This is a genomic window from Acidovorax sp. ACV02, assembly GCF_014851475.1.
Lineage (GTDB): Bacteria > Pseudomonadota > Gammaproteobacteria > Burkholderiales > Burkholderiaceae_C > Acidovorax > Acidovorax delafieldii.
In genome coordinates, this window is the sequence record NZ_JACUZU010000003.1 from 114,961 (window position 1) to 170,265 (window position 55,305).

Below are 55,305 nucleotides of genomic sequence, written 5' to 3' on the forward strand. Positions count from 1 at the left end.
GAGATCATCGTCTTTTGCGCCTGCGAGAACGATGTGCTGGAGTGCCTGGCCGTGGCCCGCACCTATGGCGTGTGGGTGGCCGTGCGCTGCGGGGGCCACAGCACCGCGGGTTACTCGGTCAACAGCGGCATGGTGGTGGACCTGAGCGACTTGCAGGGCGTGGTGCTGGACCCTGCACGCGAACGCGTGCACGTGCTGTCGGCACCGACTTTGACCACTTTAACGGTGCCATGAACCACACGGGCTGGCATGTGCCCACGGGCGCCTGTGGCAGTGTGTGCGTGGGGGGCTTTGTGCAAGGTGGCGGCTACGGCTACACATCGCGCGCGTTCGGCATCCAGAGTGACCTTGTCGATTCCTTCCGTGTGGCGCTGGCCGACGGCACCATCGTCACCGCCAGCGCGCAGGAGCATTCCGACCTTTACTGGGCCCTGCGCGGCGGCACGGGCGGCAACTTTGGCGTGGTGCTGCAGGTGACCTACCGCATGCAGCGGCTGGACCAGGTCTGGGCCTGGTCCATCAGCTGGGACGCCATGCACGCGGCCCAGGTGCTTACGCTGATGCAGGCCGGCTACATGAAGACCGGTGCGCCCGATGCATTGGGCTACATGATGAACCTGGGCTTCCAGAACGGTGTGCCGGTGTACATGGTGCAGGGCATGTTCTGCGGCAGCCGCGAGGACGGGCTGGCAGCCATTGCACCGCTGATGGCCATCCCCAGCGCGCAGCTGCTCGTGGACAAGACCGGCACCTACCCCGACATGAACGTGTGGCTGGAAGACCACCCCTACACCCTGCCCGACAACCTGCCGGACGGGATCGCCGAAACCAAGGCCAGCGGATACATCAACACCCGGCTCTCGCCCGCCGACTGGCAGCGCATCATCGACTACTTCAAGACGTCGCCCAACCCCTGGTCGCTGGCCTATCTGGAGCCCTATGGCGGCGCCATCAACCGCTACCCGGTGGCCGACAGCGCCTTTGTGCATCGCAATGTCGACGCCGACCTGGTGGTGGATGTGTTCTGGCGCAACCCGGCGGAGCGCGCCCAGATGGAAGCCTGGCTCGACGGCTTCATGCAGCTCGTGCGGCCCTTACTGAACGGCCACGTGTACCAGAACTACCCGGATGCGCGGCTGGCCGACTTTGCCTCCGCCTACTGGGGCCCGGCCTACCCGCAGCTTCAGCGGATCAAGGCGGCCTACGACCCCGGCAACTTCTTCCACTTCCAGCAAAGCATCCGACTGCCGTGATACCGCGCCCCTGCTCTGCGGGGGCGCAGAGGGAGGAAAAGGGCTCAGGCCGTCAACGCGTAATGCAGACGGCCCTTACCCGCCCGTTTGGCAGCGTACATGGCCTGGTCGGCACGGTTCATCAGCGCGTCGATGTCTCCCTCCAGCGGAGGGTACACCGCCACACCAATGCTGGCGCCAATGCGCAGCTCGCGCCCGTCCACCGTCATGCCCTGCTGCAGGGCGTCGATGATGCGGTGGCCGATGGTATCGGTGACTTCACGCGTCACCTCGTGGTCCAGCATCACCAGAAACTCGTCGCCCCCGAGCCGCGCCATGGTGTCGCCCGCGCGCACCGTGCTGGCGATGCGCTGGGCCACGATGCGCAGCACCTCGTCGCCCGCGCGGTGGCCTTCGGCGTCGTTCACGTGCTTGAAACCGTCGAGGTCAATGAACAACAGAGCCACCGACCCCTCGGTGTGCCGCGCATGCAGCAGCGACTGCTCCAGCCGCCCCTGAAACGCGGCCCGGTTGAGCAGCCCGGTCAGTGAGTCGTGGTTGGCCAGGTAGTGCTGCTGCCGCGCGATCTGGATCTTGGCGGAAACATCCTGCACCAGCGCCATGATGGAGGTCACCTGGCCGTCGGCGTCCGTCAGGGCAGAGTTGAACCACTCGCAGTGCACCTCTGTGCCATCGCTGCGCACAAAACAGGTTTCGGCCCGGTTCTGGGACTCCTGGCCGGACTGCAGCCGCTGCAGCGCCTGCTGCAGGCTGTCGTCCATCGAGGCGGGGGCCAGCAGGTCCGTCAGCAGCCTCCCTTCCAGTCCCGCCACATGCAGCCATCCCAGCAGCTGCACCGCGCGCTGCGAGCAATGCAGCAGCTGCAGCTGGTGGTCCATCTCCACCACGGCCAGGGGGCTGTTCTCCATGTGGGAAGACAGGCGCTGGTTGGCCGCGCGCAGCGCATTCATGGTGACCTGCAGCTCGTGCACGTCCAGCGCCGTGGTGATGAAACCGTCAATCGCGCCTTGCGGGTTGTGCCAGGGCGTCAGGCAGATGGTGCGCCACTCGTCAAAGCCGTAGGGCGTGCGCAGCATGCGCTGGTACTGCACCCGCTCGCCGTTGAGCACGCGGTTCACAAACGGCATGAACCGGGCGCAGTCCTGCTCGCCATAGACCTCCACCAGTGTCTTGCCGACCAGCTCCTCCGGCACGGTGCCGAACCAGCGCGCGTATTCTTCGTTCACATAGATCATCGACAGGCTGCGGTCGATCACAGCCATGGTGGCGCCTGCGCTGCGGGTGATCACATCAAGCAGGTCCGCCTTGGACCACACCTTTTGGCGGGCGGTCTCCGGGTGCGTGGACAACTCGGGCGCTTCTGGCGTCATGCGGCAATACCCCAGTGGGGGAGAGGATCAGCGGAGGGGCAGCTTCACACACCACGACACGGTGATGGCACGGGGTGCGGCCGCCTGGGCGTAACTGTCTGTGAGCGGCAGCTTAGCACTTTCGCCAGGCACAACCGCTCCCGTTGAACCCTTGCTACAGCGGATGTGCCTAGCGGCAGCACCGGTAGGCCAGCCCCACAGAGACCGAATAGCCCACCGGCTGCACGGTCAACGGGCTGCGGCGCGCATCGCCCTGCAGCTGCGACACGCGGGCCGCGCCCAGCACCACCCAGTGCCGGTTGAGCGCCGTCATCACCTCCACCCCGGCATCTACGCTGTACAGCCCGCCGCGTGGCTCGAACGCAGGCAAGGGGCTGCTGCCACCGGCCGGCACCCCAAAATGCCCCCGCACGTAGGTGCGGTCCCCAAAACTCGCGCCCGCCCCGAAGCTGACCTTGGTCTGCTCCGTCACGGGCCAGGTGTAGCCAATGCTGGTAGACCATTGCGCGCCACCGTCGCGGCCCAAGATGTCTTGCGAAACCCCGGCCCCCACGGCCCAGCGGTCCGTGATGGCATAGCCCGCGCTGATCCGTGCCCGCAGGGTGGACCGCACTGACGGCAACCCCACCAGGATGGGGGCATCCGAGCCGTCACGGCCCTTGTCAATGCGCAAGGCTGCACTCAGGCTGAAGCGGTCGCTTTGCGCCAGCGTGGCGCTGGCGCCGGACTCGCGGGGTCCCAGGCCGTGGCCCATGAAGGCGCTGCCGCGCGAAGTGCTCAGGCGAAACCGGCCGTACTCGATGGCCCAGGCGGGCCGCAGGCTGTTCTTGCGGCCATCGCCCCCGGCGTAGTCGGGGCTGCTGCCCACGATGGCGCCGATCGCGTAGTTGAATTTGGGAGCCGCAGCCTGCTGGCTCTCTGCCTTGTCGGATACCGTGGTTTCGGTGCTGGCCGCCTCTGGCAAGCCCTGGGCACCCACCCAGGGGCTGACCGACAAGCCGGCGAGCGCCAGCGCCCGCAAGGAAATCAAGGGAAAGGAGACCCGACCGGTAATGAAACGCATGGCCCGATTATCAGTCGGCCCACTGCACCCAGCCGGTCCACGCGGTCACCAGAACGATGACGCCGAACACGATGCGGTAGTAGGCAAACGGCACAAAACTGTGACTGCTGATGTAGCGCAACAACCAGCGCACACACAGCCACGCGCTGAGGAAGGAGAACACCAGCCCCGTGGCAAACAGCGGAATGTCGGCCGCCGACAGCAGCGCGCGCTCTTTGTACAGGCTGTATACCCCGGCGCCAATCAACGTGGGGATGGCCAGGAAGAACGAAAAGTCCGTCGCCGCCTGGCGCGACAGGCCCAGCAGCATGCCTCCGATGATGGTCGCGCCGCTGCGGCTGGTGCCAGGAATCATGGCCAGGCACTGCACGAGGCCGACCTTGATGGCATCGAGCGGCGTCATTGCGTCCACGCTGTGGATGCGGGTGGCCGAGGGCGGCCGCCGCTCGGCCCACAGGATGATGAAGCCACCAATGATGAAGGTGCTGGCCACGACCACCGGTGTGAACAGGTGTGCCTTGATGGCCTTGCCAAACAGCAGCCCCAGCACCACGGCAGGCACGAAGGCGATGAACACGTTGAGCGCAAACCGCTGGGCCTGGCGCTCGGTGGGCAAGGCGACCAGCGTGGAGCGGATCTTGGCCCAGTACACCAGAATCACCGCAAAAATGGCGCCCGTCTGGATGGCAATGTCAAACACCTTGGCCTTGGCATCGTCAAACCCCAGCAGCGACCCGGCCAGGATCAGGTGCCCGGTGGAAGAGATGGGCAAAAACTCCGTCAACCCCTCGACGACCCCCATGATGGCGGCCTTGACCAGCAATACAACGTCCACGCGCACTCCTTGCAAATAGGTGCGGGATTATCCGCCGTGGGCTCCAGCCCCCCTGGCAAAACGCCCGCCGCGTTGCTTCTGGCGGCCCAATCCGCCCACCACTCACTCCGCGTGGCGGCATTTCACGCCCGGTGGGCTGCATTTCGTCGCAGGGCTGTGGCGCCCCGGGAAGGGCATCGGCACAGTTCGCTCCATCGAACCCGCCAGGAGCCCCGCCATGCAAATCACCCCCGTCATCGCCATCCATCTTGCAGCCGCGCTGGCGGCCGTTGCCATCGGCCCCATTGCCCTGTGGGCCCGCCAAGGGGCCACGCAGCGCCCCCGCCTGCACCGCGCGGCCGGCTACGCCTGGGTCACGCTGATGGTGGCCACCGCCGTGTCAGCCCTCTTCATCACCGGCGGCCCCGGCCCGCGCTGGGGCAGCATCGGTCTGATTCACCTGCTGATCCCCGTCACCCTGGGCATGTTGGCCATGGCCTTTGTGTTCCTCGCCCGCCGCAACATCGTCGGCCACCGCAAGATGATGCAACGCACCTACATCGGCGCCTGTGTGGTGGCTGGCGGCTTCACGCTGCTGCCCGACCGTTTTTTGGGCCACACGGTCTGGTCCGCACTCGGACTGATCTGACCCAACCCCTCCATTCATTGTTTACAACAGGACGACCACCATGCTGCTCAACCTCCTTGTCCAACAACCCCAGATGCTGGGTCGCATCATCGAAAACACTCCCTACTGGGTCTGGGCCCTGCTGGCCGGTCTGCTCTGGCTGGGCGGCAGCCAGCTGCTGGCCCGCAACGTGAGCCTGGTGCGGGCCATGGTCATGCCGGTGGCGATGACCGGCCTGTCGGTGTATGGCATCGCCTCGGCCTTTGGCGGCGCTGGCCAGGCCTTGCTGCCGGTGGTCGCCTGGCTGGTGGCCGCCATGTTCATCGCCAGCGTGGCGCTGTGGCTGCAACCTGCCGCGCCCCAGGGCACGCTGTACGAAAGCAAGTCACGCTGCTTCTACATTCCGGGCAGCGCCATGCCGCTGGCCTTGATCCTGGGCATCTTCCTCACCAAATACCTCGTGGGCGTGGAGTTGGCCCTGCAACCCGCCCTGGCACGCGACAGTGGCTTTGCACTGCAGATCGCTGCGCTGTATGGCGTGTTCAACGGTCTGTTTGCGGCCCGCGCGCTGCGGCTGTGGAAACTGGTGCAACGCAGCGCCCCCTTGGCCCCATCACCCGCCACCGCCTGAGCCCCCCCGTAACGATCCCTCAGCACAGGAGCCTCCCATGCGCCACCACACCTTCACTTCCGATCCCCTCGAACGTCTGGCACGCCGCCGTGCCGGGGCCAAAATGGGCTGGTACATCCATGCCAGCGTGTACCTGCTCGTCAATCTGCTGCTGGTCGCACTGTCGGTGGGCAGCGGGCGGCACTGGGCGGTGTTCCCGGCCCTGGGCTGGGGCATCGGCCTGGCCATCCATGGCGTGGTGGTGTTCGTTCTTGCGGGTGGCAGCGACCTGCACGAGCGCATGGTGCAGGCGGAACGCGACCGACTGGCTGCTGCACAAAACCCCCGCTGATCGGCTGATGATGACTCCTCCCGACAAAAACACGGCCATGACAAAAACCTGGATGGCCTGGTGCCTGGCCTTGCTGGCCGCAGCCGTCATCACGGCCAGCCCCGCCCATGCAGGCGTGGGCCTCGCAGAGTTGCCCGGGCAACAGGGCGACGGCCCCGTCACGGTGTTCTATCCGGCACAAGAGGCCGACCAGCCCGTGCAGCGCGGCCCTTTTGCGCTGCAGCTGGCCTGGCAGGGCACACCCGTGGCGGGCAACGGCCGTCTGGTGGTGGTGTCGCACGGCTCAGGCGGCAGCCCCTGGGTGCACACCGACCTGGCCCGTGCACTGGCGCAGGCCGGCTTTGTGGTGGCCCTGCCCGAGCATGCCGGCGACAACTACAAAGACCACTCCACCCCCGGCCCGGAGAGCTGGAAGCGCCGCCCCGCCGAGGTCTCCCGCGCAGTGGATGCCGTCGCACAGGACGCGCGCCTGGCGCCGCTGCTGGCGCTGGACAAGGTGGGCGTGTTCGGTGGTTCGGCCGGGGGCCACACCGCCCTGGTGTTTGCCGGGGGGCAATGGTCTCCCGCCCGCTTCAAGCAGCACTGCGAGGCCCATCTGGCGGAGGATTTTTCGTCCTGCGTCGGCTTCACCACCCGCCTGCACGGCAACTGGCTGGACGGCATCAAGAAGGCCGTGGCCATCACCATCATCCGCCACCGCTTTGGCGACGAGACGCTGTATGCACACACCGACCCGCGCGTGGCGGCCACGGTGGCCGTGGTGCCGTTTGCGGCCGACTTCGACATGGACAGCCTGACTACCCCCCGCATCGCGCTGGGGCTCATCACTGCGGGCAAGGACGTCAACCAGATTCCACGCTTTCACAGCAATGCCGTGCTGGCCGCGTGCCAGGACCGCTGCACGCACATTGCCGACCTCCAGGACGGCAGCCACGGCATCATGCTGTCGCCCATGCCACCGCTGGACCGCATGAACGACCTGACCCGCGCGCTGCTGGGCGACCCGCCCGGTTTTGACCGCAGCGTACTGCCGCAGGTGGACGCAAGCACCGTGGCATTCTTTGCCAAGCACCTGCAGCCGCTCAAGCCGGTCTCACTCACGCCACGCCCATGACAGCACCCGTGCGGACGCGTTGCTGCGCCCATTGAGCCGCCTAGAATGCAAAGCTCCATGCCCATGACACCCGAAGACCTCGACCAACTCGCCCGCCGCCGCGCCAACGCCAAGCTGGGCTGGTACCTGCATGCGATGGCCTTCGTGCTGGTCAACGCCCTCATCTTTGCCATGTCGCGCTATGCGTTTGGCACACGCCCGTGGTCGGTGTACCCGCTGCTGGGCTGGGGGCTGGGGCTGGTGCTGCATGGGGTGTCGGTGTTTCTGCTGGGCTCCGGCAGCGGCCTGCGCGAGCGCATGGTGCAGCGCGAGCGCGAGGCCCTGCAGCGCCGCCAAGACCGGCCATGAAGCTGCGCCACGAGTTCAACGGGGTCAGCAAGCTGCGGCACTACCTGCAGGTGGTGGCCTTCACACTGGTCGTGGCCACCATCCAGTGCACGTTCATGCCCGACAAGCCCTATGGGCCGCCCGTGGTGTATTCGGTGCTGATCGGCACCTTCACCTGGGCCATCATCGACCTGGGGCGGGAGTTGATACCCTCCGCCGCCGAAACGGGCTGGCCACACGGCTGGCAGGGCATTGCGCTGGTCCTGGTGGGCATCGTCGTGGGTTACCTGGCGGGCACCTTGCTGGCCGACGCGCTGTGCGTGCACTACTTTCACTTCTACCCGCCGGGGGCGTTGATCTCCGGTGCAGACCAGCGCACGTCCATCCTCATCACGGCCATTGCGGGGCTGGTGGGCACGTTCTACTTCTACGCCGTCAACAAGTCGGCCTACCTGGAGAGCAAGATGGCCGAGGCGCGCATGCACGCCAGCGAATCGCGCCTGAAGCTGCTGGAGACCCAGCTGGAACCTCACATGCTGTTCAACACCCTGGCCAACCTGCGCGTGCTCATCGGCACCGACCCGGCCCGGGCGCAGCACATGCTGGACCGCATGATTGCCTACCTGCGCGCCACGCTCAGCGCATCGCGCAGCACCCAACACCCGCTGGCGCTGGAGTTTGAGCGCCTGCGCGACTATCTGGAGCTGATGGCCGTGCGCATGGGCCCACGCATGGCCTACACCCTGGACCTGCCCGATGCCCTGCGCGATGTGCCGGTGCCGCCCCTGCTGCTGCAGCCGCTGGTGGAAAACGCCATCCGCCACGGGCTGGAGCCCCAGGTGGAAGGCGGCCACATCACCGTGCGTGCAAGCACCCAGGCAAGCTCCCAAGGCCTGTTGCTGGTCATCGAGGTACAAGACACCGGGGCGGGCCTGCCCGTGCCAGGCCCCGGCCAGAGCTTTGGCCTGGCCCAGGTGCGCGAGCGTCTGGCCACGCTGCACGGCGCTGCAGGCGCTCTTGAATTGATAGCAATAGAGCCAAATGGCACTAGCGCTACCGTCACATTTCCCTTGAAATCTTCCGCCACACCATGACAGAGCGAGCCCCGCGTGCCCTGATTGCCGAAGACGAACCGCTGCTGGCCGCTGCCCTGCAGCAGGACCTGGCCCACGCATGGCCAGAGCTGCAAGTGGTGGCCCTGGTGGGCGACGGCCGCTCGGCGGTGCGGCAGGCGCTGGACTTGCGGCCCGACGTGCTGTTCTTCGACATCCGCATGCCCGGCCAGAGCGGCATCGAGGCGGCCGCCGAACTGGCCGACGCATGGCCGGATGACATGCCCTTTCCGGCGCTGGTGTTTGCCACGGCCTACGACCAGTACGCCGTGCAGGCGTTTGAAGCGCAGGCGGTGGACTACCTGCTCAAACCCATCCAGGCCGACCGGCTGGCGCGCACCGTGGCCAAGGTGCAGGGCCTGCTGGCCCAGCGCGCCTCAGCCGCTGCAGCAACCGGTGCACCACCCGCTGCACCTTCGGCGGCGTTGCCCTCGCCCGAACTCGAAGCCACCATGGCCCAGCTGCGCGCGCTGCTGGGCGCTCCTGGCGTGGGCACTGCACCCGCCGCCGCGCCCGCCACTGCCGCAACGCGGCTGAGCGTGATCCAGGCCAGCCATGGCACGCAGATCCACATGGTGCCGGTGGCGGACGTTGTGTACTTCGAGGCGGCCGACAAGTACGTGCGCGTGCTCACGGCTGAGCGTGAATACCTGATCCGCACCGCGCTCAAGGAGCTGATCGAGCAGCTCGACCCGCAGGAGTTCTGGCAGGTGCACCGCAGCACCCTGGTGCGCGCCACGGCCATTGCCACCGTCACGCGCGACGAGGCGGGCAAGCAGCACATCAGCCTGCGCGGGCGGCCCGAGCGGCTGCCGGTGAGCCGCCTCTACGCGCACCTGTTCAAGGCCATGTAGGGGCCTGACGTGGGCTTCAAGCGGGCGGCAGCGCCTCCCAGCGCCCAGCCACATTCTTCAACAGCGCATTCACCGCCGTCAGGCGGCGGCTCTTCACGTCGATCAGGCTGCGCTGTGACGACAGCACGGTGGTCTGGGCCGCCAGCACATTCAGGTAACCCACGGTGCCCGCACGGTACTGGTTCTCCACCACGTCCAGCGCACGCTGGGCGGCCGCGGTGGCCTCGCGCTGCAATTGTTCCTCCTGCGCCAGCGCAGCGGCGGCCGTGAGGTTGTCCTCCACCTCCTGCAGCGCGGTCAGCACCGTCTGGCGGTAGGCGGCCGTGACCTGCGCGTGGTTGGCGCGGGCCGTCTCTACGGCGGCACTGCGCGCGCCGCCATCAAAAATCGACGCCGCCAGCGCAGGCCCCAGCGACCAGAACAGGTTGGGCGCGCTGAACAGGTCGGCCAGCGACGCCCCGCGGTATCCACCCGCTGCCGACAGCGTGAGCGTGGGGAAATACGCCGCGCGCGCCACGCCGATCTGCGCGTTGGCCGCGGCCACGCGGCGTTCTGCAGCGGCAATATCGGGGCGGCGCTGCAGCAGGTCGGACGGCAAGGCCTGGGGCACGTCAGCCGGTGCGGGCAACGTGGCGGTGGGCTCCAGCGCAAAGGCAGCAGGCGCCTGCCCCAGCAGCGCCGCCAGCGCGTGCTCCAGCTGGCTGCGCGTGGTTTGGGCCTCCAGCAGCTGCACCTGGGTGGACTTGTACTGCGCCTCCGCCTGCGCCACATCGGCGCTGGACGCCACACCGGCCGCCTGGCGGTTGCGCGTCAGCTCCCAGCTGCGGTCGTAGGCCTTGAGCGTCTCGCCCAGCAGCGCAGCCTGGGCCTCGGCCGCGCGCAGCGAAAAATATGTCTGCGCCACGGCAGCCTGCAGCGACAGGCGCGCAGCGGCCAGGTCGTCGGCGCTGGCCTGGGCGCTGGCCTGCGCCGCACTCACCCCGGCAGAGATGCGGCCCCACAGGTCCAGCTCCCAGCTGGCAGACAGGCCCAGCGAATGGCTGGTGCTGATGCGCGCGGTGCTGCTGCCATCCCCCTGATTGCTCAGCTGCGTGCCGCTGCGCGCGCGGCTGCTGCTTGCATTGGCCCCCACGGTGGGCAAGGCCGCAGCACCACTGCTGGTCACAGCCGCCTGGGCCGCACGCAGGCGGGCAGCGCTCTGCGCCAGTGTGGGGCTGTGGGCCTCGGCCTGCTGCTGCAGGCGGTCCAGCACAGCGTCGCCGTACACGGTCCACCAGGTCTCGGGCAAGGCGGTGGAGGCCCGCGGCTGCGCGGGCTTCCAGATGCCCTGGGCCTGGGCGGCGGCCTGCTCTTTGTAAGCGGCCGGAATGTCCATGCTGGGCCGCTCGTACGGCGGCGTCTGCGCGCAGCCTGCCAGCCACAGGCCGCTGGCCACCAGCGCAGGCCAGGCGACCCGACGTGAAAAAATGAAAGAGGTCATCCGTCGTTTCCTTGCAATACCACCGGGGCCGCAGGCACGGCGCCCGCTGGCTTGCGGCGCCGCCCCACCGCGCGCAGCACGCGCGCACGTAGCCGGTCGAGCGCCACGTAGACCACCGGCGTGGTGTAGAGCGTGAGCCACTGGCTTACCAGCAGGCCGCCCACAATCGCAATGCCCAACGGCTGGCGCAGCTCGGCACCATCGCCCCGCCCCAGGGCCAGTGGCAGTGCCCCAAAGATGGCGGCCACGGTGGTCATCAAAATGGGGCGCAACCGCAGGTTGCATGCGCGGTATATGGCCTGCGCGGCTGTGACAGGCGCCCGGCCCGGCTGCCCCTGCTGGCGTTGCCGCGTGAGGGCAAAGTCAATCATCATGATCGCGTTCTTCTTCACGATGCCGATCAGCAGGATCACGCCAATGAGTGCGATGAGCGAGAACTCGGTCTTGAACAGCATGAGCGCCAGCAACGCGCCCACCCCCGCAGACGGCAGCGTGGACAGGATGGTGATGGGGTGCACCAGGCTCTCGTACAACATGCCCAGCACCAGGTAGATGGTGATGATGGCTGCCAGGATCAGCAACGGCTGACCCGCCAGCGCGTCCTGGAACGCCCCCGCCGTGCCGCTGAACGAGCCGCGCACCGACACCGGTACGCCCAGCTCGGCCACCGCATTGTTCACCGCCTCGGTGGCCTGCGACAGCGACACCCCCGGCGCCAGGCTGAAGCTGATGCTGCTGGCGGGCGTGCCCCGGTCGTGGTTGACCGACAGCGGCGTATTGGTGGTGGTGATGCGCGCAAACGCTGTGAGCGGAATCTGCTGGCCCTGGCTGTTGACGAAGAAAAATCCGCGCAGCGTCTCGGGGTTCTGCAGGTAGCGCGTCGCGGCCTCCATGACCACGCGGTACTGGTTGAGCGGGTTGTAGATCACGCCCACCTGGCGCTGGCCGAAGGCGTTGTTGAGTGTGGCGTCGATCTGCGCCATGGTCAGGCCCATCCGGGTCACGGCATCGCGGTCGATGACCAGCGAGGTCTGCAGGCCAAAGTCCTGCACGTCGCTGTTCACGTCCTCCAGCTCGGGCAGCTGGCTCAGCACCTGGCGGATGCGTGGCTCCCAGGTGCGCAGGTCGCCAATGTCGTCGGCCTGCAGGGTGTAGTCGAACGAGGCACCGCTCTGCCGCCCGCCAATGCGGATGTCACGCTGCGGCACCATGAACAGGCGCGCGCCCGGCTCGTTCTTGAGTTGCTCGCGCAGCCGCGTTATCACGGCCTCCGAACTCTCCTGCCCGGGCCCACGCTTGAGGGTCATGAACATCTGCGCCGCATTGCGCTGCCAGCCCCCCGTGAAGCCGGTCACATGCTCCACGGCCGGGTCGGCCTGCACGATGGACAGGAAACGCTGCAGCCGCTGCTCCATGGCCTGGTAGGACGTGGCCTGGTCGGCCCGGATGAAGCCCGAGATGCGCCCGGTGTCCTGCTCGGGCATGAAGCCCTTATCGATGGCGGTGTAGAGGTACACGTTGAGCCCCACCACACACACCAGCGCCAGCAGGGCCACGGGCTGGTGGCGCAGGCACCAGGCCAGACTGCGGCGGTACAGGCGCATGCCCCGCACCTGCATACGATCCACCCAGCGACCGATCCGATGGCTGAAGGCCGCAGCCCAGCCCCTGCGCCGCGCCGTTGCCGGGCTGTGGGGCTTGAGCAGCGCGGCACACATCATGGGCGTGGTGGTGAGCGACACCACCATCGACACCAGGATGGCCGAGGACATGACGATGGCGAACTCGCGGAAAAACCGCCCCACGATGCCGCCCATGAACAGGATGGGAACAAACACCGCAATCAGCGAGATGCTCATCGACACCACCGTGAAGCCGATCTCGCGCGCACCGTCGAGCGACGCCCGCAGCGCGGTCTTGCCCCGCTCCATGTGGCGCATGATGTTCTCCAGCACCACGATGGCATCGTCCACCACAAAGCCGGTTGCCACCGTGAGCGCCATCAGCGAGAGGTTGTCGAGCGTGTAGCCCGCCAGGTACATCACGCCAAACGTGCCTGCCAGCGACACCGGCACCGCCACGCTGGGGATCAGCGTGGCACGCCCGTTGCGCAAGAACAGGAACACCACCAGCACCACCAGCGCCACGGCAATCAGCAGCGCGCGCTCCACCTCCTTGACGGAAGCCCGCAGCGTGGGTGTGCGGTCGGACACCACCTCGATGTCGATGGCCGCCGGGATGGAGGCCTGCAGCGCGGGCAGCAGCGAGCGCACGCGCTCCACGGCTTCGAGGATGTTGGCGCCGGGCTGCTTGTACACCTGCAGCAGCACCGCCGGCTTGCCATTGGCCACGCCGAAGTTGCGCACGTCCTGCACCGAGTCCACCACGTCGGCCACGTCCTGCAGGCGCACGGCCTGCCCGTTCTTCCAGCGCAGCACCAGGGGCGCGTAGTCGGCCGCCACACGGGCCTGGTCGTTGGTGGCCACCTGCCAGTAGTGGTCTTCCCGCTCCACCGCGCCCAGCGGGCGGTTGGCGTTGGTGCTGACGATGGCGCTGCGCACCTGCTCCAGCGAGATGCCATTGGATGCGAGCCGCACCGGGTCCAGCTCCACACGCACTGCAGGCAGCGCGCCGCCGCTGACCGTGGCCTGGCCCACACCCTCGACCTGCGAGAGCTTTTGCGCCAGCACGGTAGAGGCCGCGTCGTACATCTGCCCGCGTGTGAGCAGGTCCGACGTGAGCGCCAGGATCATGATGGGCGAGTCGGCCGGGTTGACCTTGCGGTAGGTCGGGTTGCTGGGCATGCCCGTGGGCAGCAGCGTGCGCGCGGCGTTGATGGCGGCCTGCACATCGCGCGCTGCGCTGTCCACGTTGCGGTCCAGGTCGAACTGCAGCGTGATGGAGGTGCTGCCCAGAATGGAGCGCGAGGTGATCTCGGTGACACCCGCGATGGCGCCCAGCGACCGCTCCAGCGGCGTGGCGACGGTGGCGGCCATGGTGTCGGGGCTGGCACCGGGCAGGCTGGCGCTGACCGAGATGGTGGGGTAGTCCACCTGCGGCAGCGGCGCCACGGGCAGCAGGAAGAACGACACCGCACCCGCCAGGGCCAGGCCCAGGGTGAGGAGCATGGTGCCGATGGGGCGATGGATGAAAGGGGCGGAGAGGCTCATGGGTGGGCTCTCCGGGTGGTTTTGGGGTGTTTTTGGCTGGATGCGCTAGTGGGATATGCGCTCGCTGCTATTGTTTTTGTAGTTTCTGGCTGCGTGCGCTGATTGGGCAGCATGCCTTGGTCGAGGGCGGAGGCCGGGAGTCGCCCGGCAGGCGAGGCACTTTTCTTTGCTTCGCCAAAGAAAAGTACCCAAAAGAAAGGCGACCCCACTGTCTGCGTCCCCTGCGCTTCGCTACGGGGCAACCTGCGGTGCTCGGGTTTGGCGGGGTCTCGCTCGAACTCGCTTCGCTCAGACAATCGTGAGCCCTGATCCGCCAAACCCTGCGCTCCTCGGCGCATCCGGAGGGGCAAAGGGAGCCAAACAGCCACGCAGGCCTTTGCTTCGCTCGGCCCCAACTCGCCGGCGCAGGCGCCGCGCGCTGCGCAGGCCGGGCCGAGCGCAGCGATGGCCCGAATGGATGTTCGGCTGTCCCACCCCTGCTGGCTGCGCCTGCGGCGGGGCGGTTGCGGGGTGAGCATGGGCGTCGAAGCGCCCATGCCTCGTGAACTGACTCGCCGTGGATGTCTGAACGAAGCTGCAACGCAGCGCAGTGAGTTCCACGGCGCACCCCGCAACAGCCCCGACGCGGGTTTGCCCCTTCGCCCAGCGAAGGGGTCGCAGACTGGGGGTCGCCTTTTCTTTGGTGACTTTCTTTTGACGAAGCAAAAGAAAGTTACTCGCTCGCCGGGCGACTCCCGGCCTCCACCCTGAACCCGAGCATGCTTGTCAAACCAGCACGCCAAAGCTTCAACACGGCCAGCCCGAACGGCAAATGAAAAAGCGCAACCCGAAGACGCCATCACGCCACCTCGACGTGCCGCCCACGCCACTGCTGCGCCCACCCCTCAAACGTGAGGTAAATCACCGGGGTCGTAAACAGCGTGAGCAACTGACTCAGGATCAGCCCGCCCACCATCGTTACCCCCAGCGGATGCCGCAACTCGCTGCCCACCCCGGTCCCCAACATCATCGGCAACGCCCCCAGCAAGGCCGCCAACGTCGTCATCAAGATGGGCCGGAACCGCAGCAGACACGCCTGATAAATCGCATCTCGCGCACTCAGGCCTTCGTCCCGCTGCGCCTCCAGCGCAAAGTCGATCATCATGATCGCGTTCTTCTTCACGATGCCGATCAGCAGCACGATGCCGATGATGGCAATGATGTCCAGGTCCAGCCGCGCCGCCATCAGCGCCAGCAACGCCCCTACCCCAGCGGAGGGCAGCGTGGACAAGATCGTGACCGGGTGCACCGTGCTCTCATACAGCACGCCCAGCACGATGTACATGGTGACTACCGCCGCCAGAATGAGCAGCAGCGTGTTCGATAGCGACGCCTGGAACGCCAGCGCCGCCCCCTGAAAGCTCGTCTCCACCGACAGCGGTAACTGCCCCTCGGCCTGCACGGCGGCCTTCTCGCGCTCGATGGCCGCCACAGCGTTGCCCAGCGACACCCCCGGCGCGGTGTTGAACGAAATGGTGGCGGCGGGCAACTGGCCCACGTGGTTGACCACCAGCGGCATGTTGCGCTCCTCGATGCGCGCCACCGATGACAGTGGCACCGGCGCACCAGTGCTCGACGGCACATAGATGCTCTGCAACGCCTCGGGCCCCACCTTGAACTGTGGCGCCACCTCCAGCACCACGCGGTACTGGTTGGACTGCGTGAAGATGGTCGAGATCAGCCGCTGGCCAAAGGCGTTGTACAGCGCGGCATCGATGCCCGCCACCGTCACCCCCAGGCGGCTGGCCTGGGCGCGGTCGATCTGCACATAGGCCTGGCGGCCCTGGTCCTGCAGGTCGCTGGCCACATCCGTCAGCTCGGGCAAGGCGCGCAAGCTGCGCAGCAGCTCGGTGGTGCTGGTGGTGAGCTGCTGCATGTCGGGCGATGACAGCAGCCACTGGTACTGCGTGCGCGCCACCCGGTCTTCAATCGTCAGGTCCTGCACGGGCTGGATGAAGAGGCGGATGCCCGGCAGGTTCTGCACGCGCTCGGCCAGGCGCTGCTGCACCACACCGGCCTTGTCGCGCTGTGCATGCGGCTGCAGGTCGATCAGCAGGCGGCCGGTGTTGAGCGTGGTGTTGGCGCCGTCGACGCCGATGAACGACGAGACGCTGCGCACGGCGGGGTCTTGCAGCAGCCGTTCGGCCACGGCCTGCTGGCGCTCGGCCATGCCAGCAAACGAGATCGACTGGTCCGCCTCGGTGGTGGCCTGCAGCGTGCCAGTGTCCTGCACCGGAAAGAAGCCCTTGGGGATGAACAGATACAGCACCACGGTGAGCGCCAGGGTGGCCGCAAACACCAGCCAGGTGGTGCCCCGGTGGTTCAGCACCCAGCCCAGCATGCGGCCATAGCCTGCGATGGTGCGATCAAAAAAATGTCCCGTGGCGCGGTACAGGCGGCCGTGGCTCTCCTCGGGCGTGTGGCGCAGCAGGCGCGCGCACAGCATGGGCGTGAGCGTGAGCGACACCACGGCCGAGATCAGGATGGACACGGCCAGCGTGATCGCGAACTCGTGGAACAGCCGGCCCACCACATCGCCCATGAACAGCAGCGGGATCAGCACGGCGATCAGCGAGATGGTGAGCGAGATGATGGTGAAGCCGATCTGCTGCGAGCCCTTGAGCGCAGCCGCGAGGGGTGCCTCGCCCTCTTCCACATAGCGGGCAATGTTCTCGATCATCACGATGGCATCGTCCACCACAAAGCCGGTGGAGATGGTCAGCGCCATCAGCGTGAGGTTGTTGATGGAGAACCCCGCGAGGTACATCACCCCACAGGTGCCGATGAGCGACAGCGGCACGGCCACGCTCGGGATCAGCGTGGCCGAGGGGCTGCGCAGGAAGACAAAGATCACCGCCACCACCAGCAGCACGGCCAGGCCCAGCTCCACCTGCATGTCGCGCACCGAGGCGCGCACCGTCACCGTGCGGTCCGTCAGCACCTGCACATCCAGCGACGCGGGCAAGGTGCTTTGCAGCTGCGGCAGCAGGGCCTTGATGCGGTCCACCGTGTCGATCACGTTGGCGCCGGGCTGGCGGCGGATGTTGAGGATCACGCCGGGCTTGGCCCCGGTGTCTGCCGTGCCCGCCCAGGCGGCGAGGCGGGTGTTCTCGGCATCGTCGACCGTTTCGGCGACGTCCTTCAGGCGCACGGGAGCGCCATTCTTGAAGGCAATGATGAGGTCACGGTATTCGGCCGCCGACTGCAACTGGTCGTTGGCATCGATGGTGGAGGCACGGGCCGGGCCGTCGAAGCCGCCCTTCGCCTGTTTGACGTTGGCGGCCGCAATGGAGGTGCGCACGTCCTCCAGCGTGAGGCCCAGTTGCGCCAATGCCGTGGGGTTGGCCTGGATGCGCACAGCCGGGCGGCGACCGCCCGCAATCGCCACCAGGCCCACGCCCTGCACCTGCGAGAGTTTGGGTGCCAGGCGGTTTTCCACCAGGTCGTTCACGCGGATCACGGGCAGCGAGGGCGAGGTGATGGCCAGCGTGAGGATGGGCGCATCGGCCGGGTTGACCTTGCTGTACAGCGGCGGCATGGGCAGGTCGCTGGGCAGCAGGTTGCTGCCCGCGTTGATGGCTGCCTGCACCTGTTGCTCGGCCACGTCCAGCGCCATGTCGAGCGCAAAACGCAGCGTGATCACCGAAGCCCCACCCGAGCTGGTGGACGACATTTGCGACAGCCCCGGCATCTGGCCGAACTGCCGCTCCAGGGGGGCCGTGACGTTGGAGGTCATCACATCGGGGCTCGCGCCCGGGTACAGCGTGGTGACCTGGATGGTGGGGTAGTCCACCTCGGGCAGGGCCGAGGTGGGCAGCAGCCGGTAGGCCATCAGCCCCGCGATCAGGATGGCCACCATCAGCAGCGCAGTGGCGATGGGGCGCAGGATGAAAAGGCGCGACAGGTTCATGGCGGCGAGTGCGCTGGCAAGACAGGCAGGGGAGAAACCGGGGTGCCGCTGCGCTCAGCGCGCCGGGCTGGCTGCGCCACCCTGGGACGGCGGCTGCTGTTGCAGCCGCTCGCGGATGTAGGCACGGCGCTCCTCCTGCGGCATTGCCATCACGCGGGCGCGCTCGTCGGCGGGCATCTGGTCCAGCAGTGCCTTCACCTGCGGAGGGATGCCCCGCGGGGGTTCAGAGCTACGGTCTGCAGGCGCTGCGGGGGCGGCGGGCGTTGCAACGCCTGGGGATGCTTGCGGTGCAGCTGCTCTGGGTGGTGCTTCGCTGCGCTGCTGTTGTGGCGCAGCAGAGGCCTGCGGGGCAGCGGCGGGAGCACCCACACCCGACGCCGAAGAGGCTGCAGCAGACGCCGCCGACGCTGGAGCCGCTGCGCCGCTCGCGCCCATCTGCGCTCGCCGCTCGCGCAAGAAGGCGCGGCGCTCTTCGGGGCTCATCTTCTGCAGCTTTTCACGCACATCGGGGGGCAGGGATGCCATGAAGGCGCGGCGCTGCGCGGCCTGGTCCTGGGCCGCCTGGTCGGCGCGGGTGACGGCACCGGCATCGATAACCGCGACCTTGGCGCCTTCGCGCAGGCGGTCGATGCCGTCCGTGACCACCTGCTCGCCCTCGCGCAGCTCGCCTTCGACGCTCACCCGGTCGCCGTCGGTCACGCCCACGCGGATGCGGCGCTGGGTCACGGTACTGTCTTCCTGCACCAGGTAGACATAGTTGTTCTGCACGGCCGTGGCCGGCACAGTCAGCACGCCCTGGAGCAGGTTGACCTGCAGGCGCACGTTGACGAACTGGTTGGGGTACAGGGCGCCGTCTTCATTCGCAAAAGCGGCCTTGACCTTGATGGTGCCGGTGGCGCTGTCGATGGCGTTGTCCAGCGCCACCACACGGCCCTTGGCCAGCTGGCGGCGGCTGTCGCGGTCCCACAGCTCCACGCTCAGCTCTTCGCCTGCGGCCATGCGGCGACGCATCTGGGGCAGGTGCGCCTCGGGCACGGAGAACGCTGCATCGATGGGCCGCACCTGGTTGATGGTGACGATGCCGTTCGCGTCGCTCGGCCCCACCACGTTGCCCCGGTCCGCCTGGCGCAAGCCCAGGCGGCCGGCAAATGGTGCGGTGACCTGGGTGTAGCTCAGTTGCAGGCGCGCGGCGTCCACCTGCGCCTGGTCCGAGGCCACGGTGCCTTCCAGCTGCCGCACCAGTGCGGCCTGAGTGTCCACCTGCTGGCTGGCGATGGAGTCGCGCGCCAGCAGGTCCTGATAACGCTTGAGGTCGAGCTGCGCATTCTTGAGCAGCGCCTGGTCACGCTGCAGCGTGCCCTGTGCCTGCGACAGCGCCGCCTGGTAGCTGCGCGCATCGATCTCGGCCAGCACCTGGCCTGCACGCACCTCGTCACCCTCCTTGAAACGCACCGACGTCAGCTCGCCGCCGACCTTGGCGCGCACCACGGCGGTGGCGCGGGCGCTCATGGTGCCGATGGCGCTCACCACCACCCGCACATCACCCCGCTGTACGGTGCCTACCGACACGGGCTGTACGTTGCCGCCGCCAAAGCGCCCGGGCCCACTGCCGGGCTTGCGCGCCGCGTTGGGCCCCGTGGCGGCACCGCCAGCGCTGGCCGCGGCCGCTGCATCCTGGCGCTGTTTCCACCACCAGGCACCACCTCCCACCGCAGCCAGCGCCACGGAGGCCAGTAACAACGCGGAGATCCAGCGCAGCTTGCCAGACTGCAATCTTGCGGGCCTCTGTGGACGGGTCAACGAACGGTTCAGGGGCATGGTGGGGCGCAACGAGGAATGAGCGAACGGGTATGGTAGCCAGCGCACCCCCCGGGGCTGCCGCCCGGCGGGTACCCTTTACCGGGGATTTACGCGCGCTTTGGGCGGGGTTTACCGATGTATCGGCTCAGCCCCGCCAGGGGGCAGCAATCAGCGGTTGGTGGCCAGCAGAAGGCCGCCAGCACCCATGAAGAAACCGCCGGTGGCCTTGTTCAGGCGGGCCACACCGCGCGAGGTGCGGATGAAGCGGCGGATCTGGCGCCCGAAGCTGGCGTAAACGGCCGTCGAGACGAATTCGCTGCCCAGATAGATGGAGCCCAGCACCAGAAACTGGCGCGCGGCAGGCTGCGCGGGGTCGATGAACTGCGGAAAGATCGCCGCGAACAGGATGATCGCCTTGGGGTTGGTGATGCCCAGCAAAAACTCCTGCGCAATGAGAGCACGCAGATGGAACTGGGCCTGTTGACCCGATGCCTGGCCACTGCCAGGTGCATCCTCCAGCGCCAGGCCGCTGAACTCGCGGCTGTGCCAGGCCTTCCAGCCCAGCCAGAACAGGTAGGCAGCCCCCACCCACTTCACCGCCGTGAACGCCGCTTCGGACGCCAGCAGCATCGCCCCCAGCCCCACCGCAGACACCGTCAGAAAGATCGCGAACGCCGCTGCCCGGCCCACCGTGGCGATCATCGCGGGGCCCACGCCTGCGCGGATGCCGTTGTTGAGGCCACAGAAGTTGTTGGGCCCCGGGGTGAGCGAGATGGCGATGGCAACCGGAACAAATAGCAGCGCATCCATGGGACGGTCCTTGCAGGGTGAGGCGTATGTGAGGGGGAACGGTCAGCACCGCAGTCTACGGCAGACCCTGCCTACACGGCCGACCCCAGAGCACATGCCCCCAAGGCGCCCTCTACCACCTCATAACGCCTTAGAACAGGTTCTTACAGATCCAGCACCGAGCCCCAGGGCACATCGGGCAGGGCTTCGTAATGCGCCACCACGGTCAGGCGGTCTGGTCTGGCCGCTTGGGATGCCAGCGCCTGCGCCAGATAGCGAATGGAGGGCTTGTCCAGCCCGCCCACAGGCTCGTCGATCAAGGTCAGTGGTGCATTCGAGGCCAAGGCCCCTGCCATGAGCACCTTGCGCTTGCTGCCGGTGGACAGGGCGTAGAAAGGCTTGTCCAGATGCTCGTACAGGCTGAACCCGTCGATGTGCTCCACCAAGGCTGCCACATCCCATTGAGGGTAGCGTGCGGGCAGGCTGTCGAGCCAACCCCTGGCAGTGAGCGGGTCCCACTCGCTGGATCGCGGGTCCGACCAGAAGACCCGTGGTGCCGAGGCCTTGGCGGACTGGTTCAGGTCCACCCCTTGCAGCGTGATGCTGCCAGCCTGCGCCGTCAGCTCGCCAGCCAGCAGACGCAGCAACGTGGTCTTGCCGGTGCTTTCATCACCCCGCACCAGAGCCAGGCCCGGGGGCCAGGCCAGCGACAGGTTGTCCAGCACAGCACACTCCGGGTACGCAAACCGCAACCCCTTCACCCACAAAAACACGCTCTCAGCCACCCTGTCTCCTCGATGCGGAAAGCGAACATTCTAGGAAGCTGCCGCACGCCGGGCCCACCACAAGCCTCCCACCTGGTTCACCACCAGCCCGCAGAGCACTGCGGCTGCGCCCAACCACTGCAGAGGCGCCGGGGTTTCACCCAGAAAGGCATAAGCCGCCCACAGCCCCACCACCGGCACCAGCAGCGAAAACGGCGTGACCCGCCCCGCCGCATGGCGTTGCAGCAGCTGCGTCCACAGCGTGTAGGCCAGCAGCGTGGCCAAGAAGGCCAGGTAGGCCACGGCCAGCAACCCGGTGCCGTTCAAAGACTGCAGCTGTGCCCACACGGCGGTGGAGCCCTCGCTCCAGAACGCCAGCGCAAAGAACGGCCCAATGGGCACCACACTGCTCCACACGATGAACGGAAACGGCGCATACGCCCCGGCCTGTGCTGCGCGGCGCGCCACCAGATTGGACACCGCCCACATGAATGCGGCGCCGAGGGTGAGCACAAACCCCGCCAGCGTCATCTGGCCCGGCCCCTCGCCATGCGCGAGGCCGATGGTCATCAAGCCGCCGAACGCCAGCAACAAGCCCCCCCACTGCCAGGGCTTGGCACGCTCACCCAGCAACGGCGCGGCCAGCAGCAAAGTGAAGAACGCCTGGGTCTGCATCACCACCGACGCCATGCCCGCCGTCATGCCCAGCTGCAGCCCCAGAAACAGAAAGCCGAACTGCCCCAGCCCCTGCGCCATCCCGTAGCCCACCACAAAGCGCCAGGGCAAGGCCGGACGCGGTACGAACAACAAGAAGGGCAGCGATGCCGCCGTAAAGCGCAGCGCGCCCAGCAACATGGGACTCAGGCCCTGCAGGCCGAGCTTCATCACCACAAAGTTCAGCCCCCAGATGACCACCACCGCCAGGGCACGCAACAGGTCGCCACGGCTCAAGGCCGCGGGCGTACTCATGCGGCCGCCACGGACACGCCCGCAGCTACGGGGCGGCCCTGCAGCGCCCGGGCAGCGACGAAGGCGTCAAACGCCTGGGCGCTGGTCTTGCCAGGCACATAGCCCAGCACTTCCTTGAGCGCGGTATTCAACAGCACGGGCCGGTAGCGCAGAAAGTCGAGCTGTTCGGGGCCGTAGCGGCTCACGCCGAGCGCGGAGCCCACGGCCAGCGCGGTGCGCAGCAGCCCTGCAGGTAACTCCAGCACGGGCTTGCCCAAGCGCTGGGCAATCTCGCGCAAGGGCAAGGCACCGTCGCCCGCCAGGTTGAAACAGCCAGCCCGCTGCGTGCGCAGTGCATGCAGGATGGCACCGGTCACGTCTTCGTCCCAGATGAACACGAACGGGCTCTCGCTGCCCCGGATGGCGAGCAGGCGCGGCTTTTCGAACAAGGCGGTGATCTGGTTGTCCACCCGCTCGCCCAGGATGGTGCCGATGCGCAGCACCGTCTGCGCCAGCGCCGGGTGCTGCGTGCGGTATTGCGCCAGCATCTCTTCCACCAGCCGCTTGTGGTGCGAATAGGCAAAGACCTCGTTGCCCCGCAGTGCGTCGGTCTCACGCAGCCATGCGGGGTTGTCGGCGTGGTAGCCATAGGCCGCACCGCTGGAGCTGACGACCAACTGCGTCACGCCGATGGCCACACAGGCATCCAGCACGTTCTGGCTGCCCAGCACGTCCACCGAATATTCAAACTCGCGGCTGGAGCCTTTGCCGGGGGTGACGATGGACGCCAGGTGCACCACGCTGTCGATGGCGGTGTCTGCCAGCGTCTGCGCCAGACCGGGGTCGCGCACGTCTTGGACCCCATAGGTCACGCCGGGCAGGCGACGCTCGGCGGGCACATCGCGCACATCGGTCGCCACAATGGTCCCGACCCCTTCACGCGCCAGTGCAGCCACCACGCTGCGGCCCAAGAAACCGTCTGCGCCCGTGACCAGAATGCGGCGGCTTTTCCACCCCATGCCGGTCATGTGCGCAGCTCCTTGCGGGCATCGGCCGCCGGTAGTTCGGCGGGCCTGCGCCCCCACCAGCCTGCCAGTGACAGCCCCGCGATGATGTCCCAGAAGCCCCACACGCCCGCCACCACGGCCATGCCCCCCAGCCCGCCAAAGAAGCTGAAGATCAGCACCAGACCCAGCCCTGCGTTGCGGATGCCCACCTCGATGCTCACCGCGCGCCGGTCGTAGTCCGGCAAGCCGCTGAGCCGCGCGCAGGCGTAGCCGGTGCCGAAGGCGAGCGCATCGTGCAACGCTACGGCCAGCAGCACCAGGCCCACGTAGTCCAGAAAGTAACGCCAGTTGCCCGCCACCGCGCCCACGATGAAACCGATGAGACACAGAAAGCTGAGGATGCGCACGGGCTTGTTCACGCGCTGTGTGAAGCGCGGCAGCTTTTCTGCGCACAGGATGCCCAGCACAAAAGGCAGCCCGATGATCACCACGATGTGACCCGCCATCTCCAACGGGTCAAGCGCAATGCTGCGCAGCAGCGGCGCCGCCGTGGGGTGCATGCCGCCCCAGAACGCGAAGTTGAGCGGCATGAGCACGATGGCCAGCGCGTTGGAGATGGCCGTCATCGACACCGACAGCGCCACATTGCCTCCTGCGCGGTGCGTGAGGATGTTGCTCACATTGCCGGGCGGGCAGCAGGCGACCAGAATCATGCCCAGCGCGATGCTGGGCCCGGGCTTGAGTAGCAGCGTGAGCACAAAGGTCACCGCAGGCAATACGATGAACTGCGCGGCAATGCCCACCGCCATGGCACCGGGCATGCGCAGCACGCGCTTGAAGTCCGCCACGCGCGTATCCAGCGCAATGCCGAACATGAGAAAACCCAGCACCACATTGAGCACCACCAGCGACGCGGGGTTGAAGTTGAGGCGTATTTCGTCCACAGGCAGCATGGCGTCAGTCCTTTCTAGCGAGGGCTGCGGCGGCAGCGCGCACCGCGTTGCGGTAGGTGTCCTTGTGCACGTAATACGCCATGCGTTCGAGCTGGAGGTACTTGAAGCCACCCGACAGATCGGGCGGCGGCCCGGCCTTGGCCTGTCGTAGCGCCTGGGCGCGCGGCGATCCCTCGGCCTGCGCCTTGAAAAAGCGCGCCACCAGCTCCGCTTGTTCATAGCGGCCCTGCCAGCCGATGCCACTGGCCTCGATCATGCCCATCATGGCCAGGTTGTCGAAACGGGGTGACAGGATGTTGAGGTAGAGCTGCGGCGCCATGCCCTGCCAGTTGAGCAGGCTGTGGTCGATGAAGGGGTAGTGAAGCTTGTAGCCCGTGGCACAGAGCACCAGGTCATAGTCCTGCGCGCTGCCGTCCTTGAAGTGCACCGTATGGCCTTCAAAACGCGCGATGTCGGGCTTGACGTGAATATCGCCATGGCCCAGGTGGTGCAGCACCAGCGAGTTGACCACCGGGTGCGACTCGTACATCTTGTAGTCGGGCTTGGGCAGGCCAAAGCGCGCAGGGTCGCCAGTGAACCATTGCAGCACCACGCTGTCCACCTTTTGCTTGAGCCAGGGCGGCATCTTGAACTTGCCGCCCAGCGTGTCTGCGGGCTTGCCGAACACATACTTGGGCACGAAGTAGTAGCCGCGCCGCACCGAGATGTCCACGCTGCGCGCGTAGTGCACCGCATCCACCGCAATGTCGCAGCCCGAGTTGCCCGCGCCCACCACCAGCACGCGCTTGCCTTTGAACAGCTCGGCGCTCTTGTAGGCGCTGGTGTGCAGCAGCTCCCCGTCAAAGTGCCCCTCAAAGCGCGGCATGCTGGGTTCGGCCAGCGTGCCGTTGGCAATCACCACGCCCTTGAACTCTGCCGTTTGCGCGGGCCCACCGTGCTGCGTCCACGTCACGCGCCACAGCGGCGCAGTGCCCTCCCCCACCGGTTCGACCCGGAGCACGCGCGTGCCAAACCAGAAGTGCTGGCGCAGGCCAAAGTGCTCTGCAAAGTCGAAGAAATACTGGCGCATGTCCCGGTGGCTCGGATAGTCGGCCACTTCGGGGCGCATGGGGAACTCGGTGAACTCCGTGGTGTGCTTGCTGGAGATCAGGTGCGCCGATTCGTAGACCGTGCTGCGCGGGTTGTCGATGTTCCACAAACCACCCACATCGGTGTGTGCTTCAAAGCCCTGGAAAGGCACGCCCAGCTTCTGCAGATTGCGCGCCGCAGCCAGCCCGCTGGGGCCGGCGCCGATGAGGGCGATGTGGTCGCGCATGTCCTGTGCGAGCGGCGTCGAAGGGCTTGTCTCCGGCATCGTTGTTGTTGTCATCATTCGCTTTTTTCTCTCTCAGGTGTCGATGTTCTTGTCTGCGCGCACTGGCAACCCCGGAATGGCGGTGGCCCCCGCCTCGCCCACGCGCGGCTTGCGCGGCTGGCCCAGCAGCAGCCGGTCGTGCAGGGCATCAGGCAACAGGTTCAACAGGCGCGCCAGCCAACCAATGCGCGCGGGCAGCACGATGTGGGTGCGCCCCCGGGCCACAGCGGCCAGCAGGGCACGCGCGGCGTCCTCGGGCTCCATCAGGCCGGGCATGGCAAAACGGTTGCCTGCCGTGAGCGCGGTGCGCAGGTAGCCAGGGCTGACCGTGCTCACCACGATGGAATCGCCGCGCAGCTCGGCACGCAGACTCTCCAGGTAACGGATGAGCCCGCCCTTGCTGGCGCAGTACGCGCCATTGCCCGGCATGCCCCGCCAGCCCGCAATGCTGGCCACCCCCACCAGCGCGCCGCGCCGCTGCGCGCGCAGGGCCGACACAAAGGGCTGGAAGGTGGTGGCGGCGCCCAGCAGGTTGATCTCCAGCATGCGCCGCATCACAACCAAGTCGTCGACCTGGGCGGTGTCAAAACCCCCGGCCACCCCGGCATTGGCGATGACGAGGTCAGGCGTTCCCCAGCGGCCCATCCAGTCGGCGGCCATGGCCTGCATGGCGGTAACGTCGGCCACATCGGGCGTATAGACAGCACAGCGCTCTGGCGCCAGTGCGGCCAAGGTTTCCAGCGCGGGCCGGTTCAGACCCACCAGCGCCACGGCAGCGCCCTGGCCGATCAGCTCGCGCGCCAGCGCCTGGCCCAGCCCGCCACAGGCGCCGGTGAGCACTACGTTCTGGAAAAAGGCGGTCATGAAGCTCCCGGTGAATTGGGTTTGCAGCTTAGCCACAATGCTGAATAATCCCGAAATGTTTTACGAATTCGTCTCGAATTTCGAGATTTATGACCAACACACCGCCCAGCCTGCGCTTGTTTGAACTGCTGGAAACGATGTGCGCCCAGGGCCAGCCCTTCAGCCTGGGCGATGCCATCGAGGCCACCGGCTGGCCCAAGCCCAGCGTGCACCGCATGCTGGGCCAGCTGGAGGCCGGTGGCCTGCTGGCGCGCGAGCCAGACGGGCGGCGCTACACCCCCGCACCACGTCTGCTGCGCCTGGCCGAAAGCACGCTGAGCGCGGGCACCCAGCATGGAGTGCGCCACGCTGTGCTGCGGCAACTGGTGGCGGACATTGGAGAAAGCTGCAACCTCACGGCGTTGAGCGGCGCTGAAGTGATCTACCTGGACCGGGTGGAGTCAGCCTTTCCGCTGCGCATGGAGCTGCGGCCCGGCACCCGCGTGCCCATCCACTGTTCGGCCAGCGGCAAGCTGTTTCTGGCCCACCTGTCGTCCGCACGCCGGGCCGCCATCCTGGACGGCCTGCCCCTCACCCGCCACACGGCCACCACCCTGACCGACCGCGCCGCACTGGAAGCCGAGCTGGAGCAGATCCTGCGGCAAGGCTATGCCACGGACGCCGAAGAGTTTGTGGACGGCCTCGTCTGTGTGGCCGTGCCCGTGTTGGCCGGTGGGCGGCGCCAAGTGCGCAGCGCCGTGGCACTGCAGGCACCCTCTGCCCGCATGCCGCTGGGGCGGGCGCTGCAACTGGTGCCCCGGCTGGGAGAAGCCGCGCAGGCCCTGGGCCGGACCTGGGCTTGAGCCATCGCGCAGCAACTCCCGACACATTCATAACCTGCTCTCACCATGCAACTGAACTACCTCGACTTTGACTACAGCGAAGACGCTGACGGCAACGGCACCCTGGATGCCATGGCCAGCGTCTTGCCCGCGCAACTGCCTGCCTTGCAGAACGAGATCGCTGCCGTGCTGGCCTGGGCGCATGCACACTGGCCCGGCGCCTGCGCACCGCAGGAAGACGGCGGCGCGTGGCACTACGACCTGCACGGCGTACAAGAGGTGCAGAGCCCCTTGACCTTGTCCTTTGACGATGCGACGGGGCAACTGCACATGACCACAGGCAGTGCCGCGCCGCCGCGCACCACGCTGACCCTCACCCTCAGTGGCAGCAGTGACTTCTGTACCGCTTTGCGCGAAGCCTTCGATATGGAATGAGCCGCCTCTTCATGGCCTCCAACCCAGCCAACCCAAAGGGTTAACCCCAATTAGCGACCAAAAGCCCCACGTTGCATACAGGTTAGTGCGCCATCCCTCGTTTTCCTGAGGTCCAGCGCTACAGTTGCGACTCATTAGTTCAACCCGAGACTGGAGAGTTTTTATGCTGTCACGCCGTCACTTCCTGGGCGCAAGCCTGGCCACCACCGTTTACGCAGCGGGCTCGTTCGTGCCCGTGTGGGCGCAGAACGCACCCAATTTCGGCACGCCCACCTTGCCCAGCCCTGGTTTCCGTCGCATGAAGGTGGGGGACGTGGAGGTGATTGCACTGAACGATGGCATCACTCGCCGCCCTTTGGGGGAAGAATTTGTGAAGAACGCACCGCTGGCCGAAGTGCGTGCGCTGCTCGCATCGCAAGGCCTGCCCACCGACTACATCGATGTGCCATACACCCCCTTCCTGGTGGTGGCGGGCGCACGCAAGATCCTGATCGATACTGGCCTGGGCGAGTTTGGTGGTGCCACCACCGGCAAGCTGCTGGACAGTCTGCGCGCTGCTGGCATGCAGGCCTCCGACATCGATACCGTGCTCGTCAGCCACTACCACGGCGACCACATCAATGGAATCCGCAACAAGGCGGGTGAGCTGGTGTTTCCGAAAGCCAAGGTGATGGTGCCTGCAGCCGAACATGCCTTCTGGATGGACGACGCGCGCATGGCCGCCGCCCCCGCAGGCATGAAGGGTGCGTTTGACAATGTGCGCCGCACCTTTGCCACCATGCCAGCCGATGCGCTGGTGCGATTTGAAGCGGGCACCGAGGTTGCGCCAGGCATCCAGTCGGTGGCCGCCTACGGCCATACGCCGGGCCACACGCTGTTCGGGCTGAAGTCGGCAGGCCAGAACTTCTTCTATGTGGCAGACCTGACCAACGTGCCCGCATTGTTCGCGCGCAACCCCGACTGGGCCGTGACCTTTGACATGGACGCAGAGGCTGCGCGCAAGGTCCGCCGCGAGGTGTTCCAGCGCATCACCACCAGCAACGCCATGCTGGGCGGCTTCCACTTCCCCTTCCCTGCGTTTGGCCGCGTAGCAGCGGCGGGCAATGGCTATGCCTTCCAGCCAGCTGCCTGATGCCGAAGCAGCCGGGGATCAGGCTGCGACGGAAGGTACGCGCGTCACACGGCGCACCTTGCTGGGCAGGGGCGCGGCAGGCGCATTAGGTGGCGGACTGGCCCTCACAGCCCTGCAGACCTGGGCGGCCCAGGAAGCGGGTGCCGAGGTCTTGCTGCGCCAGGGCGGAGTGGTGGCGTTGTTTCGCCACGCGCTGGCCCCCGGCACCTTCGATCCCCCGGGTTTCCGCCTGGGCGACTGCGGCACCCAGCGCAACCTGAACGATGAAGGCCGGAACCAGGCCCGGCGCATTGGCGAGTGGTTCCAGACGCGGCAACTGCGTCCGGAGAAGGTGCTGTCAAGCCCCTGGTGCCGCTGCATCGACAGTGCCACCCTGGCTTTCGGTGCACCACAGGTGTGGACGGCTCTGGGTTCGCCCAGGGGCTACTCCGAAACCACGGGGGAGAGCCACCTGCGCGAACTGCGCCAGGCGCTGGCCGCAGCGTCTGCGCGCAATGGCCGGTTTGAGGTGTGGTTCAGCCACATGTTTGTGCAGTCCGATCTGGCACGCGACAGCACCAGCTCGGGCGATGCGCTGATCTTGCGAGCCCCCCGAGGTGGCGACGTGCAGGTGCTGGCGAGGCTCTCGGTCACCGGATCAACCTGACCAGCGTCTGCTGATGCTGGCGGGAGATCGCGCTCCCGCGCACCGTGGTGCACGGGCCATCGGACTACACGCTGGCGATGCCCTGGGGCGTATCCTGAAGATTCCCAGCCCTGCCAGATACCCCGGCGCGGCGCACACCCAGGAGCCGCCGATGACACCGTCCCACACACTGGGTGAACCCGCAGCCTGCAGGCCCCGTCGCTGAGAGCTGCTATGGCCTTCCTCTCCAGCGCCCCCCGCCTTACCACCGCTTCCAACGAACCTGCGCGATGGCCCGCGAATGCCGGCGCGCCCCTGGCGCAGGCAATACCAGGCAGCCAGCGTGGTGTTCGCATGGACCTGCAGATTGACCTGCGCTATGAGATCGACAGCTACGGCGCCGATTTCGTGTTCAACATCCACGCCGCACAAACACCCCACCAGATCGTCCACAACGAGCGCCTGGTGCTCAGCCAGGACATTCCCCACCAGATCCACACAGACCCTGCGACGGGTAACCGCTATCTCCGGCTGCATGGTGAGCCTGGCATGCTGGAGCTGACCTACAGCGCTACGGTGGACATACGCCACCACCGTGCCGACCCCACCCAACTGGCCGAGGTGCCTGTGCGACACCTGCCGCCGCATGTGATGGGCTACATCTACCCCAGCCGCTATTGCCAGTCTGACCGCCTGCTGCGGCTGGCCCTGAACGAGTTCGGCGCCTTGTGGCAGGGCCACAGCCGCGTGCAGGCTATCCGTGACTGGGTGAACCGGCATGTGGCGTTCACGTCCAACACCTCCAACTCCAACACTTCGGCCGTCGACACGCTGGTGGAACAGGTCGGAGTGTGCCGGGATTTCGCCCACCTGATGATTGCACTGTGCCGCGCCGTGAACATTCCGGCCCGCTTCACCACGGGCACCGACTACGGCGCCGACCCAGCGCTGGGCCCGCCGGACTTTCATGCCTACGTGGAGGTGTATCTGGGCGACCGCTGGTATCTCTTCGACCCTTCGGGCACGGCCATCCCCATGGGGCTGCTGCGGTTTGGCACCGGCCGAGATGCCGCTGACGTGGCGTTTGCCACCATCTTTGGCGGAGTGCGGGCACAGCCCCCCACCATCCACACCCGCGCGGTGGAGGACCCTGCCCAGGGGTGGGTGCTACCTCACCACTGCGCCGAGGCGCTGTCCACCGACCAGGGGACGTCGTACGGGGCGCGTTTCGTCGCGCAATCGGGAGTTTGACCTTCCGCCTGTCGCCTCTGGCGGGGGCGGCAGAAAGGCCTGTTGGCCACCCCTGATTGCGGCTGTGGCCTAATATGCCCCTTTTCTCCACTTTCTCAGAGACCTACCATGGGCAACAAGATCGTCACCGAAGCAGACCGCAAGCGCACCCCCCAACCCAAGCCAATGCCCGGCGTGACGCTGAACACCCCTGGCCGTGGCCAGCGCGTGAGCCTGGAGCGTGGTGTCGCCACGCGCAGCAAGAAGAACCCTGGCAAGCGCTCGCGCAAGGGCGGCTGATCAGCCCTCCGGGGGCGCCGCGGCGCCCCGCCAGCACCCAAAAAAAGCCCTCGTCAGAGGGTTTTTTTTGTGGGCAATACAGCCGTTTATTGCAACGGGGCCGGCATGGTTTCCACATGGCCTCTGGCGGGCAGGATGATGTGAAACGCTGCACCGCTGGCCGGCACGTTCTCGGCAAAGATCCGCCCGCCCATGGCCTCGACGATCTTGCGGCAGATGGCAAGGCCCAGGCCCGTGCCCCCAGATCCATCCTTGGTTTTGCTGGACTGCACAAAGGCCTCAAAAATGCTCTGCAGCTCTGAAGGAGGGATGCCCGGGCCCTCATCCCGTACCACCAGATGCGTCTGGCCCTGCGGGTCCGCGTAGCCCTCCAGGGTGATCGTGCTGCCAGGCGGCGAAAACTTGATGGCGTTGGCCACCACGTTCCGGATCACCTGCTGAAACCGCAACGGGTCGGCCTTGGCCACCAGCGGAAGGTCAGGCATGCGCAAATCCATCATCAGGTGGCTGCGTTCCAGCAAAGGCTCCAGCTCGCGGATCACCGGACGCACTACGCCGCGCAGGTCGATGCGCTCCATGTGGAACGTTCCCACCGTGCTTTCCAGCTTGGACACTTCCAGCAGGTCATTCACCAGCGTGAGCATGCGCTGGCCAGCGGAATGGATGTCTTCAAACATGCCCGCCAGCTTGGGCTGCGCGCGACCACGCAGCATGCCCAGCTCGGCAAAGCCCAGAATGGACTGTAGCGGCGTGCGCAGCTCGTGGCTCATGTTGGCCACAAACTCCGACTTGGTGCGGGATGCCTCTTCGGCCGCGTCACGCGCCTCCCGGGTGGCGCGCTCGGCCTCTCGGAACTCGCTCACATCCATCAGGATGGTGAGCACACCACTGACCTGTCCATGCTCATCGGCAATGGCTGCCTTGGCCAGGCGCGTGTCGCGGCGCGATCCGTCGCCATGGCGTACCTGGGTCTCGACCAGGGCGCGCCCACCCCAGCGCAACAGCTGCCTGTTCGCCGACTCATGCACCTTGACCTCGTCCGGTGGCAGGCACTCGGCAACGGCCTTGCCCAGCACGGTGGAGCGCGTACGGCCCTTGTATTCCTCCCAGGCCTTGTTGACGCGCACGAAACGGTCCTGTGCGTCGGTCACAGAGATGGGCAGCGGATTGGTCTCCAGCAGCAGGTCCTGGAAAGCGATCTGCGCCTGCAGCTGCTGCTGGGCCATCCAGCGCTCGGTTTCATCCACCGCACTGCCTGCAAAACCGATCACACGTCCAGAAGCCACCAGAGGCACCACCGCCACCTGGAACATCATGTCCTTGCCCTCGGCAGAACGGGACACCACCTGGCATACCCGCACTCCATCCGGCGACCGGGGGTCGATGGCCCGGACCACATCATTGCGGCTTTGTGGCTCGACAAGGTCGTGCAGGCGTTTGCCGATGGCACGGTCAGGCGCGGTGCCCGTCATCACAGTCCAATGGGCATTCACGTAGGTGATCACGCCCTGCGCATCGGTGCGAAAAATCAGCTCTTGAACGCTGCGCATCAGCACCGACAGATCCCGCTCGTTGCGGGCAATGCGGGCCTGTGCAGCATCAATGGCCAGCCGCGCCCGCTCGCGCGTGCGCAGGCCACGCCACACTGCAAAGGTCAAGCCCAGCACCAGGGCCACCAGGGCCAGGCCAATACCGATCAGCGCGCGGGCATCCGCCAGCCAGCTTTGCACAGCTGCCCGGTACGAGGTCTCGACCACCACCACCAGCGGCATGGCGGCAGAGGCCCGAAAACTGACGATCTGCCGCTCGCCCAGCACCCCCACTCCCAGGTAGGTGGCGTGCTCTTGCCGGGGCAGGAACTGGCTGAAGACGGGGATGTTGTTCACCCGCGTACCTGCCAGAGCAGCTGCGGCCCCCGAAGTGGCCAACACCTGGCCGTTGTACGAGGTCACCACCGAGTCAAAAACCTCGGACTCCAGCGTCAGGTGCTGAAAGTTGGACAGCGAATCGGGATTGACCAAAGCCACCAGCACCAGCGCCTGCCCGGCTTCGTTCTTGTAGCCGTGCATCACAGGGATAAAAGCGACACCCGCAGGAGCCGCCGCCGCTGCGCCTCCCAGCCGCACACTTTGCAGGCTGCGGCCCGGTGTGAGGCCGCCCTGAACCGTCCGCCCCATGGCCACCAGGGGGCCGAGCTTGGCCAGGTCCACAAAACTCTCGGCATCGCCGGACTGGGTGCTGGCGACCACTCGCCCACCGGCATCCACCACGGCCAGCCCCCGAAGAAATGACAGCGCCGCCAGCGCCTGGCCCAGGGCATCTTGCATACGCCGGGGTTCCGAGGCCACCGTCGTGAGGGCTGGCGATGTGGCCAGCGACTCCAGCGCCAGTTCGGCCGTCTGCATGGTGCGCGTGGCCTGATCCTCCAGCACCCGCGCCAGCATGGCGGCATGGTTCTGGTGGCTGGTACGCACCGTGCGAAAGTCGTTCACGGCCAACGCGCCGACGGCCACCAGTGCCGCCAATGCCGACAGCCCTCCGGTGATGAGGACCAGATGGCTGGTCTGCAACACCCACGCGCGCAGCCTGGTCCAGACCGAGGGGAGCGCCTGGAGGTCGGCCATATCAGCGCACCACGATGGCGTTCAGGCCATTTTGAGAGGCCGCGCGCTGCAGGCGGCCGTCGGCCTTGATGCGCGCCACGAAGGCATCCACCGTAGCCAGCCAGACGGCATCGCCGCGCTTGACTGCATAGCCATAGGGCAACACCGAAAATGGTTCGGGAGACTCGATGAGCCGGGCCCAGTCGGCGTTGTCCATCAGGCGCCGGCTGTAGGGGTAGTCGGTCATGAACACGTCAATGCGCCCGGCCGTCAGTTCGCGCTCGCGGGTAGCGGGCAGCTGGATGCGCACCAGCGTGGCCTGCTTGAGGCGCTGGGCCATGATGGGTTCCATGAACGTGCCTGCCTGCACGCCCACCAACACACCCGGCTTGTCAATGTCGGCCCACTGCTTGATGACCGTGTTGGATTTGGTGGTGATGCCGTAAATGTCGCTGCGCATGTAGGGCTGGGTAAAAGCCAGCTTTTCCATCCGCTGGGGCAGCATGCCAATGGCAAACATGGCCACATCGCAACGGTCCTGGTTCAGGTCGTCAATGAGGGTGGGAAAAGAAGAGTCCACATATTCGACCCTGGCCTTGAGGTCGCGCGCCAGCTCGGCAGACAGGTCGATGTCGATACCCCCGAGTTGCTGCGTACGCGGGTGCCTGTAGGTCACGCCGTAGTAGTCCGGCCAGACACACACACGCAACACCGACTGGCTCTGGACCCGCTCGGCCACAGGCCCCGCCAGCGCGCTGGTCGCACACACGGCCAACGCCACGCGGGTGACGGTCAAAGCCCACGGTTTCAGCCACTGCATCATCGTCATCATCATTGAGAATCCTTGGATCAATAACACCACCGTGCCCGCAGTGGCCTGCCGCTGAGCGGTCAGAAAAAAGGGGATCAGGGCGCGTCGATCAGTGCATCAAAAGACGGACATTCCTGCGTGATCTTGCACCGCAGCGCATCGATGGCTTCAGCATGCGCCAAAAATGTGTCCACGATCACCGGGTCGAAAGCACGGCCGCGCTCGGCCGCCAGCATCTCCAGCGCCACCGGCACCGCAAAGGCGGGGCGGTACACCCGGTCCATGGTCAGCGCGTCAAAAAAATCCACCACGGCGGTGATGCGGCCCGACAAAGGAATCGCCTCGCCCGACAGGCCCGCCGGGTAGCCCTGGCCGTCGTAGCGCTCGTGGTGCGTGAGCGCCACCTCGGCCGCCATGCGAAACACTGGAATGTGCGAACGCCCCAGGATCTCGGCACCCATCGCGGCGTGGCAGTTCATGGTCTGGCGCTCTTCTGGGGTGAGCTTGCCGGGCTTCTTGAGCACGCTGTCGGGGGTGCCGATCTTGCCGATATCGTGCATGGGCGCGGCCTTGCGCAGCATGCGTGCGTAGCCCACCGTCTGCCCCAGAGCCAGGGCCAGGGCCTCGGCCAGGTAGCCGATGCGCACGATGTGCACGCCGGTGTCGTCGTCCTTGAGGTCAGCCGCAGCCGACAGGTGCAACAGTGCGGCATGGTGCGCGCGGGTGACCTCGCGCAGGGCTTCGTTGCGCTCTCGGTACATGCGTCCGAAATCGCGCACAAACCGCTCCATCTGCGCCGCCGCGGCCTCGTCAAAGCAGCGCGTGTCTGGCGGCACCTGGGACGCAGGCTCCAGCAATGGCAGCGAGGTCAATGCGCTGCCTCCATGCGGTAGATGGTTTCCAGCACCTGCAGGGTGCTGAAGGGCTTCATCAGGTAGTCGTCGGCCCCCGCCGCGAAGCCTGCTGCCCTGTCGTCCGACTGCACCCGGGCCGTCAACATGATCACCTTGGTGTGGCGCATGCCCGGGTCGGACTTGATGCGGCGGCAGACGTCCAGGCCGTTCAGGGTGCCAGGCATCATCACATCCAGCAGCACGATGTCGGGCTGCAACTCGCACGCCAGCACCCAGCCCGCATCGCCCGTAGCGGCTTCGTGGATCTCAAAGTCATCAAACTCCAGCGTCATCTTGAGCAGTTTGCGGATATCGATGTGGTCTTCGACGATCAGGATCTTTTTCATGGCGGTAGCCTTTGTGGGGCCGGGAATCGGCTTGGAATACAAAAAAACACGTTTTAACGTGATTTCTTGCCATTGATTGAATCATATCAATCATTTTTATCAAATGCAAGTCGGGTAAAAATTAAAATTAGGAGAAAATGCGCGATCTATGCAATCTGACAATTCCCTCGCGGAGCACGCCATGGCCGACCACTACACCACGCTGGAAGTCGCCAAGATGCTGGGCATGGCCGTGCGGTCGGTTCAGCTGATGGTGGACCGCAACGAACTTGAGGCCTGGAAGACCCCTGGCGGGCACCGCCGCATCTCGCGTGCATCGGTGGAACGCTGGATGACCGCCCATGGCGCCGGTGGCGCTGCCCAGGCACCCGCCGTCGGCACTCCGGTCGCCGCCCGCCCGCCCCTGGCCGCACCGGTGGCACCTGCCAAAGGGCGTGCACCACAAATCCTGCTGATCGAGGACTCCATCCATTTCCAGAACCTCGTGGGCCTCATCGTGCAGCAGCACCTGCCAGGAGTGCAGTTGCATGTGGCGAACGATGGCATCACCGGCCTTGCGCTCTATGGGCAGATTCAGCCCGAGGTGCTGATCGTGGACATCCTGCTGCCAGGCATCGACGGCGCCGCCCTGATCACCACGCTGCGCTCGCACCCCCAATTTGCGCGCAGCCACCTCATCGTGGTCACCTCGCTCGACGAGCAACAGCGCGAGCCGTATGCATTTGCCTTGCAGGGTGTGAAGGTGATCCACAAGCCCCGGCTGGTGGCCGAGTTACCTAGCGCTCTGGCCGCGTGCATTCCACAGGCCCAGGTATCCGCATGAGCGCGCCCAAGGTCCTGCTCGTGGAAGACGACAGCTCCATCGCACGCTTTGTGCAGATGGCGCTCGAGGAACTTCCCATCGAGCTGGTGACCTGCGCCAACGTGCCTGACGCCATGCAGGCGCTGCATGCGGGGGGCGTGGAACTCATCATTACGGACCTCATGCTGCCGGGCGAGTCCGGCATTGACCTGGTACAGCGGCTGCTGCAAGAGCCTGTGCACGAAAGCCGAATTCCGGTGGCGGTATTCAGCGCGGGCCTGACGCCGCCAGTGCGCGAGCAACTCCAGGCCATGAAGGTGTGGCGCATGCTGTCCAAACCTGCATCGGTGGCAGAGCTGGAGGCCTGTGTAACCGATGCGCTGGCGCTGGTGGCGGATACCCCTGCCAATGCGCCAGCCACAACAGCCACGCCTGCCGATGAAGCGGCCGACGATGAGGCTAAGGCCATTGCCACCCATTTTGCGGGCGACGAGTTTCTGTTCAAGGCCTACCACGCCAGTTGCCTGCAACAGTTCCCTACCGACGTGCGGCAAGGTGACGCGGCCAGCGCAGCGCAAGACTGGCCGGCGCTGCGGCGCCTGGCACACAGCCTGGCCACCGTGCTGCTCACCCTGGGCCATCCGACGCAGAGCGTGCGCGCCCGCCAGCTGGAAAACGCAGCCGCCCAGTCTGCCGCAGAGGCATGCCAGGAACATTGGCGCATGCTGCGCGCTTTCCTGCTGCAGCTCTGATCCAACGCCAGCAGCCTGGCTGGCTGAACACCCTTGCCTTGAGAGCCCCGATGGCGGGCGATTGACCCACCCCATCGCCGTCTCCGGAAGGCGAATGTGAAGACCCATGAACAAGCCGGGGTGGGCTCTTCTTTCTGAAACATAACCATTCAGAGCAAAAAATAACCAATTGGTCTAATATAGAAACAATTGGTTTCAATCGCCTCAGATGCGGTGTGAAGCTCTCCTCCACCCCCGTCTCAGGCAGCTCTCCATGGACCCCACCGTCGTTTCCGAATACCGCCCCCACCTTGTCGCCATCTCGTTCGCATTGGCGTTCATTGGTTCATTGATCGCACTAATGGTCACACGCCGCATCCGCCACAAGGACGGATCGCTCAACCGCGCAGCGACTTTGACGGCCGGCGTGGCGCTGGGCGGCATCGGGGTGTGGTCCATGCACTTTGTGGGTATGGTGGCTCTGCGGCTGGACGTGGCCAGCAGCTACGGCATCGTTGAAAGCGCGGTGTCTCTGCTGGCGGCCGTGGTCTGCACCTCGGCTGCACTCAGCGTGGTGTCCAAGGCACCCCGGGAACTGACACGGATTCTGGGCGCAGGACTGCTGCTGGGCCTGGGTGTGGCGGGCATGCACTACCTGGGCATGTACGGCATGAAGATTGGCGGCTACATCCACTGGGACCTGCGCACCGTGGCGCTGTCGGTGCTGATTGCGGTGGCAGCAGGCACGGCCGCCCTGTGGCTGGCCTTCAACACCCGCAGCATGGCCAGCCGCACAGGAGCCGCTCTGCTGATGGCCGCCGCCGTGTGCGCCATGCACTACACCGGCATGGGCGCGGCCGAGTTCGTCTGCACCACCCCCAACCGCTTTGCCACCGTGCAGGGCGTCGGGCTGGTCAGCTCGCTGGGCCTCGGCCCCATCGTGGCCGCCTGCGCATTTGCCATGGCCGTGCTGATTTCGGTGGATCTGTATGTGCAATGGATGCAACGCTCCATCGGGCAGCAGCGCCGCCGTACGGCCTGAGCCAGACGGCACCCGCGCAAAACAAGGGCTGCACCAGGGTGCATTCGGCCCACTCTTCAATAAGATGGCGACCATGATCACCCTGCACCACCTCGAAACCTCGCGCTCGCAACGCATACTCTGGCTGCTGGAAGAGCTGGGTGTGCCCTACGAGCTCAAGATCTACGCGCGCGACAAGGCCACCAAGCTGGCCCCGCCTGCGCTCAAGGCCATTCACCCCCTGGGCAAGTCGCCAGTCATCACCGATGGCGACGAAGTGATTGCCGAGTCGGGCGCCATCATCGAATACCTGGTGGAAACCTATGGCGAGCAGGCCCGGGGCGACCTGGCCCACCTGCAGCCAGCACCCCGCACCGCCGAGCACCGCCAGTGCCGCTTCTGGATGCACTATGCCGAGGGCTCGCTGATGAACTGGCTGGTGATGAAGCTGGTGTTCAAGACCATCCCTACCCAGCCCATGCCGTTCTTTGTGAAGCCCATTGCACGCGCCCTGTGCGGTACGGTGCAGCAAAAGCTCATCGACCCCAACGTGGACACGGCGCTGGCGTTCATTGAAGAGCACCTGGGCACCCACCGCTGGTTTGCGGGGGAGCACCTGACCATGGCGGACTTTCAGATGAGCTTTGCGGTGGAGGCGCTGATGTCACGCGCCAACGACGCAAGCCGCTGCCCGCACCTGCAGGCCTACCTGGAACGCATGCACGCACGCCCGGCCTACCAACGGGGCATCGCCAAGGGCGGCCCGGTGGTGATCGAGGCCTGAACGCACGCTACCTCCATGTCTCGCTACGCGATTCTCTTCGTGTGCATGGGCAACATCTGCCGTAGCCCCACAGCCCACGGCGTGTTCCGCCACAAAATCACCCACAGCGGCCTGGCGCACAGTGTGGTGGTGGACTCGGCAGGCACGCACAACTACCACCCCGGCGAGCCGCCCGACACCCGCACCCAGCGCCACGCGGCGCAGCGCGGTTATGACCTTTCGGACCTGCGGGCACGGCAAATCATTGATGCCGACTTTGCCCGCTACGACCTGATCCTGGCCATGGACTGGGACAACCTGGCCCTGGCGCAGGACCTTTGCCCGCCCGCACACGCGCACAAGCTGCGGCGCATGACGGAGTTCTGCCTGCAGTTCGACAGCCCGGTGGTGCCTGACCCGTACTACGGCGGCAGCCAGGGGTTTGAGGAGGTGCTGGACCTGGTGGAAGACGCCTGCGAAGGGCTGCTCAGGCACGTGCAGCGGCAACTGCAGGCGCAGGCGCAGGAACCCAAAGCCCGGCACTGACCTGACAGCGTGGCTACCGCACTCCGCACACCAGAGCGCCGGGGTCGTTGTGCGCCTGCTCGCGGTCGTTCTTGGCCTGGGCCACTTCCATGTCGCGCGGCAGGGTCACGCCGTTCTTCACGGCCAAAATTTCGGCCATCACGCTCACTGCAATCTCGGGCGGTGTCTTGCTACCTATGTAGATGCCAATGGGCCCGCGCAGGCGCTGCAGGCTGGCTTCGGTCTGGTCAAAGTGCTCGATCATGCGGGCGCGCCGCGCCTCGTTGTTGCGGCGCGAGCCGATGCCGCCCACGTAGAACGCCTCGGTGCTCAGCGCCTCCAGCAGCGCCAGGTCGTCCAGCTTGGGGTCGTGCGTGAGGGCCACCACGCAGGTGCGGCGGTCGGGCTTGAAGGCCAGCACCACATCGTCGGGCATGTCGCTCACCACGGTGGCACCCGGTACGCTCCAGCTGCCCCGGTACTCCTCGCGCGGGTCGCACACCGTCACGGCAAAGCCGTTGAACAAGGCCATGGTGGCCAGGTACTCGGTGAGTTGCCCTGCACCGATCAGCAACATGCGGTACTCGGGCCCGAAGGTGTTGGTGAGCTGCTGTGCATCCACCTTCAGATCCTCGGGTGCCTGCGCAGGCGCCAGGGTCACGGCGCCATCGGACAGGCACACGGTGCGCTGCACCAGGCGCCCAGCGGCCAGCTGGGCAATCAAATCGGCCAGCAGCGCGGGATCAGGGTCGTATTCCAGCAGCAGCTCCAGCGTGCCGCCACAGGGCAGGCCAAAGCGGTGGGCCTCGTCGGCGCTGATGCCGTATTTGACAAACGATGGCGGCCCGCTGGGGATGCGGTGCTCGGCACCGTCTGCCGCAGCGCCCGCCTGGGCATAAGCGCGGGTGTGGCGGTCGATCAGGTCGTCCTCAATGCACCCGCCCGACACCGAACCCACCACCGCGCCGTCTTCGCACAGCGCCATGATCGAGCCCACCGGCCGTGGCGACGAGCCCCACGTGCGCACCACCGTGGCCAGCAGCGCACGGCGCCCTGCGGCACGCCAGCCCTGCAGCGTGCGCAGCACGACGACGTCCAAATTTTCCATGACTCACTTCCTTCCGGTACCCATAGCACTCAACCCCGATTGAACCACCAGGCCAGCAGTACGAGGGCCGCCACGCCAACACCCCACATCCACGCAGGGATACCGCCGCCCTGGGTGGCACTCCCCCCTTCCACGGTGCCTGGCTGAGTGACGGCATCGGCACTGGCTGCTGCATCTGCCGGGGGGGCTTCAGCACGCGGAAAGCGGCGCTGCATCTCGTCGTCAAACCGTTTGAAGAAGTCTTCGGCCATGCTCTTGGCGGCGCCGTCGATGAGGCGCTGGCCCAGCTGCGCGATCTTGCCGCCCACCGAGGCATGCACGGTGTAATGCAGCTCGCAGCTGGCCTGCCCCGCCGCATCGGGGGGTAACGGCACCAACTTGACCTGGGCATTGCCCTTGCCAAAGCCCGCCACGCCGCCGGAGCCGTCGAAGGCGATGTTGTAGCTCTCGGGCGGCACGATGTCGGACAGCGTGATCTTGCCCGCAAACTTGGCCGACACGGGCCCGATCTTGAGCGCCATGGCCACCGAATACTGGTTCTCGGCCGTGGGCTCGACCTTGTCGCAGCCGGGAATGCACAGCTTGAGCACCTCAGGGTCGTTGAGCGCCTCCCAGGCCTGTTGCTGGCTGACGGCAAGGGTTCGGCTGGCTTGCATTTCCATGGTGGGTCCTCTCGGTCTTCAATGGGTGTGGATGTTGTGGGAATTCAATCGGTCCGCTGCGTGGCTGGGCTCGATGCGGTACGGGGCCGCGCCCTCATTGCCGCAACACGCTTGCCAGGCTGGCGGCCAGGTCCTTCAGGTGGCTCAGGTTGTGCACGGCCACCATGCCGTGGGCCTGGCGGTGCAGGGCCGACGCACCGCGCGCCGTGGGGGCATACCCCTCGTAGCGCAACAGCGGGTTGAGCCACAGCAGGCGGCCACAGTGGCGACGCAGCCAGGCCAGCTCGCGCTCCAGCACCTCGGGGGCGCCCGTGTCGAGCCCGTCGCTGATCAGCAGCACCAGCGTGCGCCGCCCCACCAGGCGCCGCGCATGCTGCAGGCGCAACTGGCCCAGGCTGTCGCCCATGCGGGTGCCGCCCGCAAAGTCGGTGATGGCATGGCTGGCCGTCTCCAGCATGGCGTCGGTGTCGGCCAGGCGGAAGGCGGGCGTGAGGTCGGTCAAGCCAGTGCCAAAGGCAAACACGTCCCGGCGCACGGCAGCCCCGGTGTGGCGCGGCGCGGTGGCGGCGTGCAAGAAGGCCAGCAACAAACGCGCGTAGCGCTCCATCGAGCCCGACACGTCCACCAGCACCAGCAGCGGCAGCGGTTGCTGGCGGCGCTGCAGCAAGGGGATGTGCAGCACCTCGCCCCCACTGCGCGCCGCATGGTGCATGGCGCCGGGCCAGTGCGGGCGGCTGCCGCGCACACCCGGCCGGGTGCGGCGGGCCGCAAAGCGCGGCAAAGGCAAAGGCACGTCGCGTGCCAGGCGCTCCACCAGGATGTATTCGCTGGCCGAGAGCTGGTTGAAGTCCGCCTGCCGCAGGCGCTGCAGGTCACTGGCCGTCATGGCGGCATCGAATTCGATCTTGTCTTCTTCGCGTGCGGGCGGCGCGTTGCCTGCAGCACGCACGGGCGCCAGTGCCTCGCTCACGCGCGGGCGGCGTTTGACGGGCTCGGCCTTGGACTCGGCGCTGGGCAGCATCTGTGCCAGCAGCTTTTGTGCGACGTTGGGGTTGCGAAAGTAGGCATCGAACAGCTCGCGGAACACCATGCGGTCTTGCTCGCGGCTGACCAGCACGGCCTCCAGCGCAGCACCGAAGTCCTCGCGCTGCAGGCCCACCAGCATCACCGCCTGCTGGGCCAGCGCCATGCGGGCCGCATCCACCCGCACGCCAGCGCGGCGCAGCGTGCGGCCAAAGCCGCTCAGGTTGTCGGCCAGCTTGCCGGTGCGGGCATCGCCGAGTTGGGAGAACATCGCGCCCTCGGCCATCGGGCGGCTTTCATGCATCGGCATCGGCGGGTTGCAGCAACTGCACCGCCATGTCGCGGGTGAGCGCAGCCACATCCTCCCGCTGCTTGAACAGGATGCCTGCGGTATCGGACACCACCTCGGGGTCCACCACGATGGTGTCGAGCGCCACCAGCGCCTTGGCCCATTCCACGCTCTCGGCAATGCCCGGCGCGCGCTGGAAGGCGTTGGCAAACGGCTGGCTGCGCAGCCGCCCCACGAACTCTGCCACCTGCACGGCCAGCGCCTCGCTGGCACCGGGCACCTGCGCGCGGACGATGGCCAGCTCGCGCTCGCGCTCGGGGTAGTCCAGCCAGTGGTACAGGCAGCGGCGCTTGACGGCGTCGTGCAGATCGCGCGTGCGGTTGCTGGTGAGCAGCGTGACCGGTGTGGCCGTGGCGCGCACCGTGCCGATCTCCGGGATGCTGACCTGGTACTCGCCCAGGTATTCGAGCAGGAAGGCCTCAAAGGGCTCGTCGGCGCGGTCCACCTCATCGATCAGCAGCACGGCGCCCGGCGCTGGCGCCTGCAGTGCCTGCAGCAAGGGGCGGCGGATGAGGTAGCGGTCCTGGTACACCTCGCGCTCCACCTGCGCCATGTCGGCACTGCCCTGCCCTTCCGCTGCCCGCATGTGCAAGAGCTGGGCGGCGTAGTTCCACTCGTACAACGCCTCGCGCTGCTCCAGGCCGTCGTAACACTGCAGGCGAATGAGGCTGCGCGACAGCACTTCCGAGAGGGCTTTGGCCAGCGCCGTCTTGCCCACGCCAGGCTCGCCCTCCAGCAACAAAGGCCGCTGCAGCTTGAGCGCCAGAAACACCGCAGTGGCCAGGCGACGGTCGGCAAAATAGCCCACGCTTTGCAGGGCCTGCACCAGGGCGTCGATGGAAGCCGGAACCGGCGCGGCGTTCAACGAGTTCATTGCTATCCAATTCATAGCTGCCAGCGCATATTTCTCTAGCGCCTGCAGCCAATTTCAATCAAAGACCCGCCACCGGGTGCCGTACCACGGTGGCGGGGTTGCCTTCACGTCATCCCAGCATCTGCTGCACAGCGCGCTGCGTTTGCACGCTGATGAGATTGGCGCGGTAGGCGGCACTGGCGTGGATGTCGGCGTTCAGATCGTTCGCGTCGATCTTCACGCTGGCAGCCGACTGCGGGGTGAAAGTCTGGTTGAGCGCTGCCTCCAGCCCCGCATGGCGGAACACGCTGCTGGCCGCACCGGTCACGGCCACGCGCACGCCGCTGTCGGTTTGCGCCACAAACACCCCCACCAGCGAGAAGCGCGAAGCCGCCTGCTTGAACTTCATGTACGCAGCGCGTTTCGGGATCGGGAAGCGGATGGCGGTGATGATCTCGCCCTCCTCCAGCGCCGTGGTGTACATGCCCACAAAGAAATCGTCGGCCTTGATCTCGCGGCGGTTGGTGATGACCGTGGCGCCCAGGCCCAGCACCGCACTGGGGTAGCAGGCGGCAGGGTCGTTGTTGGCCACCGAGCCGCCCAGCGTGCCGCGTGCACGCACCTGGCGGTCGCCAATGTGGGCGGCCAGGTCGGCCAGCGCAGGGATGGCGGATTTCACATCCGCACTGGATGCCACGTCGGCATGGCGCGTCATGGCGCCGATGACCAGCGCGTTGCCCTCGCGGCGGATGCCCGCCAGCTCGGCAATGCTGTTCAGGTCCACGATCTTTTCAGGGTTGGCCAGGCGCAGCCGCATGGACGGCAGCAGGCTTTGCCCGCCCGCGAGCAGTTTGCCGCCCTGGGCGATGAGCTGCGCGGCAGCGGCGGTGGAGGAAGGCGCTTCAAAAGTGAATGCGTACATGGTGGATCTCCTTATGCCTTGGCGTGTTGAATCGCTTCCCAGACGCGGTGCGGCGACGCGGGCATGTCGAAGTCCTTCACACCCAGGTGTCGCAGCGCATCCAGCACGGCGTTGATCACCGCCGGTGGCGAGCCAATGGCCCCGGCCTCGCCGCAGCCCTTGGTGCCCAGCGGGTTGTGCGTGCAGGGGGTGCACACATGGCCCAGTTTGAACTCGGGGAAGTCATCGGCGCGCGGCATGGCGTAGTCCATGAAACTGCCGGTGAGCAGCTGACCCGTTTCGCGGTCGTACACGCAGTTCTCCAGCAGCGCCTGGCCAATGCCCTGCACCAGTCCGCCATGCACCTGCCCTTCGACGATCATGGGGTTGATGATGGTGCCGAAGTCGTCCACCGCCGTGAACTTGTCCACCCGTGTGTGCCCGGTGGCGGGGTCCACCTCGACCTCGCAGATGTACGTGCCTGCCGGGAAGGTGAAGTTGGTCGGGTCGTAGAACGCGGTTTCGTTCAGGCCCGGCTCCAGCACGTCCAGCGGGTAGTTGTGCGGCACATAGGCTGCCAGCGACACCTGGCCGAACGGGATCTTCTTGTCGGTGCCACGCACCGTGAATTCGCCATTCGCAAAGTCGATGTCGGCATCGCTCGCTTCCATCAGGTGCGCAGCAATCTTTTTGGCCTTGGCCTCGATCTTGTCCAGCGCCTTCATGATGGCCGCGCCGCCCACGCTGATGGAGCGTGAGCCATACGTGCCCATGCCGAACGGCACGCGGCCCGTATCGCCGTGCACGATGTCCACGTTCTCCACCGGGATGCCCAGGCGCGCGGCCACCACCTGCGCAAAGGTGGTCTCATGCCCCTGACCGTGGCTGTGCGAGCCGGTGAACACCGTCACGCTGCCGGTGGGGTGCACACGCACCTCGCCGCATTCGAACAGCCCTGCGCGTGCGCCCAGGGCGCCGGCGATGTTGGACGGCGCGATGCCGCAGGCCTCGATGTACGACGAATACCCAATGCCCCGCAGCAGCCCCTTGGCCGCGCTGGCGGCCTTGCGCTGCTCGAAGCCCGCCACGTCGGCCAGCTTGTTCGCCCCATCCATGCAGGCCTGGAAGTCGCCGGTGTCGTACTGCAGCGCAACCGGCGTCTGGTACGGGAAGGCCTTGATGAAGTTGCGGCGGCGGATCTCGTCCTGCGGCAGTCCCATCTCCCACGCGCAGCGGGTGACCAGGCGCTCCAGCAGGTAGGTGGCCTCAGGGCGACCTGCGCCCCGGTAGGCGTCCACCGGTGCGGTGTTGGTGAACCACGAGTCCACCTCCACATACACCTGCGGTGTGCTGTACTGCCCCGCCAGCAGCGTGGCATACAGGATGGTGGGCACCGCGCTGGCAAAGGTGCTGAGGTAGGCGCCCAGGTTGGCGTGGGTGTGCACACGCAGCGCCAGGAACTTGCCGTCCTTGTCCAACGCCATCTCTGCGTGGCTCACGTGGTCGCGGCCGTGGGCATCGCTCAAGAACGCCTCGCTGCGGTCGGCCACCCACTTTATGTTGCGGTTGAGCTTTTTGGACGCCCAGGTCAGGCACACGTCTTCGGCGTACAGATAGATCTTGGAGCCAAAGCCGCCGCCCACATCGGGCGCAATCACGCGCACCTTGTGCTCGGGCAGGCCCATCACAAACGCCGTCATCAGCAGGCGCTCGACGTGCGGGTTCTGGTTGCTGACGTACAGCGTGTATTCATCGCTCGCGCGGTTGTAGCTGCCGATGGCGGCACGGGGCTCCATGGCGTTGGGGATCAGGCGGTTGTTGATCAGATCGAGCTGGGTGACATGCGCTGCGTTGGCAAACGCGGCGTCCACGGCGCCCTTGTCGCCGATGGCCCACTTGAAGCAGTGGTTGTCAGGCGCGATGTCGTGCAGCGCCGCACCGGTCACGGCGCCCGATGCGGCGTCGGCCACATTCACCACGGCGGGCAGCACGTCGTAGTCCACCTCTACCAGCTCGGCCGCATCGCGTGCCTGCTGCTGGGTCAGCGCCACCACCATGGCCACGTGGTCGCCCACATAGCGCACCTTGCCCTGCGCCAGGATGGGGTGTGGCGGCTCCTTCATGGGCTGGCCGTCAGTGCTGGTAATGAGCCAGCCGCAAGGCAGGCCGTTGATGTTGTCGGCGGCCACGTCGGCACCGGTGAACACGCCCAGCACGCCGGGCGCGGCTTTGGCAGCGTCAATGTTGATGCTGTTGATCTTGGCGTGGGCGTGCGGTGAGCGCACGAACACCGCATGGCTCTGCGCGGCCAGCACCACGTCGTCGGTGTACTGGCCCGCGCCGGTCAGGAAGCGGTAGTCTTCCTTGCGCTTGAGCGATTCGCCGATGTGCGGCAGCTTGGAAAAGTCGGATGCACCCATGGTCTTGTCTCCTTGGATTGTTCTGGCGTGGGAACGGCGGGCGCGCTCAGGCGCCGGCCATGGCCTTCTGGCCGACCTGCACTGCGCGCACGATGTTCTGGTAGCCGGTGCAGCGGCAGATGTTGCCTTCGAGCAGCTCGCGGATCTCGCCTTCGCTGGCGTTCGGGTGGTTCTTGCACAGGTCCACCGCACTCATCACCATGCCCGGCGTGCAGAAGCCGCACTGCAGGCCATGGCACTCCTTGAACGCCGCCTGCATGGGGTGCATGGTGCCGTCAGGGGTGGCCATGCCTTCAATGGTGGTCACCTCGGCCCCCTGGGCCTGGACCGCCAGCATCGCGCAGGATTTGACGGCCCGGCCGTTCACATGCACCGTACACGCCCCGCACTGGCTGGTGTCGCAACCCACGTGGGTGCCAGTGAGCAGCAGGTGCTCTCGCAGCGCATGGACAAGCAGGGTATTGGGGGGGACGTCAACACTGGCAGCGCGCCCGTTGACCGTGAACTGGACTTGCATCTGGCTGTCTCCTGGAGTGGTTTTGGCTGGATAGGAGCGCGCTCACGATCTCGCGGAGGGGATCGGGATCACGCTCATAGCTCGCGCATCTTCTGCCGCGCCCCACGCCCCATCCCTAGGGACAACCCTAGATTTCCGGGGCCCCTGGCTGGATATTCTCAAAATGAAACATGCTGCAATGCACACCGGCGCATGATGCGAGCCACCTGGAGCCCATTCACATGCTGATCTCCGCGCCCCACCCCGCTGCTGACCGCCACGCGCTGATTGCGCAGGCGCGCCAGAGCCTGCTGTCCGACGGTGCAGCGCCCGTGCGCGCCGAGGTGGAGCCGTGGATTGCGCGATCCTGGCAACGCTGCCTGGCGCGGGGCCTGGAGCCCACGCGGCGCGTGGCGTTTGACGCCGTCAGCGCGACGGCGCTGCGCCACAGCCAGGAGCAGAACCACCACCTGCTGCGCGCTGCCCGGCCGGTGCTGGAGCAGCTGACCCGGGCCATTGCGGGCATGCGCTACTTCGCCATGCTCACCGACGCACGCGGCATCGTGGTCGATGTGCAAGGCCATTGCGACCGGAGCGACCCGCGCGCCAGCGCCATTGGCCGCGTGGGCATTGATTTATCGGAAGCAGCAGTGGGCACCACCGCCATCGGCGCCGCACTGGAAGAGCTGCAGCCTGTGTGGTTGCACCGGGGCGAGCATTTTTTTGACGACAACGCCAGCTACAGCTGCGCCGGAGCGCCGCTGTTCGACCCCCAGGGCCGCTGCATGGGCATGCTGGACCTGACGGGTGTGGATGTGCCCGAACGGCCCGAGCTGCGCCACCTGGTGGCCCGGTCGGCCCGCGCCATGGAAGACGCACTGCTGCTGCAACTGCCCCATGCCCTGCTGCTGCGCGTGAACTGGCCGGGCTGCCCGCTGGGCGGTGAAGGCGACGGCCTGCTGACGCTGGACGCCGACGGCTGCGTGGTGGGTGCCAACAGCATGGCCCGCCAGCTGGTGCCGCAGCCCCTGCGCACCCCCGGCCTGCCCGGCGCCCGGACCCACTGCGGCGACCTGCTGGCCATGCCCTGGACCATGCTGTTCGACGCGGCCCGCCAGCAGCGCCGGGAACCGCTGGATTTGCCGCTGTGGTCGGGCCTGCGGCTGCACGCGCTGGCGCAGCTGCCTGCGCACGCCCGCACCGTGGGCGACACCCACACAGCGGCGGTGCCAGGCATTGCATCCGCGCCCGCCCCGCTGCGCGAGGCCGAAGTGGCCATGATCCGCCGCGCGGTGCAGGAAGCGCGCGGCAACGTGGCCGAGGCGGCGCGCGCGCTGGGCATCAGCCGCGCCACGGTGTACCGCAAGCTCGGCGCCCCCAAAGGCGGGTGACGGGCCCGCGCCGCTGCCCACACCGTCGTGCAGGCGCCCGGCGACTCCATGTCAAGCCCTATTGGCCGATAGCGCTAGTGCAATATGCCTGAATAGCTATCAAATAGATAGCAATCAAGTCACCCACAAACCAGGGCGCGTTGGGCAGCTCAGGCACGCGGCCGGCGCAGCCCCACCACCGGCTGCGCGCTGCGCCGCTGCTGACGCTCCAGCGCTCCGTCAGCGGCGGCTTTCAGCAGCCGCTGGAAGGACGGGCACTGGGCGTGGCTCTCGGCCGGGCAGGCGGCCGCGTGCCGCAGCCCATTGCTCATGGCCTTGAGGCGCTTGACCATAGTGTCGAGTTCGTCGGCCTTGCTTGACAGCAGCTGCCGGTCGATGTTCGGCTCGCCACTGGGCAAGAACATGGACCGGATGTCGTCCAGCGAGAAACCGGCCGATTGCCCCAGCGCAATCAGCGCCAGCTGGTCCATCACGCCGGGCGCAAACCGGCGGCGCTCCCCCGGTTGCCCCACCGACTGGATCAAGCCCTTCTCTTCGTAATACCGCAGCGTGGACGCCCGCAGCCCGGAGCGTTTGGCGACTTCGGCAATGTCCATGAAAAAACCTCTTGACCTCAAGTTGACTTGAACTTCTATATTCCGTTCAAAACCTTCTCCCGTCAACTTTCCGAGGTGTTTTGATGACTCTCTCACTGCAAGACATTCCCCTCGCCATGCTCCTGGGCATCGGCGCCACCGCCGTCATGGATGCCTGGCTGTTGCTGCTCAAAAGGCTGGGGGTGCCCACGCTCAACTTCGCTTTCATCGGCCGCTGGGTAGGCCACCTGGTGCGCGGGCAAGTCGCCCACGCAGCCATCGCAAAGGCAGCCCCGGTGCGCGGCGAACTGGCCTGGGGCTGGCTCACGCACTACGCCGTGGGCGTGGCCTTTGCCGGGGTGCTGCTGTCCCTGCAGGGCGCTGCCTGGGTCCACAGCCCCACCCTGTGGCCCGCGCTGGCCGTGGGCATGGGCACCGTGGCGGCGCCGCTTTTGGTGATGCAGCCCGCCATGGGCTCGGGCTTTGCGGCATCGCGCACACCGACCCCGCTCAAGAACTGCCTGCGCAGTTTGGCCAACCACACCGTGTTTGGCCTGGGCCTGTATCTCTCCGCGCTGGTCATCGCACTGATTTCACGCTGACCTGTCCCGCGCCTTCTCCCCCGAAATCACTCCCAAGGAACCCACACCATGCAACACATTGCCACCGTTTATCACAGCGCCCACGGCCACACCGCACACATTGCCCACCACGTGCTGGACGGCGCACGCTCTGTGCCGGGCGTCCTCGCCGAACTGCTCCGCGCCGACGACCTGGCGCAGGCACCCGACCGCCTGCTGCGCTACGACGGCGTCATCCTGGGTTCGCCCACCTACCTGGGCGGGGTGTCCGGGCCGTTCAAGACCTTCATGGATGCCACGGGCCGCCTGTGGAAAACGCAGCAGCTCAAGAACAAGCTGGCGGCGGGCTTTACCGTGTCGTCACTGCCGGCGGGCGACAAGCAGTCCACGCTGATGTCGATGTGGGTGTTTGCCATGCAGCACGGCATGGTGTGGGTGGGCAATCCCATCCTGCCCGAGCAACACGCCGGGGTGCCGTATGACGAGGCGGCCAACCGCCTCGGCTCCTGGTCGGGCCTGATGGCGCAGGCAGGCCACGGGGCGGCCGCCGATGCCTTTGTACCCGGCGACACCAAGACCGCCCGCATGTTCGGCCAGCACTTTGCGGAGACACTGCAGCGCCTGGGCGGTGTTGGAGGTGCCGCCGCACGCCAGCCTGGCGAAGAGGTGGCAGCATGATCCCCGCCCGCTATGGACCGGTGCTTTTCAGCTTGATCTTGTCGGGTGTGATGTCGCTGCTGGTGTCGGGCATCTCCACCTTTCGCGCGCTGCAACCGCAGCAGGACTTTGTGAGCCTCTGGACAGGCGCCTGGCTCACAGGGTGGCTATTCGCCTTCCCGGCGGTGATGCTGGCAGCGCCGCTGGCCCGCAAGGCGGTGGCGTTGCTCACCACCGCCAAGGGCTGAGCACCTGCGAGCGGCTGACAAAACTCAGCGAAGCGGCCCTGGCTAGGCGTTTCGCCGCAGGCAGTACAAGCAGTACGACAAGGCGAGACAACGACGCCAGGGGAGTTTTGTCAGTCGCTCACGCCCGCTCGTACCAGCCCTTGCTGCGGTTGACGAGGTGCACCACCAGCAGCATCACCGGCACCTCGATCAGCACGCCCACCACGGTGGCCAGCGCGGCACCGGAGTGAAAGCCGAACAGGCTGATGGCGGCGGCCACCGCCAGCTCGAAAAAGTTGGAGGCGCCGATCAGTGCCGATGGGCAGGCCACGCTGTGCTTCTCCCCCACCGCGCGGTTGAGCCAGTAGGCCAGCCCCGCGTTGAAAAACACCTGGATCAGGATGGGCACGGCCAGCAGCGCAATCACCAGTGGCTGCTGCAGGATGGCTTGGCCCTGGAACGCAAACAGCAGCACCAGCGTGGCCAGCAATGCGGCGATGGACCAGGGCCCCATGCGCGCCATGACGGCCTCGAACACCGCCTGCCCTTGGGCCAGCAGCGACCGGCGCAGCCACTGGGCCAGCACCACCGGGATCACGATGTAGAGCACCACCGAGGTCAGCAGGGTGTCCCACGGCACGGTGATGGCCGAGATGCCCAGCAAGAACGCCACCAGCGGCGCAAACGCAACCACCATGATGCTGTCGTTCAGCGCCACCTGCGACAGCGTGAACAGCGGGTCGCCGCCCGTGAGGCGGCTCCATACAAACACCATGGCCGTGCAAGGCGCAGCCGCCAGCAGGATGAGGCCTGCGATGTAGCTGTCCAGTTGGTCCGCAGGCAGGTAGGGCGCAAACCAGTGGCGAATGAACAGCCAGCCCAGCAACGCCATCGAAAACGGCTTGACCAGCCAGTTCACCACCAGCGTCACGCCAATGCCCCGGGCGTGCTTGCGCACTTCGCCCAGCGCACCGAAGTCCACCTTCACCAGCATGGGGATGACCATCACCCAGATCAGCAGGCCCACGGGCAGGTTGACCTTGGCGATCTCCATGCGGCCCACCGCCTGAAACACTGAGGGGAAGAATTGCCCGAGCGCAATGCCCACCACGATGCACAACAGCACCCACACGGAGAGGTAGCGCTCGAACACGCTCATGGGGGCCGGGAAGGCGGCTCCGGCCGGGTTGCACTGCACCGTCATGGCGTGGCGGCGGCACGCGACAGCTCGCGCGCGGTGTGCTGCAGCAGGGTCTTTTCGAGCTTGTCAGCAGGCAGGTTGATGAGCAGCTCCAGCCGCTGGTGGATGGCGTGCAAGGTCTTGCGGAAAGCCTCGCGCTTTTCATCGTCCGTGCCTCCCCCTGCGGACGGGTCGGCGTAGCCCCAGTGCGCAGTGGCGGGGTGGCCGGGCCAGATGGGGCAGACTTCGCCGGCCGCGTTGTCGCAGACGGTGATGATGAGGTCCATCACGGGTGCTCCCTGGGCGGCAAACTCGTCCCAGCTTTTGCTGCGCAGGCCTTCGGTCGAGATGCCCGCGGCACGCAGCACCTCCAGGCCCAGCGGGTTGGGTTGCTGGTTGTCGCGCGGGCTGCTGCCCGCCGAGTACGCGTGGAACCGGCCCGGTGCCATGTCGTTGAGCAAGGCCTCGGCCAGGATGCTGCGGGCCGAGTTGTGGGTGCAAAGAAAAAGAACGTTCAAAGCGGTCATGCGGCGCTCTCAGCAGCAGCTGGTTTTGGCGGTTGTGGCCGTGGTCGGGCCGCAGCACGCCGCCCGAGGGGCCGCAGGTGCAGGGGCTGCCACCGCCGCTGGCGCGCAGCAGGCGCCCGCAGATGAAGACGGTGTGGCTTCGTTGAAGACGGGGATGTCGCCCAGGGTGTGAAAGTGCTCCCAGGCAATGCCCTGCGGGTCGGTCACCCAGTGCTTTTCGCTGCGGGCGTAGCAGCAGGTGGTGTTGCCCTCGTCGAGCAAGGCCATGTCGGCGGCCTCGGCGCGCGCCTTCAGTTCGGCCAGCTCCTGAGCGTCGTCGGTCTGCATGCCAAAGTGGTCCAGACCTGGCTTGGCGCCGCGCGTGGAGATGGCGAAATTGACGCGCGGGTCCTCCAGCATCCACTTGGCATAGTCCGCCTCCACCCGCGTGGGGGCGGCAGCAAACAGCTTGGAATAGAAGGCGATGCTTTGGGCCAGATCATCGACATGCACATGGGCGTGGAAGCGTTTCATGGGGTTCTCCTTGGGGCAACGGTGAGGAACGGTCAGCAATGGCAGGAAGCAACCGCGCCGTCAGGGGTACAGGCCTGGCCTTCGCAGCAGTTTTCGGTGAGGTAGGCCAGCAGCGCATTCATGGTGTCGAACGCGGCGCGGTAGATGAGGTTGCGGCCCTGTCGCTCCTGGCTGATGAGCCCGGCATGCGACAGCTCCTTGAGGTGAAAAGACAGGGTGTTGGGCGCCACCTCCAGCTGGGCGGCCAGATCACCGGGGGTCAGCCCCGCAGGGCCCGCCACCACCAGCGCACGAAAGACCCGCAAGCGGACCTCCTGGGCCAGGGCTGCGAGGGCACGGACAACATCGGTTTCTTGCATGGATCGATAATACAACGATTGTTGAATTATTGAAAATGGCATCCAAAAAATCACTGGAAACCCACGCCCTTCCCAGATGGCAGCCAATCGCCCGGGAGCACGCACCCGCCACAGGCTGTTACGCGTTGGCCCCGCCCCACGGTCGTATGATGACCCGCATACAAAAAAGGGCGGGAGCACGTGGACGATTTGGTTTCAATCTGGCAGGGCGCCATGCAGGTGTTTGTGGTGGGGTTTCCGCCACTGCTGCAGAGCCTGCTGTTCTGGGTTTTTGCGGCACTGGTCGTGCACGTGTGCCAGCAGTTGGTGGAGCACACCGCGTATTCCGTGGACCCGTCCAGCCGCCGCATCAGCGCATCGCACGCAGCCCTGTGCATTGGCTCCATCGTGTGGGCGCTGGATGTGGTGGGCCTGTTCCTGTACAACGAGCTGTCGCACCATGTGCTGGAGCTGGTGCCCGCGCTCAGCGGCCTGGTCATCATGGTGGTGAGTGCGCGGCTCACCATCCCCACCCTCAGCACCGGCGCCAGCAAACGCCGCATTGCGCTGGCCAGCTTGTGGCTGGCGATGGGCACGCTGGCAGGGCACTTCACCATCACCAGCAGCCACGTGCAGAGTTTCGGGCAGATCAACCTGCCAGCCACTGCGCTGTCGCTGGGCATTGCCACCGGCATTTCGTGCTACTGCGCCATCCGCCATCGCGCCGCCAAGCTCAGTGTACTCACCCCCCGCTACCGGGCCCAGAACTGGGCGGACAAGCTGCTGTGCGGCGGCGCGATCCTGGTGCTGCACTGGCTGTTGGTCAACACCTTTGCCATGCACCTGGGCGACCCCGAGGGTGCGTCCGATGGCGCCGCGCTGCTCTTCGTGATGCTGGTGTTTGCGATGGCGGTGGCCATGGAGCATCTGAGCAACCTGCGCTCGGACGCGGGACGCCAGCAGCTGCTGCGGCGGGGGTTGTCGATGATGCGCACCTCGGCATTGGCCCACAACGCCCACAGCGATATTCAGCAGTCGCTGATTGCCGACCACCTGGACCGCCTGCTGCATCCCGACAACCTGGCCCTGCATTTCCAGCCCATCATCCACACCCAGCGCAGCGGGGTACAGCTGGAGGCGCTGCTGCGCCTGACCGACACCACCCTGGGCCGCATCAACCCCGAAACCTTCTTGCTGGTGTGCGAGCTGCAGGGCAAGACGGCGGAGGTGGACCGCATGATTGTGTGCAACGCACTCGACCATCTGTGCCACTGGCGAGCGCAGGGGATGGACGCAGTGTCCATCAGCGTCAATGTGGCGCCAGTCACGCTGATGCACGAAAGCTTCGCGCCGTGGCTGGGCCTGCAGTTGGCCCAGCGCGCCCTGCCCCCGCGCACCCTGAAGCTCGAAATGACTGAGCATGCCGTCATTGCGCTGGGGCCCCAGATGGTGGCGGCCATCAGCGCGCTGAGCGCCCTGGGCGTGGCTGTGCTGATGGACGACTTTGGCGCCGGGTATTCGTCCCTGGGCATGCTGGCCGAGCTACCGATTGCCGGCATCAAATGCGACCGCCTGTTCGTACGCCAGCTGCCACACGACCGCCGCCGCCAGAAGCTGCTGCGGCACATCAGCTCCCTGGCGCGGGACCTGGGCCTGTCGGTGGTGGTTGAAGGCGTGGAGACGCCCGAAGAGCTGCGGGCCCTCGCGGCCGCCGGGCTGCACCACATCCAGGGCTACCTGTTCAGCCGCCCCATTGCAGCGCCTGACGTGCCCAATTGGCACCGAACGCAACTGCAGTCGCAGCGTGCCGCATTGCAAGCACTGCTGCACACGCCGGGCAGTGGCCGGGACAGCGATACCTCTTTTGTGCCCACGCAACCCAGCACGCCC

General features: G+C 66.6%; 53 protein-coding genes and 2 pseudogenes (2 of these 55 cut by a window edge). 25 read left to right on the top strand and 30 right to left on the bottom strand.

Annotated elements, in window-relative coordinates; genetic code table 11:
• Window positions 1–338 (top strand): annotated as a pseudogene (locus tag IB236_RS24295) (FAD-binding oxidoreductase); its annotated part reaches 234 nt to the left of the window's first position; the annotation flags it as partial.
• 738 nt (window positions 339–1,076) lie between these two features.
• On the top strand, window positions 1,077–1,253 hold the full coding sequence (locus tag IB236_RS24300) for a BBE domain-containing protein (RefSeq protein WP_225581062.1): 177 nt from the start codon (window positions 1,077–1,079) through the stop codon (window positions 1,251–1,253).
• Window positions 1,254–1,297: 44 nt separating this feature from the next.
• On the opposite strand, the gene IB236_RS07825 is transcribed toward IB236_RS24300, so the two are convergent.
• The 3 genes from IB236_RS07825 to IB236_RS07835 form a co-directional block, all read right to left on the bottom strand.
• Window positions 1,298–2,623, bottom strand: coding sequence for a diguanylate cyclase domain-containing protein (locus IB236_RS07825; protein ID WP_192419919.1), 1,326 nt, complete (start codon window positions 2,621–2,623; stop codon window positions 1,298–1,300).
• A gap of 169 nt (window positions 2,624–2,792) precedes the next feature.
• Window positions 2,793–3,686 (bottom strand): MipA/OmpV family protein, encoded by an 894-nt coding sequence (locus IB236_RS07830; protein WP_056067039.1) that lies wholly within the window; start codon window positions 3,684–3,686, stop codon window positions 2,793–2,795.
• A 10-nt stretch (window positions 3,687–3,696) separates the two neighbouring features.
• Complete coding sequence (locus tag IB236_RS07835) at window positions 3,697–4,521, bottom strand: undecaprenyl-diphosphate phosphatase (protein ID WP_056067100.1); 825 nt, start codon at window positions 4,519–4,521, stop codon at window positions 3,697–3,699.
• Between the two features lie 217 nt (window positions 4,522–4,738).
• Here IB236_RS07835 and IB236_RS07840 point away from each other — a divergent pair, with 217 nt between their 5' ends.
• Genes IB236_RS07840 through IB236_RS07870 form a run of 7 tightly spaced genes read left to right on the top strand, consistent with a single transcriptional unit; the run spans window position 4,739 to window position 9,497 of the window.
• Window positions 4,739–5,149, top strand: a complete 411-nt coding sequence (locus tag IB236_RS07840) for a DUF2306 domain-containing protein (RefSeq protein ID WP_192419921.1) — start codon at window positions 4,739–4,741, stop codon at window positions 5,147–5,149.
• Window positions 5,150–5,189: 40 nt separating this feature from the next.
• Entirely contained in the window at window positions 5,190–5,759 is a 570-nt protein-coding gene (locus tag IB236_RS07845; RefSeq protein WP_192419923.1) for a DUF6622 family protein, read from the top strand.
• 37 nt (window positions 5,760–5,796) lie between these two features.
• A complete protein-coding gene (locus IB236_RS07850) occupies window positions 5,797–6,090 on the top strand; it encodes a 2TM domain-containing protein (protein ID WP_192419925.1) in 294 nt (97 codons plus the stop codon).
• 37 nt (window positions 6,091–6,127) lie between these two features.
• Window positions 6,128–7,204 carry an alpha/beta hydrolase family protein gene (locus tag IB236_RS07855; RefSeq protein ID WP_370539898.1) on the top strand — a complete coding sequence of 359 codons (1,077 nt, stop codon included), beginning with the start codon at window positions 6,128–6,130 and terminating at the stop codon, window positions 7,202–7,204.
• A 57-nt stretch (window positions 7,205–7,261) separates the two neighbouring features.
• Window positions 7,262–7,552: a 2TM domain-containing protein gene (locus tag IB236_RS07860; protein WP_056748347.1), complete on the top strand. Its 291-nt coding sequence runs from the start codon at window positions 7,262–7,264 to the stop codon at window positions 7,550–7,552.
• Window positions 7,549–8,625 (top strand): sensor histidine kinase, encoded by a 1,077-nt coding sequence (locus IB236_RS07865; RefSeq protein WP_192419927.1) that lies wholly within the window; start codon window positions 7,549–7,551, stop codon window positions 8,623–8,625. The genes IB236_RS07860 and IB236_RS07865 overlap by 4 nt, the downstream gene beginning before the upstream one ends.
• Window positions 8,622–9,497, top strand: a complete 876-nt coding sequence (locus IB236_RS07870; RefSeq protein WP_121942309.1) for a LytTR family DNA-binding domain-containing protein — start codon at window positions 8,622–8,624, stop codon at window positions 9,495–9,497. Before IB236_RS07865 ends, IB236_RS07870 begins: the two co-directional genes overlap by 4 nt.
• Before the next feature lie 16 nt (window positions 9,498–9,513).
• Here IB236_RS07870 and IB236_RS07875 read toward each other — a convergent pair whose 3' ends face one another.
• The 11 genes from IB236_RS07875 to IB236_RS07925 form a co-directional block, all read right to left on the bottom strand.
• On the bottom strand, window positions 9,514–10,977 hold the full coding sequence (locus IB236_RS07875) for an efflux transporter outer membrane subunit (protein WP_192419929.1): 1,464 nt from the start codon (window positions 10,975–10,977) through the stop codon (window positions 9,514–9,516).
• Window positions 10,974–14,147: an efflux RND transporter permease subunit gene (locus IB236_RS07880; RefSeq protein ID WP_192419931.1), complete on the bottom strand. Its 3,174-nt coding sequence runs from the start codon at window positions 14,145–14,147 to the stop codon at window positions 10,974–10,976. Before IB236_RS07880 ends, IB236_RS07875 begins: the two co-directional genes overlap by 4 nt.
• A gap of 838 nt (window positions 14,148–14,985) precedes the next feature.
• Window positions 14,986–18,096, bottom strand: a complete 3,111-nt coding sequence (locus IB236_RS07885) for an MdtB/MuxB family multidrug efflux RND transporter permease subunit (RefSeq protein WP_192419933.1) — start codon at window positions 18,094–18,096, stop codon at window positions 14,986–14,988.
• Window positions 18,097–18,150: 54 nt separating this feature from the next.
• The gene (locus tag IB236_RS07890; protein WP_192419935.1) at window positions 18,151–19,914 is read right to left on the bottom strand and encodes an efflux RND transporter periplasmic adaptor subunit; all 1,764 of its coding nucleotides are present in this window, start codon (window positions 19,912–19,914) and stop codon (window positions 18,151–18,153) included.
• 150 nt (window positions 19,915–20,064) lie between these two features.
• Window positions 20,065–20,706 carry a LysE family translocator gene (locus tag IB236_RS07895; RefSeq protein WP_116747667.1) on the bottom strand — a complete coding sequence of 214 codons (642 nt, stop codon included), beginning with the start codon at window positions 20,704–20,706 and terminating at the stop codon, window positions 20,065–20,067.
• A gap of 143 nt (window positions 20,707–20,849) precedes the next feature.
• A complete protein-coding gene (locus tag IB236_RS07900) occupies window positions 20,850–21,470 on the bottom strand; it encodes an ABC transporter ATP-binding protein (RefSeq protein WP_192419937.1) in 621 nt (206 codons plus the stop codon).
• A gap of 30 nt (window positions 21,471–21,500) precedes the next feature.
• Entirely contained in the window at window positions 21,501–22,418 is a 918-nt protein-coding gene (locus IB236_RS07905) for an EamA family transporter (RefSeq protein ID WP_192419939.1), read from the bottom strand.
• Entirely contained in the window at window positions 22,415–23,425 is a 1,011-nt protein-coding gene (locus IB236_RS07910; protein WP_192419941.1) for an SDR family oxidoreductase, read from the bottom strand. Before IB236_RS07910 ends, IB236_RS07905 begins: the two co-directional genes overlap by 4 nt.
• Entirely contained in the window at window positions 23,422–24,357 is a 936-nt protein-coding gene (locus IB236_RS07915) for a bile acid:sodium symporter family protein (protein WP_192419942.1), read from the bottom strand. Before IB236_RS07915 ends, IB236_RS07910 begins: the two co-directional genes overlap by 4 nt.
• Window positions 24,358–24,361: 4 nt before the next feature.
• Window positions 24,362–25,672, bottom strand: a complete 1,311-nt coding sequence (locus tag IB236_RS07920) for an NAD(P)/FAD-dependent oxidoreductase (RefSeq protein ID WP_225581028.1) — start codon at window positions 25,670–25,672, stop codon at window positions 24,362–24,364.
• A 72-nt stretch (window positions 25,673–25,744) separates the two neighbouring features.
• The gene (locus IB236_RS07925; RefSeq protein WP_192419947.1) at window positions 25,745–26,575 is read right to left on the bottom strand and encodes an SDR family oxidoreductase; all 831 of its coding nucleotides are present in this window, start codon (window positions 26,573–26,575) and stop codon (window positions 25,745–25,747) included.
• A gap of 89 nt (window positions 26,576–26,664) precedes the next feature.
• On the opposite strand from IB236_RS07925, the gene IB236_RS07930 reads away from it, so the two are divergent.
• The 6 genes from IB236_RS07930 to IB236_RS07955 all read left to right on the top strand — a co-directional run bounded on the left by IB236_RS07930 (window position 26,665) and on the right by IB236_RS07955 (window position 31,118).
• A complete protein-coding gene (locus tag IB236_RS07930) occupies window positions 26,665–27,417 on the top strand; it encodes an IclR family transcriptional regulator (protein ID WP_056066991.1) in 753 nt (250 codons plus the stop codon).
• A gap of 45 nt (window positions 27,418–27,462) precedes the next feature.
• Window positions 27,463–27,831, top strand: a complete 369-nt coding sequence (locus tag IB236_RS07935) for a hypothetical protein (protein WP_056066989.1) — start codon at window positions 27,463–27,465, stop codon at window positions 27,829–27,831.
• A 163-nt stretch (window positions 27,832–27,994) separates the two neighbouring features.
• On the top strand, window positions 27,995–28,963 hold the full coding sequence (locus IB236_RS07940; protein ID WP_192419949.1) for an MBL fold metallo-hydrolase: 969 nt from the start codon (window positions 27,995–27,997) through the stop codon (window positions 28,961–28,963).
• Window positions 28,941–29,609, top strand: coding sequence for a histidine phosphatase family protein (locus IB236_RS07945; RefSeq protein ID WP_192420563.1), 669 nt, complete (start codon window positions 28,941–28,943; stop codon window positions 29,607–29,609). Before IB236_RS07940 ends, IB236_RS07945 begins: the two co-directional genes overlap by 23 nt.
• 333 nt (window positions 29,610–29,942) lie before the next feature.
• The gene (locus IB236_RS07950) at window positions 29,943–30,839 is read left to right on the top strand and encodes a transglutaminase family protein (RefSeq protein WP_192419951.1); all 897 of its coding nucleotides are present in this window, start codon (window positions 29,943–29,945) and stop codon (window positions 30,837–30,839) included.
• A 108-nt stretch (window positions 30,840–30,947) separates the two neighbouring features.
• The gene (locus tag IB236_RS07955) at window positions 30,948–31,118 is read left to right on the top strand and encodes a hypothetical protein (RefSeq protein ID WP_008902830.1); all 171 of its coding nucleotides are present in this window, start codon (window positions 30,948–30,950) and stop codon (window positions 31,116–31,118) included.
• Window positions 31,119–31,204: 86 nt separating this feature from the next.
• On the opposite strand, the gene IB236_RS07960 is transcribed toward IB236_RS07955, so the two are convergent.
• The 4 genes from IB236_RS07960 to IB236_RS07975 form a co-directional block, all read right to left on the bottom strand.
• Window positions 31,205–33,742 carry a PAS domain S-box protein gene (locus tag IB236_RS07960; protein WP_192419953.1) on the bottom strand — a complete coding sequence of 846 codons (2,538 nt, stop codon included), beginning with the start codon at window positions 33,740–33,742 and terminating at the stop codon, window positions 31,205–31,207.
• Between the two features lies 1 nt (window position 33,743).
• Window positions 33,744–34,556 carry an ABC transporter substrate-binding protein gene (locus IB236_RS07965; RefSeq protein ID WP_192419955.1) on the bottom strand — a complete coding sequence of 271 codons (813 nt, stop codon included), beginning with the start codon at window positions 34,554–34,556 and terminating at the stop codon, window positions 33,744–33,746.
• 71 nt (window positions 34,557–34,627) lie between these two features.
• Window positions 34,628–35,404, bottom strand: a complete 777-nt coding sequence (locus IB236_RS07970; RefSeq protein WP_192419957.1) for an HD-GYP domain-containing protein — start codon at window positions 35,402–35,404, stop codon at window positions 34,628–34,630.
• Complete coding sequence (locus IB236_RS07975) at window positions 35,401–35,772, bottom strand: response regulator transcription factor (RefSeq protein WP_116747678.1); 372 nt, start codon at window positions 35,770–35,772, stop codon at window positions 35,401–35,403. The genes IB236_RS07970 and IB236_RS07975 overlap by 4 nt, the downstream gene beginning before the upstream one ends.
• Before the next feature lie 148 nt (window positions 35,773–35,920).
• Between IB236_RS07975 and IB236_RS07980 the strand changes: the two genes are divergently transcribed.
• The 5 genes from IB236_RS07980 to IB236_RS08000 all read left to right on the top strand — a co-directional run bounded on the left by IB236_RS07980 (window position 35,921) and on the right by IB236_RS08000 (window position 39,635).
• A complete protein-coding gene (locus tag IB236_RS07980) occupies window positions 35,921–36,595 on the top strand; it encodes an excisionase family DNA-binding protein (RefSeq protein ID WP_192419959.1) in 675 nt (224 codons plus the stop codon).
• Window positions 36,592–37,326, top strand: a complete 735-nt coding sequence (locus IB236_RS07985) for a response regulator (RefSeq protein ID WP_192419961.1) — start codon at window positions 36,592–36,594, stop codon at window positions 37,324–37,326. Before IB236_RS07980 ends, IB236_RS07985 begins: the two co-directional genes overlap by 4 nt.
• Before the next feature lie 253 nt (window positions 37,327–37,579).
• Window positions 37,580–38,347 (top strand): MHYT domain-containing protein, encoded by a 768-nt coding sequence (locus IB236_RS07990; RefSeq protein ID WP_192419963.1) that lies wholly within the window; start codon window positions 37,580–37,582, stop codon window positions 38,345–38,347.
• Between the two features lie 73 nt (window positions 38,348–38,420).
• On the top strand, window positions 38,421–39,110 hold the full coding sequence (locus tag IB236_RS07995) for a glutathione S-transferase family protein (protein ID WP_192419965.1): 690 nt from the start codon (window positions 38,421–38,423) through the stop codon (window positions 39,108–39,110).
• A gap of 15 nt (window positions 39,111–39,125) precedes the next feature.
• On the top strand, window positions 39,126–39,635 hold the full coding sequence (locus IB236_RS08000) for a low molecular weight protein-tyrosine-phosphatase (RefSeq protein WP_192419967.1): 510 nt from the start codon (window positions 39,126–39,128) through the stop codon (window positions 39,633–39,635).
• Between the two features lie 13 nt (window positions 39,636–39,648).
• Here the strand turns inward: IB236_RS08000 and IB236_RS08005 are convergent, their stop codons facing one another.
• The 7 genes from IB236_RS08005 to IB236_RS08035 all read right to left on the bottom strand — a co-directional run bounded on the left by IB236_RS08005 (window position 39,649) and on the right by IB236_RS08035 (window position 47,447).
• Window positions 39,649–40,722: an XdhC family protein gene (locus IB236_RS08005; RefSeq protein ID WP_192419969.1), complete on the bottom strand. Its 1,074-nt coding sequence runs from the start codon at window positions 40,720–40,722 to the stop codon at window positions 39,649–39,651.
• Window positions 40,723–40,751: 29 nt separating this feature from the next.
• Entirely contained in the window at window positions 40,752–41,384 is a 633-nt protein-coding gene (locus IB236_RS08010) for a CoxG family protein (protein ID WP_192419971.1), read from the bottom strand.
• Window positions 41,385–41,478: 94 nt separating this feature from the next.
• On the bottom strand, window positions 41,479–42,693 hold the full coding sequence (locus IB236_RS08015; RefSeq protein WP_192420565.1) for a VWA domain-containing protein: 1,215 nt from the start codon (window positions 42,691–42,693) through the stop codon (window positions 41,479–41,481).
• Between the two features lie 10 nt (window positions 42,694–42,703).
• Window positions 42,704–43,630 carry a MoxR family ATPase gene (locus tag IB236_RS08020; protein ID WP_192419973.1) on the bottom strand — a complete coding sequence of 309 codons (927 nt, stop codon included), beginning with the start codon at window positions 43,628–43,630 and terminating at the stop codon, window positions 42,704–42,706.
• 109 nt (window positions 43,631–43,739) lie between these two features.
• Entirely contained in the window at window positions 43,740–44,531 is a 792-nt protein-coding gene (locus tag IB236_RS08025; RefSeq protein WP_192419975.1) for a xanthine dehydrogenase family protein subunit M, read from the bottom strand.
• 11 nt (window positions 44,532–44,542) lie between these two features.
• On the bottom strand, window positions 44,543–46,930 hold the full coding sequence (locus IB236_RS08030; RefSeq protein ID WP_116747688.1) for a xanthine dehydrogenase family protein molybdopterin-binding subunit: 2,388 nt from the start codon (window positions 46,928–46,930) through the stop codon (window positions 44,543–44,545).
• Between the two features lie 46 nt (window positions 46,931–46,976).
• The gene (locus IB236_RS08035; protein WP_056748178.1) at window positions 46,977–47,447 is read right to left on the bottom strand and encodes a (2Fe-2S)-binding protein; all 471 of its coding nucleotides are present in this window, start codon (window positions 47,445–47,447) and stop codon (window positions 46,977–46,979) included.
• A 221-nt stretch (window positions 47,448–47,668) separates the two neighbouring features.
• On the opposite strand from IB236_RS08035, the gene IB236_RS08040 reads away from it, so the two are divergent.
• Complete coding sequence (locus IB236_RS08040) at window positions 47,669–48,817, top strand: helix-turn-helix domain-containing protein (RefSeq protein WP_082565132.1); 1,149 nt, start codon at window positions 47,669–47,671, stop codon at window positions 48,815–48,817.
• 149 nt (window positions 48,818–48,966) lie between these two features.
• Here the strand turns inward: IB236_RS08040 and IB236_RS08045 are convergent, their stop codons facing one another.
• Window positions 48,967–49,413 (bottom strand): helix-turn-helix domain-containing protein, encoded by a 447-nt coding sequence (locus IB236_RS08045; RefSeq protein ID WP_015015242.1) that lies wholly within the window; start codon window positions 49,411–49,413, stop codon window positions 48,967–48,969.
• Window positions 49,414–49,529: 116 nt separating this feature from the next.
• On the opposite strand from IB236_RS08045, the gene IB236_RS08050 reads away from it, so the two are divergent.
• The 3 genes and pseudogenes from IB236_RS08050 to IB236_RS08060 all read left to right on the top strand — a co-directional run bounded on the left by IB236_RS08050 (window position 49,530) and on the right by IB236_RS08060 (window position 50,878).
• A complete protein-coding gene (locus IB236_RS08050; protein WP_082565140.1) occupies window positions 49,530–49,994 on the top strand; it encodes a DUF2938 domain-containing protein in 465 nt (154 codons plus the stop codon).
• A 33-nt stretch (window positions 49,995–50,027) separates the two neighbouring features.
• A pseudogene (locus tag IB236_RS08055) lies at window positions 50,028–50,651 on the top strand (flavodoxin family protein); the annotation flags it as partial.
• Complete coding sequence (locus IB236_RS08060; RefSeq protein WP_056748182.1) at window positions 50,648–50,878, top strand: DUF2798 domain-containing protein; 231 nt, start codon at window positions 50,648–50,650, stop codon at window positions 50,876–50,878. The pseudogene IB236_RS08055 and the gene IB236_RS08060, both read left to right, overlap by 4 nt.
• Before the next feature lie 118 nt (window positions 50,879–50,996).
• Here the strand turns inward: IB236_RS08060 and arsB are convergent, their stop codons facing one another.
• The 4 genes from arsB to IB236_RS08080 are packed head-to-tail and all read right to left on the bottom strand — an operon-like array spanning window position 50,997 to window position 53,436.
• Window positions 50,997–52,061 (bottom strand): ACR3 family arsenite efflux transporter, encoded by a 1,065-nt coding sequence (gene arsB, locus IB236_RS08065; RefSeq protein ID WP_225581030.1) that lies wholly within the window; start codon window positions 52,059–52,061, stop codon window positions 50,997–50,999.
• Window positions 52,058–52,564 (bottom strand): arsenate reductase ArsC, encoded by a 507-nt coding sequence (locus tag IB236_RS08070; RefSeq protein ID WP_099730904.1) that lies wholly within the window; start codon window positions 52,562–52,564, stop codon window positions 52,058–52,060. Before IB236_RS08070 ends, arsB begins: the two co-directional genes overlap by 4 nt.
• Before the next feature lie 9 nt (window positions 52,565–52,573).
• Window positions 52,574–53,077, bottom strand: a complete 504-nt coding sequence (locus tag IB236_RS08075; protein ID WP_192419977.1) for an ArsI/CadI family heavy metal resistance metalloenzyme — start codon at window positions 53,075–53,077, stop codon at window positions 52,574–52,576.
• Between the two features lie 32 nt (window positions 53,078–53,109).
• Entirely contained in the window at window positions 53,110–53,436 is a 327-nt protein-coding gene (locus IB236_RS08080) for a helix-turn-helix transcriptional regulator (protein ID WP_192419979.1), read from the bottom strand.
• 180 nt (window positions 53,437–53,616) lie between these two features.
• Here IB236_RS08080 and IB236_RS08085 point away from each other — a divergent pair, with 180 nt between their 5' ends.
• Window positions 53,617–55,305, top strand: the 5' portion of a protein-coding gene (locus tag IB236_RS08085; RefSeq protein ID WP_192419981.1) for an EAL domain-containing protein. Its footprint extends 18 nt past the window's final position; 1,689 of the gene's 1,707 nt are visible here — the first part of the coding sequence; its start codon is at window positions 53,617–53,619; the stop codon falls past the right edge of the window.

What these genes read in the sequence shown, in the direction of transcription:
- IB236_RS07905 (WP_192419939.1), bottom strand. Translation starts at nt 22,418, where the DNA reads ATGAGTACGCCCGCGGCCTTGAGCCGTGGCGACCTGTTGCGTGCCCTG.
- IB236_RS07875 (WP_192419929.1), bottom strand. Translation starts at nt 10,977, where the DNA reads ATGACCTCTTTCATTTTTTCACGTCGGGTCGCCTGGCCTGCGCTGGTG.
- IB236_RS07855 (WP_370539898.1), top strand. Translation starts at nt 6,128, where the DNA reads ATGACAAAAACCTGGATGGCCTGGTGCCTGGCCTTGCTGGCCGCAGCC.
- IB236_RS07910 (WP_192419941.1), bottom strand. Translation starts at nt 23,425, where the DNA reads ATGACCGGCATGGGGTGGAAAAGCCGCCGCATTCTGGTCACGGGCGCA.
- IB236_RS07925 (WP_192419947.1), bottom strand. Translation starts at nt 26,575, where the DNA reads ATGACCGCCTTTTTCCAGAACGTAGTGCTCACCGGCGCCTGTGGCGGG.
- IB236_RS07940 (WP_192419949.1), top strand. Translation starts at nt 27,995, where the DNA reads ATGCTGTCACGCCGTCACTTCCTGGGCGCAAGCCTGGCCACCACCGTT.
- IB236_RS08060 (WP_056748182.1), top strand. Translation starts at nt 50,648, where the DNA reads ATGATCCCCGCCCGCTATGGACCGGTGCTTTTCAGCTTGATCTTGTCG.
- IB236_RS07955 (WP_008902830.1), top strand. Translation starts at nt 30,948, where the DNA reads ATGGGCAACAAGATCGTCACCGAAGCAGACCGCAAGCGCACCCCCCAA.
- IB236_RS08045 (WP_015015242.1), bottom strand. Translation starts at nt 49,413, where the DNA reads ATGGACATTGCCGAAGTCGCCAAACGCTCCGGGCTGCGGGCGTCCACG.
- IB236_RS07920 (WP_225581028.1), bottom strand. Translation starts at nt 25,672, where the DNA reads ATGCGCGACCACATCGCCCTCATCGGCGCCGGCCCCAGCGGGCTGGCT.
- IB236_RS07885 (WP_192419933.1), bottom strand. Translation starts at nt 18,096, where the DNA reads ATGAACCTGTCGCGCCTTTTCATCCTGCGCCCCATCGCCACTGCGCTG.
- IB236_RS07990 (WP_192419963.1), top strand. Translation starts at nt 37,580, where the DNA reads ATGGACCCCACCGTCGTTTCCGAATACCGCCCCCACCTTGTCGCCATC.
- IB236_RS08050 (WP_082565140.1), top strand. Translation starts at nt 49,530, where the DNA reads ATGCTCCTGGGCATCGGCGCCACCGCCGTCATGGATGCCTGGCTGTTG.
- IB236_RS07880 (WP_192419931.1), bottom strand. Translation starts at nt 14,147, where the DNA reads ATGAGCCTCTCCGCCCCTTTCATCCATCGCCCCATCGGCACCATGCTC.
- IB236_RS08025 (WP_192419975.1), bottom strand. Translation starts at nt 44,531, where the DNA reads ATGTACGCATTCACTTTTGAAGCGCCTTCCTCCACCGCCGCTGCCGCG.
- IB236_RS07840 (WP_192419921.1), top strand. Translation starts at nt 4,739, where the DNA reads ATGCAAATCACCCCCGTCATCGCCATCCATCTTGCAGCCGCGCTGGCG.
- IB236_RS07950 (WP_192419951.1), top strand. Translation starts at nt 29,943, where the DNA reads ATGGACCTGCAGATTGACCTGCGCTATGAGATCGACAGCTACGGCGCC.
- IB236_RS24300 (WP_225581062.1), top strand. Translation starts at nt 1,077, where the DNA reads ATGCAGCTCGTGCGGCCCTTACTGAACGGCCACGTGTACCAGAACTAC.
- IB236_RS07890 (WP_192419935.1), bottom strand. Translation starts at nt 19,914, where the DNA reads ATGCCCCTGAACCGTTCGTTGACCCGTCCACAGAGGCCCGCAAGATTG.
- IB236_RS08035 (WP_056748178.1), bottom strand. Translation starts at nt 47,447, where the DNA reads ATGCAAGTCCAGTTCACGGTCAACGGGCGCGCTGCCAGTGTTGACGTC.
- IB236_RS07980 (WP_192419959.1), top strand. Translation starts at nt 35,921, where the DNA reads ATGCAATCTGACAATTCCCTCGCGGAGCACGCCATGGCCGACCACTAC.
- IB236_RS07860 (WP_056748347.1), top strand. Translation starts at nt 7,262, where the DNA reads ATGCCCATGACACCCGAAGACCTCGACCAACTCGCCCGCCGCCGCGCC.
- IB236_RS07830 (WP_056067039.1), bottom strand. Translation starts at nt 3,686, where the DNA reads ATGCGTTTCATTACCGGTCGGGTCTCCTTTCCCTTGATTTCCTTGCGG.
- IB236_RS07960 (WP_192419953.1), bottom strand. Translation starts at nt 33,742, where the DNA reads ATGGCCGACCTCCAGGCGCTCCCCTCGGTCTGGACCAGGCTGCGCGCG.
- IB236_RS07975 (WP_116747678.1), bottom strand. Translation starts at nt 35,772, where the DNA reads ATGAAAAAGATCCTGATCGTCGAAGACCACATCGATATCCGCAAACTG.
- IB236_RS07930 (WP_056066991.1), top strand. Translation starts at nt 26,665, where the DNA reads ATGACCAACACACCGCCCAGCCTGCGCTTGTTTGAACTGCTGGAAACG.
- IB236_RS08080 (WP_192419979.1), bottom strand. Translation starts at nt 53,436, where the DNA reads ATGCAAGAAACCGATGTTGTCCGTGCCCTCGCAGCCCTGGCCCAGGAG.
- IB236_RS07965 (WP_192419955.1), bottom strand. Translation starts at nt 34,556, where the DNA reads ATGATGATGACGATGATGCAGTGGCTGAAACCGTGGGCTTTGACCGTC.
- IB236_RS07870 (WP_121942309.1), top strand. Translation starts at nt 8,622, where the DNA reads ATGACAGAGCGAGCCCCGCGTGCCCTGATTGCCGAAGACGAACCGCTG.
- IB236_RS08020 (WP_192419973.1), bottom strand. Translation starts at nt 43,630, where the DNA reads ATGAACTCGTTGAACGCCGCGCCGGTTCCGGCTTCCATCGACGCCCTG.
- IB236_RS07825 (WP_192419919.1), bottom strand. Translation starts at nt 2,623, where the DNA reads ATGACGCCAGAAGCGCCCGAGTTGTCCACGCACCCGGAGACCGCCCGC.
- IB236_RS08075 (WP_192419977.1), bottom strand. Translation starts at nt 53,077, where the DNA reads ATGAAACGCTTCCACGCCCATGTGCATGTCGATGATCTGGCCCAAAGC.
- IB236_RS08005 (WP_192419969.1), bottom strand. Translation starts at nt 40,722, where the DNA reads ATGGAAAATTTGGACGTCGTCGTGCTGCGCACGCTGCAGGGCTGGCGT.
- IB236_RS07865 (WP_192419927.1), top strand. Translation starts at nt 7,549, where the DNA reads ATGAAGCTGCGCCACGAGTTCAACGGGGTCAGCAAGCTGCGGCACTAC.
- arsB (WP_225581030.1), bottom strand. Translation starts at nt 52,061, where the DNA reads ATGACGGTGCAGTGCAACCCGGCCGGAGCCGCCTTCCCGGCCCCCATG.
- IB236_RS08000 (WP_192419967.1), top strand. Translation starts at nt 39,126, where the DNA reads ATGTCTCGCTACGCGATTCTCTTCGTGTGCATGGGCAACATCTGCCGT.
- IB236_RS07945 (WP_192420563.1), top strand. Translation starts at nt 28,941, where the DNA reads ATGCCTTCCAGCCAGCTGCCTGATGCCGAAGCAGCCGGGGATCAGGCT.
- IB236_RS08010 (WP_192419971.1), bottom strand. Translation starts at nt 41,384, where the DNA reads ATGGAAATGCAAGCCAGCCGAACCCTTGCCGTCAGCCAGCAACAGGCC.
- IB236_RS08030 (WP_116747688.1), bottom strand. Translation starts at nt 46,930, where the DNA reads ATGGGTGCATCCGACTTTTCCAAGCTGCCGCACATCGGCGAATCGCTC.
- IB236_RS08015 (WP_192420565.1), bottom strand. Translation starts at nt 42,693, where the DNA reads ATGGCCGAGGGCGCGATGTTCTCCCAACTCGGCGATGCCCGCACCGGC.
- IB236_RS07850 (WP_192419925.1), top strand. Translation starts at nt 5,797, where the DNA reads ATGCGCCACCACACCTTCACTTCCGATCCCCTCGAACGTCTGGCACGC.
- IB236_RS07915 (WP_192419942.1), bottom strand. Translation starts at nt 24,357, where the DNA reads ATGCTGCCTGTGGACGAAATACGCCTCAACTTCAACCCCGCGTCGCTG.
- IB236_RS07895 (WP_116747667.1), bottom strand. Translation starts at nt 20,706, where the DNA reads ATGGATGCGCTGCTATTTGTTCCGGTTGCCATCGCCATCTCGCTCACC.
- IB236_RS07985 (WP_192419961.1), top strand. Translation starts at nt 36,592, where the DNA reads ATGAGCGCGCCCAAGGTCCTGCTCGTGGAAGACGACAGCTCCATCGCA.
- IB236_RS07845 (WP_192419923.1), top strand. Translation starts at nt 5,190, where the DNA reads ATGCTGCTCAACCTCCTTGTCCAACAACCCCAGATGCTGGGTCGCATC.
- IB236_RS07935 (WP_056066989.1), top strand. Translation starts at nt 27,463, where the DNA reads ATGCAACTGAACTACCTCGACTTTGACTACAGCGAAGACGCTGACGGC.
- IB236_RS08070 (WP_099730904.1), bottom strand. Translation starts at nt 52,564, where the DNA reads ATGACCGCTTTGAACGTTCTTTTTCTTTGCACCCACAACTCGGCCCGC.
- IB236_RS07995 (WP_192419965.1), top strand. Translation starts at nt 38,421, where the DNA reads ATGATCACCCTGCACCACCTCGAAACCTCGCGCTCGCAACGCATACTC.
- IB236_RS08040 (WP_082565132.1), top strand. Translation starts at nt 47,669, where the DNA reads ATGCTGATCTCCGCGCCCCACCCCGCTGCTGACCGCCACGCGCTGATT.